Annotated in this window: 57 protein-coding genes and 9 pseudogenes (2 of these 66 only partly in view); 39 read left to right on the top strand and 27 right to left on the bottom strand. The window is 69.4% G+C overall.

What is annotated here, in order from left to right:
* Nucleotides 1-34 carry the start of an aldo/keto reductase gene (locus tag OG594_RS44805; protein ID WP_266608351.1) on the bottom strand. It extends 941 nt beyond the left edge of the window, so 34 of the gene's 975 nt are visible here — the first part of the coding sequence; its start codon is at nucleotides 32-34; the stop codon falls past the left edge of the window.
* Nucleotides 35-177: 143 nt separating this feature from the next.
* Here OG594_RS44805 and OG594_RS44800 point away from each other — a divergent pair, with 143 nt between their 5' ends.
* Entirely contained in the window at nucleotides 178-1,056 is an 879-nt protein-coding gene (locus tag OG594_RS44800; RefSeq protein ID WP_266608349.1) for a TauD/TfdA family dioxygenase, read from the top strand.
* A gap of 63 nt (nucleotides 1,057-1,119) precedes the next feature.
* Here the strand turns inward: OG594_RS44800 and OG594_RS44795 are convergent, their stop codons facing one another.
* The 3 genes from OG594_RS44795 to OG594_RS44785 form a co-directional block, all read right to left on the bottom strand.
* A complete protein-coding gene (locus OG594_RS44795; RefSeq protein ID WP_266608347.1) occupies nucleotides 1,120-1,611 on the bottom strand; it encodes an SRPBCC family protein in 492 nt (163 codons plus the stop codon).
* A gap of 390 nt (nucleotides 1,612-2,001) precedes the next feature.
* Nucleotides 2,002-2,559 carry an XRE family transcriptional regulator gene (locus OG594_RS44790; protein ID WP_266608345.1) on the bottom strand — a complete coding sequence of 186 codons (558 nt, stop codon included), beginning with the start codon at nucleotides 2,557-2,559 and terminating at the stop codon, nucleotides 2,002-2,004.
* 330 nt (nucleotides 2,560-2,889) lie between these two features.
* Entirely contained in the window at nucleotides 2,890-3,771 is an 882-nt protein-coding gene (locus tag OG594_RS44785) for a LysR family transcriptional regulator (protein WP_266608343.1), read from the bottom strand.
* A 60-nt stretch (nucleotides 3,772-3,831) separates the two neighbouring features.
* Here OG594_RS44785 and OG594_RS44780 point away from each other — a divergent pair, with 60 nt between their 5' ends.
* The 3 genes from OG594_RS44780 to OG594_RS44770 all read left to right on the top strand — a co-directional run bounded on the left by OG594_RS44780 (nucleotide 3,832) and on the right by OG594_RS44770 (nucleotide 5,405).
* On the top strand, nucleotides 3,832-4,197 hold the full coding sequence (locus OG594_RS44780) for a DoxX family protein (protein WP_266608341.1): 366 nt from the start codon (nucleotides 3,832-3,834) through the stop codon (nucleotides 4,195-4,197).
* 483 nt (nucleotides 4,198-4,680) lie between these two features.
* Nucleotides 4,681-4,929 (top strand): hypothetical protein, encoded by a 249-nt coding sequence (locus OG594_RS44775; RefSeq protein WP_266608339.1) that lies wholly within the window; start codon nucleotides 4,681-4,683, stop codon nucleotides 4,927-4,929.
* Nucleotides 4,926-5,405: a hypothetical protein gene (locus OG594_RS44770; protein ID WP_266608337.1), complete on the top strand. Its 480-nt coding sequence runs from the start codon at nucleotides 4,926-4,928 to the stop codon at nucleotides 5,403-5,405. Before OG594_RS44775 ends, OG594_RS44770 begins: the two co-directional genes overlap by 4 nt.
* A 23-nt stretch (nucleotides 5,406-5,428) precedes the next feature.
* Here OG594_RS44770 and OG594_RS44765 read toward each other — a convergent pair whose 3' ends face one another.
* Nucleotides 5,429-5,953 carry an NUDIX hydrolase gene (locus OG594_RS44765; protein ID WP_266608335.1) on the bottom strand — a complete coding sequence of 175 codons (525 nt, stop codon included), beginning with the start codon at nucleotides 5,951-5,953 and terminating at the stop codon, nucleotides 5,429-5,431.
* A 197-nt stretch (nucleotides 5,954-6,150) separates the two neighbouring features.
* On the opposite strand from OG594_RS44765, the pseudogene OG594_RS44760 reads away from it, so the two are divergent.
* Together OG594_RS44760 and OG594_RS44755 are read left to right on the top strand one after the other, a co-directional pair.
* Nucleotides 6,151-6,291, top strand: a pseudogene (locus tag OG594_RS44760) (integrase); the annotation flags it as partial.
* Between the two features lie 43 nt (nucleotides 6,292-6,334).
* A pseudogene (locus OG594_RS44755) lies at nucleotides 6,335-6,472 on the top strand (XRE family transcriptional regulator); the annotation flags it as partial.
* Between the two features lie 11 nt (nucleotides 6,473-6,483).
* On the opposite strand, the gene OG594_RS44750 reads toward OG594_RS44755, so the two are convergent.
* Complete coding sequence (locus tag OG594_RS44750; RefSeq protein WP_266608333.1) at nucleotides 6,484-7,677, bottom strand: barstar family protein; 1,194 nt, start codon at nucleotides 7,675-7,677, stop codon at nucleotides 6,484-6,486.
* 227 nt (nucleotides 7,678-7,904) lie between these two features.
* On the opposite strand from OG594_RS44750, the gene OG594_RS44745 reads away from it, so the two are divergent.
* From OG594_RS44745 to OG594_RS44730, 3 genes are all read left to right on the top strand, one after another.
* Nucleotides 7,905-8,060, top strand: a complete 156-nt coding sequence (locus tag OG594_RS44745; RefSeq protein WP_266608331.1) for a hypothetical protein — start codon at nucleotides 7,905-7,907, stop codon at nucleotides 8,058-8,060.
* Nucleotides 8,061-8,505: 445 nt separating this feature from the next.
* The gene (locus OG594_RS44735; RefSeq protein WP_266601835.1) at nucleotides 8,506-9,771 is read left to right on the top strand and encodes an IS701 family transposase; all 1,266 of its coding nucleotides are present in this window, start codon (nucleotides 8,506-8,508) and stop codon (nucleotides 9,769-9,771) included.
* A 159-nt stretch (nucleotides 9,772-9,930) separates the two neighbouring features.
* On the top strand, nucleotides 9,931-11,649 hold the full coding sequence (locus OG594_RS44730; protein ID WP_266608330.1) for an amidohydrolase: 1,719 nt from the start codon (nucleotides 9,931-9,933) through the stop codon (nucleotides 11,647-11,649).
* Between the two features lie 124 nt (nucleotides 11,650-11,773).
* Here the strand turns inward: OG594_RS44730 and OG594_RS44725 are convergent, their stop codons facing one another.
* Together OG594_RS44725 and OG594_RS44720 are read right to left on the bottom strand one after the other, a co-directional pair.
* Nucleotides 11,774-12,124, bottom strand: coding sequence for a site-specific integrase (locus OG594_RS44725; RefSeq protein ID WP_266608328.1), 351 nt, complete (start codon nucleotides 12,122-12,124; stop codon nucleotides 11,774-11,776).
* A gap of 158 nt (nucleotides 12,125-12,282) precedes the next feature.
* Nucleotides 12,283-12,717: a hypothetical protein gene (locus tag OG594_RS44720; protein WP_266608327.1), complete on the bottom strand. Its 435-nt coding sequence runs from the start codon at nucleotides 12,715-12,717 to the stop codon at nucleotides 12,283-12,285.
* Between the two features lie 172 nt (nucleotides 12,718-12,889).
* Between OG594_RS44720 and OG594_RS44715 the strand changes: the two genes are divergently transcribed.
* The 4 genes from OG594_RS44715 (at nucleotide 12,890) to OG594_RS44700 (ending at nucleotide 15,846) form a co-directional block, all read left to right on the top strand.
* Entirely contained in the window at nucleotides 12,890-13,636 is a 747-nt protein-coding gene (locus tag OG594_RS44715; protein ID WP_266608325.1) for a hypothetical protein, read from the top strand.
* 479 nt (nucleotides 13,637-14,115) lie between these two features.
* Nucleotides 14,116-14,952 carry a transposase gene (locus tag OG594_RS44710; protein ID WP_266608323.1) on the top strand — a complete coding sequence of 279 codons (837 nt, stop codon included), beginning with the start codon at nucleotides 14,116-14,118 and terminating at the stop codon, nucleotides 14,950-14,952.
* A gap of 173 nt (nucleotides 14,953-15,125) precedes the next feature.
* Nucleotides 15,126-15,521 (top strand): hypothetical protein, encoded by a 396-nt coding sequence (locus OG594_RS44705; protein ID WP_266608322.1) that lies wholly within the window; start codon nucleotides 15,126-15,128, stop codon nucleotides 15,519-15,521.
* 181 nt (nucleotides 15,522-15,702) lie between these two features.
* Nucleotides 15,703-15,846, top strand: a complete 144-nt coding sequence (locus OG594_RS44700) for a hypothetical protein (RefSeq protein WP_266608321.1) — start codon at nucleotides 15,703-15,705, stop codon at nucleotides 15,844-15,846.
* A gap of 460 nt (nucleotides 15,847-16,306) precedes the next feature.
* Here OG594_RS44700 and OG594_RS44695 read toward each other — a convergent pair whose 3' ends face one another.
* On the bottom strand, nucleotides 16,307-16,840 hold the full coding sequence (locus OG594_RS44695; RefSeq protein ID WP_266608319.1) for a hypothetical protein: 534 nt from the start codon (nucleotides 16,838-16,840) through the stop codon (nucleotides 16,307-16,309).
* A gap of 442 nt (nucleotides 16,841-17,282) precedes the next feature.
* On the opposite strand from OG594_RS44695, the pseudogene OG594_RS44690 reads away from it, so the two are divergent.
* Both OG594_RS44690 and OG594_RS44685 read left to right on the top strand, forming a co-directional pair.
* A pseudogene (locus OG594_RS44690) lies at nucleotides 17,283-17,631 on the top strand (ISAzo13 family transposase); the annotation flags it as partial.
* Between the two features lie 5 nt (nucleotides 17,632-17,636).
* A pseudogene (locus tag OG594_RS44685) lies at nucleotides 17,637-18,430 on the top strand (transposase); the annotation flags it as partial.
* A 367-nt stretch (nucleotides 18,431-18,797) separates the two neighbouring features.
* On the opposite strand, the pseudogene OG594_RS44680 reads toward OG594_RS44685, so the two are convergent.
* Nucleotides 18,798-18,902 (bottom strand): annotated as a pseudogene (locus OG594_RS44680) (IS5/IS1182 family transposase); the annotation flags it as partial.
* Nucleotides 18,903-19,273: 371 nt separating this feature from the next.
* Between OG594_RS44680 and OG594_RS44675 the strand changes: the two are divergent.
* Nucleotides 19,274-19,621 carry a hypothetical protein gene (locus OG594_RS44675; protein WP_266608318.1) on the top strand — a complete coding sequence of 116 codons (348 nt, stop codon included), beginning with the start codon at nucleotides 19,274-19,276 and terminating at the stop codon, nucleotides 19,619-19,621.
* 559 nt (nucleotides 19,622-20,180) lie between these two features.
* Here OG594_RS44675 and OG594_RS44670 read toward each other — a convergent pair.
* The 3 genes from OG594_RS44670 to OG594_RS44660 all read right to left on the bottom strand — a co-directional run bounded on the left by OG594_RS44670 (nucleotide 20,181) and on the right by OG594_RS44660 (nucleotide 23,775).
* Complete coding sequence (locus OG594_RS44670; RefSeq protein WP_266608317.1) at nucleotides 20,181-21,143, bottom strand: hypothetical protein; 963 nt, start codon at nucleotides 21,141-21,143, stop codon at nucleotides 20,181-20,183.
* A gap of 1,317 nt (nucleotides 21,144-22,460) precedes the next feature.
* Nucleotides 22,461-23,033, bottom strand: a complete 573-nt coding sequence (locus OG594_RS44665; RefSeq protein ID WP_266608316.1) for a snapalysin family zinc-dependent metalloprotease — start codon at nucleotides 23,031-23,033, stop codon at nucleotides 22,461-22,463.
* Between the two features lie 322 nt (nucleotides 23,034-23,355).
* Nucleotides 23,356-23,775, bottom strand: a complete 420-nt coding sequence (locus OG594_RS44660) for a hypothetical protein (protein ID WP_266608315.1) — start codon at nucleotides 23,773-23,775, stop codon at nucleotides 23,356-23,358.
* 151 nt (nucleotides 23,776-23,926) lie between these two features.
* Here OG594_RS44660 and OG594_RS44655 point away from each other — a divergent pair, with 151 nt between their 5' ends.
* The 4 genes from OG594_RS44655 (at nucleotide 23,927) to OG594_RS44640 (ending at nucleotide 26,060) form a co-directional block, all read left to right on the top strand.
* The gene (locus OG594_RS44655) at nucleotides 23,927-24,061 is read left to right on the top strand and encodes a hypothetical protein (protein ID WP_266608313.1); all 135 of its coding nucleotides are present in this window, start codon (nucleotides 23,927-23,929) and stop codon (nucleotides 24,059-24,061) included.
* A 345-nt stretch (nucleotides 24,062-24,406) separates the two neighbouring features.
* Nucleotides 24,407-24,577, top strand: coding sequence for a hypothetical protein (locus tag OG594_RS44650; protein WP_266608312.1), 171 nt, complete (start codon nucleotides 24,407-24,409; stop codon nucleotides 24,575-24,577).
* Between the two features lie 443 nt (nucleotides 24,578-25,020).
* Nucleotides 25,021-25,479 (top strand): transposase, encoded by a 459-nt coding sequence (locus tag OG594_RS44645; RefSeq protein WP_266608311.1) that lies wholly within the window; start codon nucleotides 25,021-25,023, stop codon nucleotides 25,477-25,479.
* Between the two features lie 371 nt (nucleotides 25,480-25,850).
* Entirely contained in the window at nucleotides 25,851-26,060 is a 210-nt protein-coding gene (locus OG594_RS44640) for a transposase (RefSeq protein ID WP_266608883.1), read from the top strand.
* A gap of 89 nt (nucleotides 26,061-26,149) precedes the next feature.
* On the opposite strand, the gene OG594_RS44635 is transcribed toward OG594_RS44640, so the two are convergent.
* The 3 genes from OG594_RS44635 to OG594_RS44625 form a co-directional block, all read right to left on the bottom strand.
* Complete coding sequence (locus OG594_RS44635; protein ID WP_266608309.1) at nucleotides 26,150-27,037, bottom strand: SDR family oxidoreductase; 888 nt, start codon at nucleotides 27,035-27,037, stop codon at nucleotides 26,150-26,152.
* Nucleotides 27,038-27,064: 27 nt separating this feature from the next.
* Nucleotides 27,065-27,229: a hypothetical protein gene (locus OG594_RS44630; RefSeq protein ID WP_266608307.1), complete on the bottom strand. Its 165-nt coding sequence runs from the start codon at nucleotides 27,227-27,229 to the stop codon at nucleotides 27,065-27,067.
* Between the two features lie 410 nt (nucleotides 27,230-27,639).
* On the bottom strand, nucleotides 27,640-28,824 hold the full coding sequence (locus OG594_RS44625; protein WP_266608306.1) for an IS701 family transposase: 1,185 nt from the start codon (nucleotides 28,822-28,824) through the stop codon (nucleotides 27,640-27,642).
* Between the two features lie 112 nt (nucleotides 28,825-28,936).
* Between OG594_RS44625 and OG594_RS44620 the strand changes: the two genes are divergently transcribed.
* A protein-coding gene (locus OG594_RS44620) for an IS5 family transposase (protein WP_266608881.1) occupies nucleotides 28,937-29,826 on the top strand; the annotation gives its coding sequence in 2 pieces (ribosomal slippage) (nucleotides 28,937-29,464 and nucleotides 29,467-29,826; 888 coding nt in all).
* A gap of 15 nt (nucleotides 29,827-29,841) precedes the next feature.
* On the opposite strand, the gene OG594_RS44615 is transcribed toward OG594_RS44620, so the two are convergent.
* The 5 genes and pseudogenes from OG594_RS44615 to OG594_RS44595 form a co-directional block, all read right to left on the bottom strand.
* Nucleotides 29,842-30,141, bottom strand: coding sequence for a DUF6506 family protein (locus tag OG594_RS44615; protein WP_266608305.1), 300 nt, complete (start codon nucleotides 30,139-30,141; stop codon nucleotides 29,842-29,844).
* 286 nt (nucleotides 30,142-30,427) lie between these two features.
* A complete protein-coding gene (locus tag OG594_RS44610) occupies nucleotides 30,428-31,636 on the bottom strand; it encodes an IS701 family transposase (protein ID WP_266608304.1) in 1,209 nt (402 codons plus the stop codon).
* A 56-nt stretch (nucleotides 31,637-31,692) separates the two neighbouring features.
* Entirely contained in the window at nucleotides 31,693-31,839 is a 147-nt protein-coding gene (locus tag OG594_RS44605) for a hypothetical protein (RefSeq protein ID WP_266608303.1), read from the bottom strand.
* Nucleotides 31,836-32,102: a hypothetical protein gene (locus OG594_RS44600; protein WP_266608302.1), complete on the bottom strand. Its 267-nt coding sequence runs from the start codon at nucleotides 32,100-32,102 to the stop codon at nucleotides 31,836-31,838. The genes OG594_RS44605 and OG594_RS44600 overlap by 4 nt, the downstream gene beginning before the upstream one ends.
* Nucleotides 32,103-32,253: 151 nt before the next feature.
* Nucleotides 32,254-32,631, bottom strand: a pseudogene (locus OG594_RS44595) (Ku protein); the annotation flags it as partial.
* 526 nt (nucleotides 32,632-33,157) lie between these two features.
* On the opposite strand from OG594_RS44595, the gene OG594_RS44590 reads away from it, so the two are divergent.
* Complete coding sequence (locus OG594_RS44590; RefSeq protein ID WP_266608300.1) at nucleotides 33,158-33,457, top strand: hypothetical protein; 300 nt, start codon at nucleotides 33,158-33,160, stop codon at nucleotides 33,455-33,457.
* A gap of 70 nt (nucleotides 33,458-33,527) precedes the next feature.
* Here OG594_RS44590 and OG594_RS44585 read toward each other — a convergent pair whose 3' ends face one another.
* Entirely contained in the window at nucleotides 33,528-33,701 is a 174-nt protein-coding gene (locus OG594_RS44585) for a hypothetical protein (RefSeq protein WP_266608298.1), read from the bottom strand.
* 707 nt (nucleotides 33,702-34,408) lie between these two features.
* On the opposite strand from OG594_RS44585, the gene OG594_RS44580 reads away from it, so the two are divergent.
* The 4 genes from OG594_RS44580 to OG594_RS44565 all read left to right on the top strand — a co-directional run bounded on the left by OG594_RS44580 (nucleotide 34,409) and on the right by OG594_RS44565 (nucleotide 37,328).
* Complete coding sequence (locus tag OG594_RS44580; protein ID WP_266608296.1) at nucleotides 34,409-34,687, top strand: hypothetical protein; 279 nt, start codon at nucleotides 34,409-34,411, stop codon at nucleotides 34,685-34,687.
* 422 nt (nucleotides 34,688-35,109) lie between these two features.
* Nucleotides 35,110-35,388, top strand: a complete 279-nt coding sequence (locus OG594_RS44575) for a hypothetical protein (protein ID WP_266608295.1) — start codon at nucleotides 35,110-35,112, stop codon at nucleotides 35,386-35,388.
* Between the two features lie 49 nt (nucleotides 35,389-35,437).
* Entirely contained in the window at nucleotides 35,438-36,670 is a 1,233-nt protein-coding gene (locus tag OG594_RS44570) for a hypothetical protein (protein WP_266608293.1), read from the top strand.
* A 364-nt stretch (nucleotides 36,671-37,034) separates the two neighbouring features.
* Nucleotides 37,035-37,328, top strand: a complete 294-nt coding sequence (locus tag OG594_RS44565; RefSeq protein ID WP_266608291.1) for a hypothetical protein — start codon at nucleotides 37,035-37,037, stop codon at nucleotides 37,326-37,328.
* A 334-nt stretch (nucleotides 37,329-37,662) separates the two neighbouring features.
* On the opposite strand, the gene OG594_RS44560 is transcribed toward OG594_RS44565, so the two are convergent.
* A complete protein-coding gene (locus OG594_RS44560; protein WP_266608289.1) occupies nucleotides 37,663-38,520 on the bottom strand; it encodes a trans-aconitate 2-methyltransferase in 858 nt (285 codons plus the stop codon).
* A gap of 84 nt (nucleotides 38,521-38,604) precedes the next feature.
* Between OG594_RS44560 and OG594_RS44555 the strand changes: the two are divergent.
* Nucleotides 38,605-39,146, top strand: a pseudogene (locus OG594_RS44555) (helix-turn-helix domain-containing protein).
* 464 nt (nucleotides 39,147-39,610) lie between these two features.
* Here OG594_RS44555 and OG594_RS44550 read toward each other — a convergent pair.
* Nucleotides 39,611-39,829 (bottom strand): helix-turn-helix domain-containing protein, encoded by a 219-nt coding sequence (locus OG594_RS44550; RefSeq protein WP_266608880.1) that lies wholly within the window; start codon nucleotides 39,827-39,829, stop codon nucleotides 39,611-39,613.
* 843 nt (nucleotides 39,830-40,672) lie between these two features.
* On the opposite strand from OG594_RS44550, the gene OG594_RS44545 reads away from it, so the two are divergent.
* Nucleotides 40,673-40,942 carry a hypothetical protein gene (locus OG594_RS44545; RefSeq protein ID WP_266608288.1) on the top strand — a complete coding sequence of 90 codons (270 nt, stop codon included), beginning with the start codon at nucleotides 40,673-40,675 and terminating at the stop codon, nucleotides 40,940-40,942.
* A gap of 52 nt (nucleotides 40,943-40,994) precedes the next feature.
* Here the strand turns inward: OG594_RS44545 and OG594_RS44540 are convergent, their stop codons facing one another.
* The gene (locus OG594_RS44540; protein ID WP_266608286.1) at nucleotides 40,995-41,507 is read right to left on the bottom strand and encodes a helix-turn-helix domain-containing protein; all 513 of its coding nucleotides are present in this window, start codon (nucleotides 41,505-41,507) and stop codon (nucleotides 40,995-40,997) included.
* Nucleotides 41,508-41,543: 36 nt separating this feature from the next.
* A pseudogene (locus OG594_RS44535) lies at nucleotides 41,544-42,338 on the bottom strand (SDR family NAD(P)-dependent oxidoreductase).
* 951 nt (nucleotides 42,339-43,289) lie between these two features.
* Between OG594_RS44535 and OG594_RS44530 the strand changes: the two are divergent.
* The 9 genes from OG594_RS44530 to OG594_RS44490 all read left to right on the top strand — a co-directional run bounded on the left by OG594_RS44530 (nucleotide 43,290) and on the right by OG594_RS44490 (nucleotide 51,068).
* Nucleotides 43,290-44,240 (top strand): SagB/ThcOx family dehydrogenase, encoded by a 951-nt coding sequence (locus tag OG594_RS44530; RefSeq protein WP_266608284.1) that lies wholly within the window; start codon nucleotides 43,290-43,292, stop codon nucleotides 44,238-44,240.
* Between the two features lie 3 nt (nucleotides 44,241-44,243).
* Nucleotides 44,244-45,332: a hypothetical protein gene (locus OG594_RS44525; protein WP_266608282.1), complete on the top strand. Its 1,089-nt coding sequence runs from the start codon at nucleotides 44,244-44,246 to the stop codon at nucleotides 45,330-45,332.
* The gene (locus OG594_RS44520) at nucleotides 45,329-46,693 is read left to right on the top strand and encodes a YcaO-like family protein (RefSeq protein WP_266608281.1); all 1,365 of its coding nucleotides are present in this window, start codon (nucleotides 45,329-45,331) and stop codon (nucleotides 46,691-46,693) included. Before OG594_RS44525 ends, OG594_RS44520 begins: the two co-directional genes overlap by 4 nt.
* Nucleotides 46,668-47,441 carry a CPBP family intramembrane glutamic endopeptidase gene (locus OG594_RS44515; protein ID WP_266608280.1) on the top strand — a complete coding sequence of 258 codons (774 nt, stop codon included), beginning with the start codon at nucleotides 46,668-46,670 and terminating at the stop codon, nucleotides 47,439-47,441. The genes OG594_RS44520 and OG594_RS44515 overlap by 26 nt, the downstream gene beginning before the upstream one ends.
* Complete coding sequence (locus OG594_RS44510; RefSeq protein WP_266608279.1) at nucleotides 47,438-48,199, top strand: CPBP family glutamic-type intramembrane protease; 762 nt, start codon at nucleotides 47,438-47,440, stop codon at nucleotides 48,197-48,199. Before OG594_RS44515 ends, OG594_RS44510 begins: the two co-directional genes overlap by 4 nt.
* Nucleotides 48,196-49,212 (top strand): ABC transporter ATP-binding protein, encoded by a 1,017-nt coding sequence (locus OG594_RS44505; protein WP_266608278.1) that lies wholly within the window; start codon nucleotides 48,196-48,198, stop codon nucleotides 49,210-49,212. Before OG594_RS44510 ends, OG594_RS44505 begins: the two co-directional genes overlap by 4 nt.
* A gap of 1 nt (nucleotide 49,213) precedes the next feature.
* A complete protein-coding gene (locus tag OG594_RS44500; RefSeq protein ID WP_266608277.1) occupies nucleotides 49,214-49,963 on the top strand; it encodes an ABC transporter permease in 750 nt (249 codons plus the stop codon).
* 2 nt (nucleotides 49,964-49,965) lie between these two features.
* Nucleotides 49,966-50,805 carry an SAM-dependent methyltransferase gene (locus tag OG594_RS44495; RefSeq protein WP_266608276.1) on the top strand — a complete coding sequence of 280 codons (840 nt, stop codon included), beginning with the start codon at nucleotides 49,966-49,968 and terminating at the stop codon, nucleotides 50,803-50,805.
* A gap of 134 nt (nucleotides 50,806-50,939) precedes the next feature.
* Nucleotides 50,940-51,068 carry a hypothetical protein gene (locus OG594_RS44490; RefSeq protein WP_266608274.1) on the top strand — a complete coding sequence of 43 codons (129 nt, stop codon included), beginning with the start codon at nucleotides 50,940-50,942 and terminating at the stop codon, nucleotides 51,066-51,068.
* A gap of 585 nt (nucleotides 51,069-51,653) precedes the next feature.
* Here the strand turns inward: OG594_RS44490 and OG594_RS44485 are convergent.
* Nucleotides 51,654-52,361 (bottom strand): TetR/AcrR family transcriptional regulator, encoded by a 708-nt coding sequence (locus tag OG594_RS44485; protein WP_266608272.1) that lies wholly within the window; start codon nucleotides 52,359-52,361, stop codon nucleotides 51,654-51,656.
* A gap of 171 nt (nucleotides 52,362-52,532) precedes the next feature.
* Between OG594_RS44485 and OG594_RS44480 the strand changes: the two genes are divergently transcribed.
* Both OG594_RS44480 and OG594_RS44465 read left to right on the top strand, forming a co-directional pair.
* A complete protein-coding gene (locus OG594_RS44480; protein WP_266608270.1) occupies nucleotides 52,533-53,372 on the top strand; it encodes an MBL fold metallo-hydrolase in 840 nt (279 codons plus the stop codon).
* Nucleotides 53,373-53,721: 349 nt separating this feature from the next.
* A pseudogene (locus OG594_RS44465) lies at nucleotides 53,722-54,382 on the top strand (NPP1 family protein); it runs 509 nt beyond the window's last position.

The raw sequence follows: 54,382 nt of genomic DNA, 5'->3' as shown, positions 1-54,382 counted from the left end.
ACGGACCATGAGTGCCCAGTCTCCTGTGCTCCATCGGTCCGGCGCCCCTCCCCTGTCCTGAAAGCGGTGCTCCCGGCGTGCGCGGGCCCGCGCGGCCTTACACCCAGGGTGGCGGACTCCTATCCTGCGCGGGTGAGTCGGGGTGGCTTTCGGCGTGAAGGGACTCTGATGCGGCCGATGGACGACACTGCCACCGCGGGCTGGACCCGGGAATCCTTGCGCGACCGCCGGACGTTCCGGATCCCGTACACGCACGACCACGCCGCGCTCGCCGTACGGCTGCGCCGCGCGCTCGAACACGGCCCCGGCTTCGCGGTGGTGACGGGCACACCCGTCGCCGCACTGGCCGTCCGGGATGCGCAGGCCTTCGCCGTGGCGATGCTCGGCCCCCTCGGTACCGCGCTCGTGCAGGGCCGCGGTGGCGACCGCGAGCGGGCGTGGCTCGTCCGCGACGAGGGCGTCAGCGCCCACACCGGGGAGGGCCGCTTCCACGAGAACGCGTACACCTCGAAGTCGCGCGGCTACCTCCACCTCCACAACGACCGGGCCGTACAACCGTTCGGGCAGGATCCCGACCTGCTGGCCCTGTTCACCCACCGCCGGGCCCTCCGGGGCGGGGCCTCCCTCCTCCTCGACGGACGCACTCTGCACCAGCTCCTGGCAGCGGAGCACCCGCGGGCACTGTCCGAGCTCAGTACGCCCTACCCGGTCGACCGCCGCCACGTCACACCCCTGGGCGAACCCGAAGTGATACAGGTCCCCGTGTTCGACACGGTCGGCGGGCGCATGGTCGTGCGGTGCAACACCAAACGCATCGAGACTGCCGCCGCACTGACCGGACAGCCCCTGCCGGAGGGCAAGCAAGCCGCACTGGACACCCTGAAGCGCGTGCTGGCGCGCCCCTCCTTGAGGATCCGCATCCTGCTGGACGACGGCGACTGCCTCCTGACCGACGACCGCCGCATCCTCCACGGCCGCACCGCCTACGAAGACGACCCCGCCCCCGACCGGCGCCGCTGCCTGATCCGCCTGATGCTCCACCGACACCCCAACTGACCACGACCCGCAACACCTCCGGCCCACGCCGCCCGAGCCCGTCGTTGGTGTTCCGCAAGCAGATCAGCCCTTCGCTTCGCGGACGTCCTTTCCCTGCTCGGCGAACGCCTTGAAGTCCTGCATGTGCTGCTGCGACTGCTTGCGGAAGGCGCCGGGCATCAGGAGCCCCACCAACCGCATCAGCAAGCCACTGAACCGGTACTCGTTCTCACTCACCCAGAGCGTCGTCCCCGGACCGGCCTCGGTCAGCCGGTCGCGCACCGCGCTCCACATGCCCTCGCCGACGATCTCGCGGTCGAAGCGAACGACACTCCCTTTCGAGATCCCATGCAGGTCAGCCGGTTCCCGGCAGGTGATCGTCTCAGTGCACTCGAACGTGCGCTGCCCCATCTGCATCACCACCCGCGACGTGGTACCGACCTGCCCGTGCACCCCACTCAGCGGCTCGTGCAGCACCAGGCCCCGCAGCCACATCGGCAGGTAGGCCGGGTCGGCGAGCAGCTGGGCCACCCTCTCCGGCGGCAGGGCGATCTCGATCGAGACGGTGTACTTCATGGCAGAGCCCTCCAGGTCATCGCCGGACCAGATCCCTGAGCGTTCTCACCGATCACTGCTGTACCGATGTCCCGGAGGTCGCACAGACCTCGTGGGCTTGGATCAGCCGCAGGGGGCTCCGACAGCCTGCCGGCTGTCGTGCCGGGTTCACCCGACAGCGGGCTGAATGCTGCCGACCGGGGGCGGTGACCGGCGACGTGTGACGGCAGCCGGGATCCAGCCCGCGGTCGGCAGCGTCACGGGGCTGAGAGCAGCCCGTCCGAAGGCCGCTCCCCGCAATGGCCATTGCACCCCTGTTCCAGGTGGTGCCTGGCATTGACGCGCTCGAACGCGGCGGCGCCCCACCCGGACAGCCCGCGTCCGGGTGAGGCATCCCGCCGGCGGTGGGGTTCAGAGGGAGACGTCGAAGTAGTCGATGTCGCTGAACTCGACCCGGAGCTGGCCGGCTCGGGTTCCGCCGTCCTTGAAGTAGATCTCCTGGAGTCCCTCGGCGACGATCGCGCGCAGTTCGCGGTCGTCGGCTCCCTGGGCGCGGGCGTCGAAGAGGGGTTGGGCGTAGGTGGCGGGGAGGTGGACGGTGAGGCGGCGGACGCGGCCGTCGTCGGTGGTGCCGGCGGGGGCGGTGTAGCCGAAGCGGGCCCGGGTCTCGACGGTGATCCCGGTGCTGGTGGCGGCCTCCTTGCGGCGGCGGCCACGCACCACCGGCTGCCAGCGGGCCCGTACGGCCGCGTCGATGCGGTCCGCGACATGCTGGGGCGGGGTCTTGCGGTCGCCCTTGCGGTAGTAGCGCTCGACCGACCGCTGGCTGACCCCGAGCTCCGCGGCGACCGCGCGGGTGGTCTTGAGCTGCTTCAGCAGGAAGTTGATCCGGCCCTTCAGGGTCTTGGGCGGGTCCTTGGTGAAGGCCTCCTGGTCGGCGCGGACGATGGCGTCCTCGATCTCTCCCACAGCGGTTCAGTCCGCCTCTCCCCCAGCGGTTCAACTCCTCAACACAGAAGTCCGTACGTGGCCTGTCCTGTCGGTCGTGGCCTGCGGCTGGGGGCGCCGCTGGCCACGGTCCGGTTCTATTCGCCGTCGTCGAGGACGGCGTCGCCGCCCTTGATGTGGCGGGCGGAGTTGAGGCGGGTCAGTTCGGTCAGAGGTCACGGCCCATGCGCACCCGGCCGAGGCGGTCGCCGCGTGTGTATCCCCATGGTGGGCGAGCCGTTCAACGCAGCCGCCGCCGGAAGTAGTTCCGATTTGGCCGCGCAGCGCGCCGGCAGTCTGTCGGCCCCGTCGTCAACTCCGGCTCAACCGCCGCGCGATGGCCGCCAGCAGCTCATCCAGTGGCGCCTCGCCCGTCTGCCCCCGAGGCCGGGCCAACCCCACCCGGCTGGGCGAGACCCCGGAGACTGGACGGAACACCACGCCCGGGTGGGAGTAGAAACGGGGCACCGACGCAGGGGCCAGGGCCACGCAGCCGCCAGCCACCGCCCCGAGCCACTCGTCGGGACGGCTGGTGACCACGCCGACCCGGACGGGGTGCCCGTCCCGCTCCTCAATGGCCAGCCAGTACTCCCTCCATGCTCCGGTCTCGGCTCCGGCCGCGACGAACGGCTCGTCCAACAGCTCCCGGAACTCCACCTTCTCGCTGTTCGCCAGCGGATGCCGAGCTGGTAGCAACACCCCACGCTCCTCAACGAACAACTCCCGCACCGCCAAACTCTCCTGTCCCGGAAACGGCAAACGCACCACTGCCGCATCTACCTCCCCCCGAGCCAAGCCGGCACTCGGGTCCGACCAGTCGAACTGCCGCAGTTCTACCCGCCACTCCGGCTGCGCCCGGCGGAACTCGGCAATGACCTCAGGGACGGCACCCACTGCGCCCGCGTCCAGGAAGCCCAGGCGCAGCACCCGCGCTGCCCGGCCGGTTGCCTGCACCGCCTCGTCCCAGCCGTCCAGCAGTGCGGGCACCCGCGAGGCGAGCTCACGACCAGCTCTGGTCAGCGCCATCCCCGACCGTGAACGCGCGAAGAGCCGTACCCCGAGACCGTCCTCCAGGCGCCGGATCTGCTTGGTCAACGCAGGCTGCGAGACGAACAGCCTCTGCGCTGCCCCGGTCAGGCTGCCCTCCTCCGCCACTGCGGCGAAGTACCGAAGCAGGCGCGTGTCGATATCCATGCCACCAGGTTATAGAAGCAGGTATTGGACGATGCCGAAGTGCCCGCGGACCCTGAAGACATGAACGGTACCCAGCTCGCGCTCCTCGTCGTCACCCTGCTCACCGCAGCCGTCAACGTCGGTATCGCCGCCGCCGACCTCGCCGGGGCGCGCTTCGTGCTGACCAACTCAGCGGAGGTGGGTGTTCCCCGATCCTGGCTGCCCTGGCTGGCCGCCCTCAAGCTGGCTGGTGCGGCGGGCCTCCTCCTCAGCCTCTTCGACGCCGCACCGCGCCTCCTCGGCGCCGCCGCGGCCTGCGGCCTCGTCCTGCTCTACTTGGGCGCGCTCGCCTTCCATCTGCGCGCCCGCGTGCTCTACAACCTCGCGTTTCCCGGCTTCTACTTCGCCACCGCCGTCGCCTCGCTGGCATTGACCGTGTCCTCCTGATGGCGACACCACTCAATGTTCGATGAGACCACTCAGCCTTCGCTGCGACGTCACTGAAGCACTCGATGGGATGCACCCCTGGCGCACGAGCGAAACCGCGTCCCGGGCAGGCCGGTTGCCGAGGGCATGAACGACGAGAACGTGATCACGATCGATCCGGGGCCACGAGCCGGCCGCCGTCGCGGCGGCGCAGCGGATCTCCGAGCTGTTCCTCTCCAGCGGCCCGGGCGAGGCCGAGGTGCAGGTGCTGGTGTACGCCGACATCAGCCGGAACGCGGATGAGGGCGGCTACCTCGACCCCGAGGAGCAGGCGGAGGACGCAGGCGCGTTTCTTCGGTGAACCCGCTCCCCCAGCGGAGTGAGCCACCCCCAACCCGGCGCGTTCGGGCGGCCGGTGACCCGGTATCACCAGGCTCATGATCACTGGAGTCCCGGCCCCCTTGCAATCACCCCAGACATCGCTGCACGTTCCCGGCCGAGCTGATGGAACTGAGGGTCGGCTGCCGCCGCCCGCCCGAGGAGCCCGTCCCCGGTCTGCCCCGCTACCGCGTCGCCAGCAAGGTCGTCAAGGCCAGCCGTTGGGCGGCACCGACGATGAGTACGTTCATCGGCCAGCTCGGCAGCACGCGCAAGACCGAACGCGCCCGACTCCAGGCCGACCACGACCGAGCTGTCCGCGTCGTCGCCGAGATCGACGCCGCCCGCACCACCATGAACGAGGACTCGGCATGAGAATCTCCACAGCCCAGCGAGCCGAGAACGAGAACCGCATCAGGGCCACCATGGACCGGCTCCTTCGAGGTGAGATCCCGCCCGGCAGAAAGTGCGACATCAAGCCCCTCGCCGGCGAGGCCGCGGTCGACCGCACCGCGTTCTACGGCAGCCGCCCCTACTCTCACCTCCGCGTCGAGTTCGAGCGGCGCCTCCAGGCCCTGCACCAGGCCGGAGAGATCCCCGACCCCCGCGAAGCCCAAATCATGCGACTCAAGGCGGAGATCACCAAGCTCAAAGACCGGCTGACCCAGTCGGAACAGACGATCGACGAACTCACCGACTTCCGTACTCAGGCCCTGGCCCGGCTCGCCGCACAACACGAAGAGATCGTCCGGCTCCGCGAACCCTCCGCCGAAACCACCCAGGTCAGGCGCTCGCCTTCCAGTACCACGAACCACAGTGATCGGGTCATGCAGCTGAAATGCCCGCCCTGAACCGAGGCAACCTGCATCGCCGATCACCCGGCTGCCACTTCGCCCGCACCGCTGTCGGACCCGGAATCCAGATATCGGCGCAGAGCTTCCCGCCCTCCCGGAACGAAGCACCATTGATCAACGACTTCGCGCAGTTCGGCAACCGGCAGCCAGTCCAGCCAGTCGATCTCACCCGGGTCCGGGACCAGGGACTCCGACGACAAGAGGGCCTCATGCACCCCGAACCATATGGGGCTAATCCCTTCCCTGCAGAAGAATTTGAACAGGAAGCGCACCGGCACGCGAACGCCGAGCTCTTCAGCCAGCTCGCGGACCGCCGCCTCCTCATACGACTCACCCACGTCCACGGCGCCGCCGGTCATCACGTCGTAGTGGCCCGGGAACCGGGACATCGTCTCTGCCCGGCGCACAACCAAGATCCGCCCTTCGCGGTCTCGGCAGATCGTTGTTGCAATGCGATGCGGCCAGTTCTCGCGCACCGCCTCGTCTCGCTCGGCTATCCCCAACACGCGGTCATGCTCATCGACATGCTCAACCAGTTCGCTCACGGAGGCACGATCTCAGCACCCACTGACAACCCGGCCCCACGAGCACCAGCAGCGAGTCATCCGCATCACAGGAAACCCCGTGGAAAGCAACACGGCCGACGATCTGCGTCGCGAATGCGCCCGCTACACCTGGCCTGCTCAATCGCGACACGAGGTCATCCGCACACGGCCTCTGCGGACACAAGGCACACGTACATCACATCACGCACCTGATCGAGTTCGGATACCCGGAGCGGTTCGTCCAGAACCAGGTCGGTCACGCCTACGCGTCGACGACGGCGCTGTACACCTGGGCGTCGGACGAGTACCGCAACCGGTTGCAGGAGGCGTCGCTGCGCCGCGCCGCACGGAGCGCGCGGGTAGGAAGGGGATGGGGCCGCGGTGATGAAGAGGATGGGGTTCGAGTGGAACCTGCGCCGGCTCATGGCGGAGCGGGAGATGCACCAGACGACGGACCTGGTGCCGCTGCTCGCCAAGTACGGGGTGCACCTGTCGCGTGAGCAGGTGTTCCGGCTGGTCCGTCGCCTCCCTCACTGGAGCACGACGGTGACGCCGCGCTTGCGCAGGAGGTCCACGGTCACCTCGAAGTAGGACCGGCCGCCGAGGTGGTGCATGACGTGTCCGGCGAGGGCCTGGCGGGCGATGTCGGCGTGGTGCCAGACGAGGGTGAACGGGGGGACGACGGAGGGCCCGCCGCCCAGGTAGTCCTGCACCGAGTCCAGACATCTGCCGTAGTTGGCGCCAGGGCCGAGCAGGGCTTCGCCGAGCGCCAGGAGCATGCTGGTCCTGTCGGTGACGTGCTGTCCGTCCAGGTGGTACGTCCCGCCGGAAAGGCCCTCCGGCTCGTACGGGTCGACGCGGGTGAGGTCCAGCCACTCGGACTGGCCTTTGGCGTCGAACTGTGCCCATTGGTTGGGCAGGGTCGGAACGCCGTCGGACCAGATCTCCCAGACTTGGCGGGCGGCCAGAGTGGGGCGGTCGTCGCCGGGGTCGGTGATGGTGACGTCGATCAGGGCTCCGCCGAGGACGGACGGGCGTGCCTCGACGGTGTCTAGGTCGAGGCGGTACCTGGTCATCGTTCGGCCGTGGCGGTCGAGGGGCCTGAGCGTGATCGGGGCGCCCTTCTGTGGAAGGGAACGACACAGCAGGGCCAGAAGCGGTGCGGCGGGTTCGCAGCCGATCAGGTGCACGGGCTGGGTGGGGCGCTGCGGGCGCGGGGTGAACAGGCCGTCAATGGAACGGCAACTGCCCGATGGGCTGTCCCCCCGGATCGAGGGGAACCACAGGTCGAACCGCGGACTCGAAGGCAGCCGCTTGCTGCCCCAGTAGTCTTCTTCCCTGACGCCGGTGCCCACGACGACGTCCACGCGCCCGGGATCGCCCGGCGTGGGCCACTGAGCCAGGACAGCCGTGTCCTCCAGGTCCCAGAAGAGGGCCGGCCCGTCGTTCGAGGGATCCACAGGCTCGATCGAGAGCATTCCGTCCCCCAGCAGCTGCACCGGTTGGGCGCTGTCCGCCACGGCCTGTACCAGCAGGCTCTCACGCGGGCAGCCGCGTAGCGTCAGGACCTCTCGCGGCAACGGAGGCGCGTCCATGAACAGGCCCTCGACCTCCGCGCACCGCCCCCACAGCACCCCCTCCTCCTCACCGCTGATGTCGTCCCGCACCAGGAGATACCGGACCGGGAAGTCCCGCTCCCACCCCACATGTTCCTCGGACTGCACGCTTCTCCCCTGCTACCAGACTGTCTTGGCGCGCTCACCCTACGGTTCGCTGACGCCGATGCCCTCCTCATATCGCGTGCTCGGAATGACGCTCCCCGCCAGTCGGCGGCTACGGCTGGACCACCGAACGCCGCCGCTACGCCAACGACCTCGGCTCCGACGTCACCCTCGGCGGCGTCACCGCCCGCTCCAACCGCCAGAAGTCCGACCAGGACCCGGCCACCTGGATGCCGATGCCCGTGTTCCACTGCCGCTACCTCGGCGAATGGGTCGCCACCAAGCACCGCTGGGGCCTCGCCATCGACCCGGCCGAGCACGAGGCACTCCTGCGGTACGCGGCCGACTGCCCCAACGCCCGCATCACCTACGACCCTGCCACCTGACCGACTGGCGGTCGCCGGGGCGGTCTGGGTCGCAGACGGGTGCACGCCACACACCCCGGCGAATGCGACCGCGAGCCAGGTTCAGTGTGGCGCGCCCGGAGCTCATTGCCACTGTGCGAGGGCCGGGTCGACCTGGAGATCGGGACCATCGACCACGTCGCCCCGGAGACCAGGGTCGCGGAGCTGGTCACGCTGAGGTTGTCGGCTGGCCTCAGGGCCGGGCTGGTCCGGGGCCTGCCGGGGCCTGATGTGCTACCGCCACACCGGTGACCTCGGAGACGGCTTCCTTGCCCCCTCCGCGGGCCCGGTTCCCCGACCGCGCTGCCCCGTTCCAGTGAAGTCCGGCCGTCCTCGGCGAAGTTTGCCCACGTCGCTTCTAGTAGGGCTTGGTCAGGTTGGGGCTGGCGTTGCGTGTCCTAAGGGCTCGGTGTGTCGTTCTAGACGTGTGACGCCGGAGGAAATTGCATCTGTACGTGGCGAGTTGGAGGACTTTGCGGCGGAGGTTTTCGAGCCGTTCGCGCGGAAGGATCAGCGTCGGTGGGGGCGGGTTTACCTGCGGGGCCTGCTCACGGACGGGCAGCGCAAGTCGGTCGAGCCGATGGCCGCCAGGCTGGGCGAGGACGGGAACCGTCAGGCCCTGGCCCACTTCATCACCACCAGCCCGTGGGATCCGGCGCATGTGCGGGCCCGGCTGGCCTGGAAGATGGAAAAGGCGATCCGGCCCACCGTGCTGGTCTTCGATGACACCGGCTTCCTCAAAGACGGCAATGCCTCGGCGTGTGTGTCGCGGCAGTACACCGGCACCGCGGGCAAGGTCACCAACTGCCAGGTGGGAGTCTCGCTGCACCTGGCCTCGGATCACGCCTCGGCGGCGGTCGACTGGCGGCTGTTCCAGCCCGAGACCTGGGACCCCGCCTCGCCGAAGGCAGACCCCGACAAGGTCGCCCGACGCACCGCCTGCCAGATCCCCGACGACATCGGGCACGTGGAGAAATGGCAGCTCGCACTCGACATGCTCGACGAGACCCGTTCCTGGGGCATCGAGGTGCCGGTGGCCATTGCGGACGCCGGTTACGGAGACGCGGCCGCCTTCCGGCACGGCCTGCAGGCCCGGAGCCTGAACTACGTCGTGGGAATCTCCACCACCCTCTCGGCCCAGCCCGGCCACGCGGTGCCCGTGGCTGACCCGTACTCCGGGATCGGGCGCCGGCCGGTGGCGAAGTACCCGGACAAGTCGCAGTCGGTGAAACAGCTGGTCATCGCGGCCGGCCGGAAAACAGCGAAGCCGGTGCAATGGCGTGAGGGCTCCCGGCCCGGCACCGGCCGCAGCGGCTTCAAGCGGATCTACTCGCGGTTCGTGACCCTGCGGATCCGGCCCGCCGGCCGCGAGGTCCGCCAGGCGGCCGACGGCCCGGAGCTGCCCGAGTGCTGGCTCCTGGCCGAATGGCCCGCCGACCAGGCCGAACCCGTCCAGTTCTGGCTGTCCGACCTGCCCGCCGACACCCCGCTGACCACCCTGGTCCGCCTGGCCAAGCTCCGCTGGCGCATCGAGCACGACTACCGCGAGATGAAACAGGCCCTGGGCCTGGCCCACTTCGAGGGCCGCACCTTCAACGGCTGGCACCACCACGTCACCCTCGTCTCCGTCGCGCACGCCTTCTGCACCTTGCAACGACTGGCCAGAGCCCCAAAAGACACGGCGCCGGCCTGAGCCTCTACCGCATCGTTCGCGAGCTACAGACCCTCCTCGCGACATGGACCGGCGTCTGCCCCACCTGCCACCGCGGCATACCCACACCAACACCAACCTGACCAAGCACTACTAGGCTCGGGCCGCCTTCACCATCCTCCTACCGAACGGGATATCAGCATGGCCGAGCAGGCCGACCTCATCCTCCACGGCGGCGACATCGTCACGCTCGCGGAGCACGGCGACGAACGGGGCGAAGCGGTGGCCATCAAGGACGGCACCATCGTCCTCGTCGGCCCCGCGCAGGACGTGCTGGAACGCTGGCGCGGCCCGCATACCGTCGTGCGGGACCTCGGGGGCCTCGCCCTGCTGCCGGGGTTCATCGACGCGCACGGGCACCTCGGCGGCATCGGCCTGCAGGCCGTCATCGCCAACCTGCTCGCCGACCCGGACGGCGACGTCACCGACCTCGCCGCTCTGAAGGACAAGCTGCGCTCCTGGGCTGCGGGACCGGTGGGTGCGGACTCCGATTGGATCATCGGCTTCGGGTACGACGACGCGATGCTCGCCGAGCGCCGGCACCCCACCCGCGACGACCTCGACGAGGTGTCCACGGACCGCCCGGTGCTCGCCATCCACCAGTCCTTCCACCTCGGCGCGGTGAACAGCCTCGGCCTGAAGCGGCTTCGCTACTCGGCCGCCACCCCCGACCCCGAGGGTGGGGTGATCCGGCGGCGCGAACTCGCCGTCCCGCCCTCGTACGGCGAGCCCGACGGCGTGCTGGAGGAGAAGGCGTTCACCCCGGCCTCGGACCTGGCGCTCGTGGGGCTCCCGGAACGGGAGCTGCTGATGCTGTTCGCGACGGGCGCGGCCACGGCGGCGAGCTTCGGCTTCACCACCGTGCAGGAGGGCGGCACCACCCTCGCCAACCTCAAGGCGCTGCGGGACACGGCCGCCGCCGTGCCGCTCCCGGTCGACGTGGTCGCGTACGTGAAGGCCGATGAGGCAACCTCGTCCACGCTCGACGACCCCATCGGGGTGAGTGACGAGTACGTGGACGGCGTCCGCGCGGCCGGCGTGAAGCTGGTCCTGGACGGCTCGCCACAGGGGCGCACCGCGTGGCTCACCACGCCGTACCTGACGCCGCCGCCCGGACAGCCCGAGGGCTACTGCGGGTACCCGGCGGTGCCGGACGACGCCGTGGTGGCCAAGCAGATCGGTACGGCGGTCGAGCGGGGCTGGCAGGTCCTGGCGCACGTCAACGGCGACGCGGCGATCGACCAGTTCCTCAAGGCAGTCGCGGCCGCCGGGCCGGGCCGGCGGCCGACCGTGGCGATCCACGCGCAGACCGCCCGCGAGGACCAGGTCGACGCATTCGCTTCGCTGGGAATCCTGCCGTCCTTCTTCTCGATGCACACCTACTACTGGGGCGACTGGTACCGCGAGACCGTCCTCGGCACGAAGCGGGCGGAGAGCATCTCCCCCGCCCGCTGGGCGCTCAACAAGGGCCTGCGCTACACCTCGCACCACGATGCCCCGGTGGCGCTGCCGAACTCGATCGCCGTGCTGTCCAGCCAGGTGACCCGCCGCACCCGCACCGGCCACGTCCTCGGCCCCGACCAGCAGGTCTCCGCCCTGGACGCGGTTCGCGCGATCACCATCAACGCCGCCCGCCAGTACGGCGAGCAGGACCGCAAGGGCAGTATCGAGGTCGGCAAGCTCGCGGACCTGGTCATCCTCAGCGCGAACCCGCTGACGGTCGACCCCGAGCAGATCCGCGACATCAAGGTGATCGAGACCATCAAGGACGGCACCACTGTCCACCCACCCGCACCCACCGACCGGGCTTCCGGAACCCCCTCGACCGCACCCACCCCGCAGTGGGGCTGCTCCTGCTGAACCGGCGCGCCCCTGCCCCACCGCGCCCGGCGGCTGCGGCCGCCAGGCGTGCAGACGTCGCTGCGGCCTGCCGCTGCCAGTCACACCCCCTGACGCTCGTCAGCCTGCGCCTCATCGGGGGGTATCACCGAGGTGAGCCCAGAAGCCGCCAATAGTTGATCTCGGAGGTGTCAGCCCTTCCGCCGGGCGGCGGGGTCGCGTTCGGCGACGTGCCGGGCGACCGCTCCCCGGGGCGGGCGTACCGCTCCGGGGAGCGGACGGAGACGTACCGGGAGCGGGCCAGCAGCATCGGGGGGATGTGCCCCTCGGCGTCGTGCGTCAGGGCGCTGTGGCGAAGCCGGTGGAGTGTCCAGCCGTCCGGATCCTCGATGTCCTCGGGGGAGGCGACGGGGTTGGCCAACAGCCGGGTGTTCTCCTCGAAGACCTCCTCAGCCCGGCGCCAGGAGAGCCGGGCCCTGCTGGTCTCGTGGCACACGTCGAGCGTGGGCGTTCCGCCCGGGGCCTTGCGGTCGGTGAGGATCAGCGGGCCGCCGGTGCGGCGGGCGATGAGCCGGGGCAGCAGCTGGGCGGTGCCCGACTGGACGAGGTCCTTGCCTTCCCGGCTTCGCCCGACCAGGTGGGCGCTGCGGCCGCCTAACCAGAGACCGCCCGCTGGTCCGGGGACCGGACCCAGGGAGCGAAGCGCTGACCGGGTACTGCATCCTCACGCCAGTAGCGCAGGACGGTTTCCTGGACGATGTCGAGTCGCTCTGCGGCGATCAGGCACGAGACCGGCTCTTGCCCTCCCGCATCGGCCTCGAAGGCGACCACGACGGGCGGTTTCTCGCCGAGCTGACGAGTGACTTTGAGGAGCTCGTCGGGCGACGGTGCGCGGAAGGTCGGATCGTAAAACACCGACGGGCAGTTGACGAATAGCGGATCACCGAAGACCAGCTCCAGGCTGTGGTAATACGACAGGTCGTAGTTGGCAGCGAGCCTGAGCTGCCCGCCGTCCCAGGCAACAACGTCCCAGTCCCACCAGGACCCCTTAGGGAGCTGGATCCCAACATGCGCTCCTTCGACGTCCACCCGCGCCCTCCTGCCGTTCGAACAGATCGACAGGCTACACAGCGGTTATGGACGTGCGACTTGACCAGTTAGGACCCTGAGGTGTCTTCACTGGGCCGACGAGCTCCGCGATCCGCACGCCGAGGTGCCCGGCCTGCCGGGGAAGGTCGAGGCCACGGCGGCGGAGGTGAAGATGGCCATGCAGCTGATCGACGCCCTGGCCGTGGAGTGGGAGCCGGAGTCCTTCCACGACTCCTTCCGCGAGAAGGTCGAGGCCCTGGTGAAGGCGAAGGCCGCCGGGGAGACGACGGTGGAGAAGGCCGAACCGGCGGCGGAGCCGACCGGTGCCGTCGACCTCATGGAGGCCCTGCGCGCCAGCGTCGAGCGGGCCAGGAGTCCCAAGGACACCGGCGACAAGGCCGCCTCCCCCGGCACCCGGGCGGCGCGCGGGCAGAAGGCGCCGGCCGCAAAGAAGCGGGCGCGCTCCGGGCCCGCGGCCAACGGCCAGGAGCTGATGGCACTGACGAAGTCCGCGCTGTACGAGAAGGCGGCCGCGGCCGGCGTAGGGCCTGACCGCCCCGTGGTGGGAGGTCCTGCACTGGCACGGTCGCGGTCAGGCCATCGTGACGCGCAGGACGTACGGCTCACCCGTACTGATCGCCTGCGCCTGTTCCCTGAGGTCCGCGTCCGTGAAACCGAGCAGCGCCTCATCCGCGGCCCTGCGAAGCAGCGGGAGGATCTCGGCGACGGGCCGGCCGCGACGCGCTTCGGCGAGCTCGGCGAAGGCCCGCTGGTAGGGAGCTCCGTACGTGCTCGCGCTGTCGGCCAGCAGCCGGTCAAGGTGCTGCCGCTCGATGCTGATCTCGCCCATGGCCCGCTCCTTCGGTCCTCCGGGGCCCCGGTCCGGACCCACGTCTTCGACGCTACGAGGCGGGTCTGACATTGATACTCGTAGCGGGTTCCGGTGGTCGTGGCTCAGGGTCTGACTGACGCCCTGCTGGGCTGTCCTGCTGCTGTTCTGTCCGACCACCGGGACCCGTTCTTCATGGCTCCGGCCAGGTGGAACATGACCTGATAGGAGCTTGGCCACAGGCCCCCTCAATGTCCTGTCTGACCCACCCGGCCGGAGTCACCGCCCGCCAGGAAGGCAGCAAACAGGATGACAGTGAAGACCACACCCGCCACCCAACTGGAAGCGGTGTTCGGCGGAGTGGACTCCCACGCGGACACGATCCACGTCGCTGTCATCACCGACCAGGGCGGCCACGTCGCCGACGCCGAGTTCCCCACGACGGCCGCCGGATACGCCGCAGCGATCGCGTTCCTGAACGCCCACGGCACGGTGACCGCCGTCGGCGTCGAGGGCACTCCTCCTACGGCCTCGGGATCACCCGCGCTGCCCGCCGCGCGCGCCTCACCGTGGTCGAGGTCAACCGGCCCGACAAGGCCGAGCGGCGCCGGATCGGCAAGTCGGATCCCATCGGCTCCTATGCGGCTGCCCGCGCCGCTCTGTCCGGCCGCGCATCGGTGATCCCCAAGGACGACACCGTCAGCGGCATACGCGCGTTACACAACGCGGCCCGGTCCGCCGCCAAAGCCCGCACCGCCACCCTGAACCAGATCACGCACATCCTCATCACCGCCCCGGACGACATCCGCGTCAAGTACACCGCCCTGCGCGGCAAGACACAGGTCGACGCCCTTTCCCGACTCCGCCCCACCGGCGACGGACCGCGCGTCGCCCTCCTGACCGCCCTGAAGACCCTCGCCCGCCGGGTCCAGGCCCTCACCGCAGAACACGACACCCTCACCGCCGCCCTGGATGCCGCCGCCACCAAGCACAACCCCGGCCTCCGCGCCGCGTTCGGTGTCGGCCCCGACACCGCGGCCCAGCTGCTGGTGACCGCCGGCGGCAACCCTGACCGCCTGCGCCCGGAGGCATCCTTCGCGGCCCTCTGCGGCGCCGCACCCGTCCCCGCCTCCAGCGGCAGGACCAACCGCCACCGCCTCTCCCGGGGCGGCGACCGCGGAGCCAACGCTGCCCTCTACCGCATCGCTCTCGTCCGCATGTCCAGCGACGCCCGCACCCGTGAATACGTCGCCCGGCAGACCGCCGCCGGACGCACGAAGAAGGAGATCATCCGCCTCCTCAAGCGCGCGATCGCCCGGGAGATCTTCCGCTACCTCACCACACCGGTCAGCTCCCGGACATCTCCGACCTTCGGCCAGCACGCCAGGCCAAGAACATCACCCTGACCACCGTCGCCGAGCACTTCAGCGTCTGGCCTGCCGTGATCTCCTGCATCGAACGCGGCACACGCCGCGACGACGACCTCGCAGGCGCCTACCGGGACTGGCTCACCGCCGCTTGACCTCGGCCACCCAACAACTCCTCGTCCCTGAGACGCCACGTCATGGATGATGAGGCGATGTTCGTCCGCACTCAGAGCCTGCCGCAGACCCCGCAGCGGCCCATGACAGTTCGGGTTCATACGCCCATCGGGTCCGCCGTGGTGCTCTGGCACGGTGACCCGCAAGAGGCAGACGGCCAGCACCTTGTCGAATGGACCGTCGACGAGGACATCCACTGGGGCCAGAACACCCAGCCGGCCTCCTCCGCCGAGGCGGAACTCCGACAGGAAGACGACTGGGTGATCATGCGCGGCCGCCTTCACCTGACCGACGACGGAGCCGCCTACCTCCAGATGGGCCACTGGTCCGTGCTGTTCGACCTGGCATCACCCATCCCCAGCAGCATGGACGAGTCCTGGGTGGAGATCAGCGTCGGAACGGAGAGTGTCGCTCTTTACCCCTACCGAACCTGACCACCATCAGGTTCTCGGCTCCCTTGACTGCCAATAGGAGCTTCATCAGCCTCTCGGTGCCGAGGAGGTGCCACTGACAGCCGGGAACGAGGTCATCGAGCTTGCTGGAACTCCCCGAGCTGGTTGCAGCAGCAGCGCGTCGAGGGCGCGCTGTGCGGGTGGCCAGTCGCGTTGCTTCAGCGTGCCGAGCAGGCCAGTCGTCGTCTCCGAGGCGCACCTGATGCGGAACGAGTACGCCTCCGTGCCGTGGCTGGCACCGATCGCCGATCTGATGCCGAAGGTGCTGGCCGCGGACTTCACCGGCACGGTGATTGGCAGGGACTAGATGATCCGGTCCTTCCTGCCCGGTGCCCCGCGCCCCAGAAGCCGGGCTCGTTCCCGAAGGATACGCACGGTCTCTTCTTCCGGCAGCTGGGCGAGATTACCGCTGCTGTGCACGCCGTGGTGGGCGCGTACTTCGGGGCCGGTGGCCGGGCCCGGCCACGCCTGCTGGAGCCGTGCCATCGTCGCGTCGCTGCGACAGATTCGCCGACGACGTGGAGGAATGCGGACTGGACGCAGCCGACCTGCGCAGGACCGCCGACATCGCACAGGCTGGCGCGCACCGGCTCGACGAGGTCGGCGAGCCCCGGCTGCTGACCGGGGACCTGTGGACGGTGAACACCATGCTCGCGCCGGCGCCGGTCCCAGTCATCTGCGGTGTCCTGGACCCGGACCGTACCCGGTGGGTTTCCCTGTCAAGTCAGCCTGTCGAGACCTGGCTGGCCCCTGTGGCGGGACGGTTGTTACGTCTGGACGCGCCGGCGGCGGTAGTAGGAGACTGCGACCGCTGCCACCAACGGGCCCCAGGCCAACAGCGGTGCGTAGCAGACAGCCAACAACCAGTCCTTAGCTGGCGAACCCATGGAGGGGTTGGAGCCGAAGATGGCAACGAGTCCGCCGTAGACCGTGATTGCGACCAAGGCTGCCGCACCGAGCAGCGCCGGTATGACGGCTGCCAATGGGGCGACCCGCCGTCCGCCCAGCAGCGGGATCCAGCGGGGCACGGTCTCGCCCCACGGCTGGATGAGACCGAGCGTCAGCAGCGCGATGCCTTCAGAGACGAGGGTCAGCGAGGTGATGTACACCGGTTCCCACCAGAGAAGGGGGCCGTTGCTGTCCACCGGGAGCCCCGCGACCAGAGCGATCCGCCACAGCCCGGAAGGCAATGTGATGACGGGCACAAGATGGGCCGAAATTCGCGCCCACCGCGGCACATTTGGCAACGTTCTGGTGAGTAATCGGCTCCGCTCCCGGATTTCGGGGCCCTGCTTCGACATGCGACGTCCTTCGCCTTCCCGGGAATTGCGCTGTCATGCAGGGACAACGACTCCCAACGAGCCTGCACTGCCACCGATGGTCGGAGAAGTCCTGTACGGGGACACAAGTTCATATTGTCTGAAGCCTCGTGACGCAGAATCATCAATGAGAACTATGGGGGTCCACCTCAGGGGTGACGTTCTGTGGTCCAAGTCGTCCCAGCTTCAGGCAGTCGGCGGCATCGCCGGGGATGGCAGTTTGCTGCGTCGGCAGGCACGGTCTTCCACTCGGATCACGGGGCGTCGAGAACTCCACGATCTTGGAAGCCGTGCCTGTACGTTCCGGGAGCACGGCCGATCTGGCAGATCACCACGAACCGGGCGTCACGCGACTACGCCGAAGCCCTAAGGGATTGCAGGGAATCAAGGTGTTGCTTCCCGTTCCGTGGCTCGTTGCCGTGGCATGCGCATCCCGGTCGAGACTCGTCACCGACTCTCTGTGAAGTTCGCCGTGTTGTTTCCGCATCTGGACGAGCGGCAGCCTCGACTGCTGACGGCCGCCGAGGCCCGTGTCCTGGGGCACGGCGGCATTCGGGCCGTCGCTCTGGCGGCCTCGGTGAGCGAGACGAAGGTCCGCAAGGGCGTGTTCGAGCTGGAGGCCGGCGCGAAGCCCATGGGCCGGGTGCCGGGTGCGGCCCCGGGCGGGGGCCGCAAGCGAGTCGCGGGAACTCGATCCGGGGCTGCGGCCGGCTCTGCTGGCGCTGGTCGAGCCAGATGTGCGGGGTGATCCGATGTCGCCGCTGCGGTGGACGGCGAGTTCCGGTCTGAGTTGTACGCGTGCCTGACGTCGCGGGCGGATGCCCTGTTCGACGTGTGTGACGCGCTGCTGTGCACTGACGGGCCGGTCCGAACCCTGGTGGACCTGGCGCTCGCGCCGGAACACCGACGCGGGCACGGGGCCTTGTACTCCGGGATCAACCGGGACCGGCTGCACCCCCGACTGACACGTCGGGCGGCATGGGGTGACCACGAGGCCCCTTGCCGATCATCGAGGGCACAGTGATCCGGTTGACGGTGGCAAAACTGCCCAGCGGCGGGGTGAACAAGCCCGTCTGGCTCTGGTGGTCGCACCGGCGCCCGCCCCGAGGACGTCGACCGATGCTGGCAGGCCTTCCTGCGACGGGTTCGACGTGGAGCACACCTTCCGGCTGCTCAAGCAGACGCTCGGCTGGACCCGCCCCACGCTCCGGAACTCCGAAGCGGCCGACCGCTGGACCTGGATCGTCCCTGCCGCACACACCCAGCTCCGGCTCGCCCGCCCGCTCGCACGGGATCTCCGCCGGCCCCGGGAGCGGGCGGCGGAACCGAACGGACTCACACCTGCCCGCTTCCGACGGGGGTTCAGGAACCTGCACGTGAAGACGGGCACGCCAGCCCGTGCACCGAAACCCACCCGGCCCGGCCCCGGCCCCGGCCCCGGCCGACCACTCGGATCGAAGAACACGCGGCCCGACCACCCGCTACAACGTCGGACGAGTCCTCGCCACCGGTGAATCCCACACCCGACCCGCACACCACAACGTCGGCACCGAACCCCGCAGGACAGGCTGACAAGCGACATTGAGCATCAGCACACTGAGCACATGCGATACGAGGAGAAAGCGAAGCTGACCGCCGCGAGAGCCCTGGTCCCGGCAGCCGTCCTTGTCGCCTCACCAGTGCTGCTGATAGCCGGAGCCCCGGTCCGTCGCCGATACCTCCGCTACGTCTACCGGGATGGGGCCCCAACAATCCTGGACAAGCAGCAGGGCCGAATCAGTGTCCACTGGTTCGTGGTCACCAGCCCTCTCCTCGCATGGCTCTGCTGGCCCACAGAGTTGCTCGCCCGACTCATCTCGCGCCGAGGTTAAACGGCAAATCAAAGGGTGTCGCAGAAGGTCCTTCTCGGGTAGGCCTGAGTGGTGCTTGACCTTCTGTTTCACCCGACGAGGGCGAGGTTGTGCAAGGGGGCGACGGCCTGGACGACGCGGCCGTCGCCCCTCTGGGGGCAGTCGCGGAGGATCTTCCAGTTCTTCATGCGGGCGGGGTGGAGCGTCCTGCGGAGCGCTGTCGAGTGCCACGTACCTGCCAGCCCCACGGCCCCGGCCAGCAGACTCAGAGACAGACCCGCGCTCGCGTGCCCGGACCTGGCGGCCCACCAGCCGCACACGGGCGCGGGGTCGACGGCCCGATCGGACCATCCCTGCGGGGGCTGGGTCGATGCGCTGGCGGCCACGACCGGCTGCAGGATGTCGGCGCCGGATTGGTGGAACCGTAGCCGCGGCCGGGGCGTCACCTGATCTCGTGACAGGAACCGAACGCCACCCCCACAGGGTCAGAGTCGAACCCATGCCCACGGACCCTGCTGCTGCTCCTGCCCCTGGCAGGTCCCCCACGTGGCCTGGCGTCCTCTCGATGATCGCTTCCGGGCTGCTGGGCGCCGCGGCCGGATGCCTGGCGATCACCCTCTCTTCCCGCGCACGCGCCTACTGCGACGCAGGCTGGGAAGCGGGTGGTGTGGCCGAGCTGACCTTCCTGCTCCCGGTCCTGGTGGTGGGCTTTGCGGTGTGCGCCGTGGTGGTCGCGATGCTCACGCCGCGCCGGCACCCGCTGCTGCGGCTGGTGCCGGTGGTGCTCGTGCTGGGGGTACTGGTCATCTGGTTCTTCGCCGTCAAGGGCACCCTGGACGGATATCCGGGGGATTCGGGGCTGTGTGGGCCGGACAACGTGCCGCCGTGGTGGCCGGGGTGGCTGCCCGCGTGAAAAGCGGTGCGGGGGGCGGTCAGGTGACGCGTTCCCCCTGCGGCAATCGGGCTCGGCCATCTCGACCGAGAACGCAGCCAGCGGCTCGGGCAGCGGTACGGTCGCCTCGCGGACGACGGTCAGGTGCGCGGTCCAGTCCGCGACGGCGGGCTCCCTGGTCGCTCAGGGGAACGCGACGATGTTGCGGGTCGCCCACACGGTGAAGGGGCCCCGCGAGGTCGACGTCCGCCTCGTACAGGGGCCGGTCGCCGATCACGTCCCAGTCCAGGCCGGGCCATCCGCTCGCACACACGGCCCGGAGGGCCTCCGCGTGCGGGCGGCGGGCCCGGCCGTCGTAGGCCGACCAGTGTGTGGTCGACGGCGCCGGATCCGGCTGGCGCGTGCGCGCCCGTCTTCCGAAGCCGCCGGCGGCTGCTCGCGGTCCTCGCCTTCCTGCGGGCATGACCTGACCGCCGCCATCCCGCGGCGTCCGTGGGCGGTCAACGTCCCGCCCGACGCCGATCAAGGTTCCGGGCGGGGCCCTTCGGTCCCCATGGGCGGACCCGTGGTTCGTATGTCTTCAGCTGGTCCTCAGGCGTGTCAGGGAGTCGCGGGCCGTCGCCGCGACGAAGGCCGAGCACAGGGCGGTGTGGAGGGGCGGGGCCCAGGGCTCGGGCCACGTCTCGTAGGCCGCCCTGCCGCGGGCGCTCGCCAGATGCATGCCCACCCACAGGGCCTGGGTGGTGTCGCTCGGGAGGTCGGGGTGCGTGGCATGGGGGCAGGCGTCGTCGTGGAGGAGGCCGATCGCGCGCTCGAAGGCGGCCGCCAGCTCGTCGACGAGTTCCCGCGCGTCGGAGTCGTCCCCCTCGGATTCGACGTACCACGCGACGGCGGCGGCCACGAAGACCCGGCCGGCCAGCTCGTCGTCGGCCGCCGACTGGAGCGCGGAGGCCGCGAAGGAGAGGTCCCAGGCCACGTCGTAGGTCCTGGAGAGCGGATAGCCCTCCATGATCGCGGTGAGTGTCTCCAGGTCGTACCGGTCCCGGAACGGCAGGAACGGCGGTACGTCGCTGGCCGAGCCGGGCCGCAGCGACTCCATCACCACGCGCGCGTACCCGGCCACGTTGCGCGGACACAACCATGCGTCACGCGGCCGGGAATTCGTCCAGCACCGCCCGTCGTCGGCGAGGTCCCGCATTACGTCCGCCATGTTCCCGAGCTCCCCTTCAAAGTTATCCTGGAAGGGGTGGCCCTGGTGCGTGCAGGGCGCGTCCCGCTGGGCCCGGTCGGCGGCCCGCGCCGCGTCGAACGCCGCTTCGAAGTCATCGTCCCGCGGGTTCCTCGTCGACAGGTACGGCAGCGCGAGGACCAGACCCAGTGTCCAGCGGCAGGCGAGCGGCCCGCGCCGATCCGCGGCCAGTTCATGTGCGCACTCGATGACGAGCCGCTCGTACGTCTGCGGGTCGTCGTCGACGTGCTCGCTCATCTCTTCCCAGGCGTCGATCAGTTCGTCTGCCCGAGCAGCGAGAAATCGTTCCGTCATCGGCATCCTCCTCGTCCGTCTCCCCGACGATATGAACAGCGCGCCCGCCGTTGTGCACCGGTCCTCCCCCACGGCGGCCGCGGGCCACTCCGGACGGTGGCCGCCCGTGAGCCAGCAGCCCGGGCCCACTGCACCGGCCTGCCGCAGCCGGCTCCAGAATTCGACGACCAGGCTTCTATGCCACCCGGGACGCCCGCACCGGCAGCACCCGCCTTGACCTCGAACAGGCGCCACGGTCAAGGAGCTCGACCGGCATCGAAGCCTTGCGGCGGTGGTGTGGGAGCTGATCCCGCCTGGGCCAGGCCCACACTCTCGTACCCGGACCGGTCGGCCCACCAGCCGCACGCGGCCAGCACCACCCCCGCCGGCACGGCACCGCTGGTACGGCGCTGCCTGCCGGTCATCACCACCGCGATCCCCCCGTCCAGTTGATACGGCCACCCCCGGCCAGAGCCGGGGCGGGTCAGTCCCGGGGCCCCTGGGCCTCGGAAATCCTCGCGGCATACGAGCGGACCTCGCCCGGCTCAGGCACCCGCGGCCCGGCAAACGCACCCGGAGTGCGGGAGAGCCGGCCAGGGCCGAGGCCATGCGGACGCACGTGACCGCGAGAACCACCACGGCGGCGAGGAGCAGCGTCCAGGCGGCCGGGCCGCGCAGCCCGGCCCCCTGGCCGGTCCCCGGGCCGGCGTAGCGGGCGCCATAGTGGTGGACGGTCCAGCCGGCGGCGCTCAGCGCAAGGCCGAGCGCGGTGCCGCCGCAGAACTGCCGCGGGTTTCACCGCTGCTTCTCCCATCCGCCAGGGGGGCGCGCTCCAACGGGCGGCGGCCGGAGCGGGCGGCGGCCGGAGCGGGCGGCGGCCGGAGCGGGCGGCGGCCGGAGCGGGCGGCGGCCGGAGCGGGCGGCGGCCGGAGCGGGCGGCGGCCGGAGCGGGCGGCGGCCGGAGCGGGGCCGGGGACCGGGGAGACCCGCCGGGCAAGCGCGGCCCACGAGTTGCCGGCCAATACCCGAGCGCCGGCCACGGGCGCGGGGGCGGCAACGGTGGCCGTGGCCGCCGAGGCAGTCACCACTCAGGCAGGCGCGGGGCAGGGGCGAGGGTGTTGGCGGCAGCCGCAGTCACGGCGGCGACGGCCCGCGTCGCTCTCGCCGACCTGCTGCATGCGCACGGCCAGCAGCAGCCACCGGTGCGAGGCGACCAGAAAACCCGCCTCCCGATGAAGGCGCGGCAGTGGACCGGCACGGCCGCCCTCCGGGAGTCCCGTCCCAGCCGGGGCCCCGCACCGGCCCACCCGCCGACCCGTCGACCGGTCGACCCGCCGGTCAGGGGGCGTCGATGAGTACCCGGCCGTCGGTCGGCACGGTTGCCGCGAGCCCGTTCGCGTACGCGTTCTGCACACGGGACCGCTCCGTCGCGTTGGGCATGACGTTGGTACAGGCCGTCCCGGCGCTGGACCCAGACATCAGCTGGGAGCACGGCCCCGGCTTGGTGTCCGGGAGGCCCAGACTGTGGCCCAGCTCGTGCGCAGCGATGCGCGTCTTGTCGTACCCCTGGCTCACGGCCTGCGCGCCGAGTTCGACTCGGACCTGTCGCCCCGGACGGACCGGGCCGAGGGTGGCCTGCGGCCAGCCGTTGGTGGCCACGATGACGATCTCGGCCCGGGCCCCGGGCGCTGCCTCCACCAGCCGTACGTTACTGACGTTCGCGTTCCAGGAAGCGACCCCGGCCGCGATGGCCGCTTCCCAGCCGCCGGCCCGGCTGTCATCGTAACGGAGTGTCACTACCGCTGCGGTGGCGCCCGGTACGGGCGCGGGTGCCGCGGTCGCGGCGGTTGCCGCCGCGAGGACCAGCGCGGCGGCGGAGGTGCCGACTTTCAGCCAGGTGCCCAGAGACATGGTTGTCATCCTTCATGCGTGGGGGGCCGGCCCCTCGGCGGAGCCGGGGCACTGGAGACGCCGCCACCGCCCACCTGTGCGCGAGTTCGGACAGCCGCCCCCTCCGGAGCCCTAAGAAAGTAGCCCCGCACCCCACCAACCGGTCATGCACCTGCCAGCCAATTCCCGCAGGCACTCCAGCCGATGCCCGGTCAGCGGGCAACACGGACGACATCCGGATCCTGTACGTGCCGACGGCCCTCGGCGCGCTCGTTCTGGTCGCCTACGTCGAGACGGACTGACTCTCACCCACTTCGGCACCGTTCGCCGAAGTGGGTGGTGCTCAGCAATACGGCTGGTGGTCTTCCCGGTGGGCGATGGAGCGGTCCTCGAACCGCCAGGAGCGGCTGTGTCCACTCAGGGCCCACCCTTCGGGCGCGGACCGGGCGGCGCGGGTCCAGGCCGCGAGTTCGGGAAGCGCGTGCCGGAGCAGGGCCAGGCGGGCGATGCCCCGTCGGGTGTCCGCGATCGGCGCTATGCGGATCCGTACGCTGTTCCACACGCCGGGGTCGGTGCCCGTGCCGTAGTTGGATGAGAGCGGCGGTATCCACTCCACGTGCAGCAACGTGCCGTCACTCCAGGGGCGGTCGTCGAACCGCAGGTCGACGGCGATGGTGTCTCCCGTACCAAGGGCAGTGCGGATATCTGTTGGCGAGAGCGGCCACGACAGGTCCCGGGGCAGGCGGCGGTTACGTGCTGACACGGGACCCGAGGATGGCATGTGCCCTGGTGAGGCCGCATGTGCTTTTCGGAGTTGGTGCTGGCGGCCGTGCGGAGGCACGGCACGGGGGCAACGGTCCCTCAGCATCTGGTCCACCACGTCCCGGCCGCCCGGGTGCTACCTGCTGCACGCCGTGTTCGACGGCAGCACGTGGACCGCCCTCCGCGCCCCCGACGCGAGCGGGAACGGCGCCGGTCTGCTGGCAGCGTCCCGCAAGAGCGCGGCGCTGGCCTCCTACGACGGGCCCGGGCGGACGAGGAGCTCTTGACCGTCCTGCTGCAAGAGGTAGGAGGCGACGAACTGACCGGCGTTGCCCCAGGGCGTCTCCTATCGATCGGGCACGGCCGGCGCGGTGCGGGCCCGGAGGGGCTGGGCCAGGTGGAGCAGTTGACTCGCGGAGCCGGGCGCGCGTTCGAAAACTGAGCCCATGAAGAGACAACGATCCCTCGGTCGGCACGCCCGTGCGCTGGCCGCCCCTCGTCGCGGGGCTGCTCCTCCTTGCCGCGCCGAGCGCGTTCCCGCTCTCCCGCGACGGCGCGAGCGACCCGCGGCGCCGTGCGTCTCCACACCGGCCGAGTACCGGGCTGCGTGGGAGGCGTGCGAGGTCCGGTGCGTGGCACCCTCTCTCTTCGGGACCACGCACGCCCGGGGCGAGGCGTCCCTGTACCCGAGTGGCTTCCGCTACGCCTGGGCCGGTTCCAGCACCAACCTCGAGCAGTATCTGAAACTGCGCGCGCGGTACGGCGGCCAGCCGGCCAAGGTCGGGATCGGGGTCCTGTCCTAGAGGCGGTTATGGCCGCGTTCGGCACGGTCGAGGTGGTGGCGAAAGGCCGGGCCGCCGGCGGTCTATGGCCGGACTGCGGCCGCTTCTCGGGGACCGAGTCCACGATCGATACCAGCGCAGGCTGAAGGACCTTCCGCTCGCCGAACAGGGCTTTGTGATCCGGCTGACGGTCCGGCGCTTCATCTCTGGAGCGGCAGACTGCCAGCGCCGGACGTTCGCCGAGCCGTTCTCCCGGCTGGCCGCCCCGCATGCACGGTTCACCACTCGGCTGGCTGCCCAGCTGGGCTTCGGCGCGGGACGGATGACCTTGTTACGCAGGGTCATGGCACTGCCCGATCCACGGTTCAGCACGCCGCGGGTGCTGGGCGTGGAGGACTTCGCGATCTGTCGCGGCCAGACCTACTCCACCGTCTTGACCAGCGTCGAAGACCATCGCGTGGTCGATGTGCTCCCGCCGCGTGAAGCCGGGCCCGCTGGCCGCCTGGCTGATCCGTCACCCGGGCGTGGAGATCATCTGCCGGGACCGGGCCGGCACATACGCCGAGGGCGCACGGCGCGGTGCCCCCGACGCTCTGCAAATCGCCGACCGGTTCCATCTGTGGCAGGGCCTCGGCCAAGCCGTGGAGACCTGTGTCGCTACCCATCGCGACTGCCTGCGCGACCCGTCGCCCAGCGGCATGTTGCCGAAGGCCACCCGGCTCACTTCCGGCCGACCGCAGGACGACCAGGCGCCCGTCGGCCGGCGGCCGGCGGGCCGAGCGCAGGAAGGCAGCACACGCCCTCGTCCACGAGCTCCTTGCCCGAGGTCATTCACGCCGGGCAATCGCACGGCACCTGGGCTGAGGTCTCAACACCGTGCTCCGGTACGCGAACGCCGCACGCTGGCAGGACACCATTCGTGAGAACCGGGCCCGGCCCAGCAGACTGGACCCCTACAAGCCCTACCTGGAGCGGCGATTCGCCGAGGGATGCACCAGCGTCACGCGACTGCACGGAGGGCTGGTTGCCGAGCAAGCTCCCGTCACCTACGGGATGGTCCGCGCGCACATCGCCACCTTGCGCGGGGCTCCGTCCGCCGCACCGCCGCGGCCGCCGACGGTGCGACAGGTGACCGGCTGGCTCACCCGGCACCCCACGACCCTGACCGACGAAGACCGGGCCGGCCTGAAGGAGGTCCTGGCCCGCTGCCCAGAACTGGACAAGGCCGCCGGGCACATCCGCGAACTTCGGCGAGTTACTCACCGATCGCCTCGGCTCCACCCTCCCCACCTGGATCGACGCAGTCGACGCCAGCCAACTACCCGGCCTCGGCGGCTTCCCGCGCCACCTGCTCCGAGACCTCGACGCCGTGACAGCAGGCCTCACCCTCAACTGGAGCTCCGGCAGCATCGAGGGCGCCGTCAACCGCATCAAGAAGATCAGGCGGCAGCTCTACGGGCGAGCCAGATTCGAACTACTCCGCAAAACGATCCTGCTCCAGTGACACCCCGCAACGACTCCCTAAGATCTGTGCCAGAACCAAGAACTGGCAACGGTCCCGGGGCGCTGACCGCTCCTGAACCCGCACATCGCTCAAATGAAGTCGGAGGCGTGACCGTGCGCCCAGTGGCGGAAGGTGCGAGCTGGAGTTCCCGTTATCTGGTCGAGTGTGAGGTAGGCATCGTCCTCCGGGGCCCTCCTGTCATGGGGTTCATCTGCGATGCCTTCGATGCCGTCGTAGCTTTCGAACCCGAACAGGAAGTCTGCGTTCGCGGCCGCGAAACCCCCTTGGGCTCGGTAGAAGTCGCGGGCTTGTTCGGCGGAGACCTCATCGAGCGTGATCTGTTCTCCGATCGCTTCTGCGATCACTGAAACCTGTTCGCGTTTGGTGAGACTTTCCGGTCCGATGATCGTGTCGATCCGTCCGAGGCGGTGTGGGTCGAGCAGGTTGGCCAGGACGACGTCGGCAACGTCGGCCTCATGGATGGGATGCCCGATCTGATCAGGAAAGGGCTCCACAACTCGGCGTCTTGCCTTGATCGATGGTCCCCATATGAGGAGTGAGTTTGTCGCGAACTCACCGGGACGCACGATGCTCCAATCCAGTCCTGAGTCCATGACGGCCTGCTCGACGACGGCGTTGTACGTCGTGTCGTAGCCGGCCGTTACGGCGGCGGAGGAGACCACAACCACGTGCTCGACGCCCGCCTGTTTTGCGTGAGAGACGACCGCCTCCACGTTCTCAGGGACCGCGATCAGGACGAGTTGCGCGGCACCGTCGAATGCGTGCCTCAGCGTGGACGGGTCGTCCAGGTCGCCGAAGACCACGTCCGCACCATCCGGGAGTGAGGCACGTTGCGGGTGTCGTGAGATTCCGCGCACCGTGTGACCGGCATCAAGCAGCCCTGCGACGACCGGGTGGCCGATCGTCCCAGTGGCCCCGGTGACAACGATGGGAGGGAGCTTCTTTAAGTGAGACATAATTTCTCACTATAAGACGTCGACGTATCATGATGCATCCGAGAAACGGCCGCAGTCCGGACCTGCAGAGCCGGTCGCGCGGCCTCTCGCCGCCACCTCGACCGTCCCGAACGCGGCCGTAGCCGCTTCGACATCCACCTCGTCGATACCGGCGAATACCAGTGAGTCCCAGAACGATGCATCGGTCTGCATGACCAGCACCATCACCGTCCACAACGACCGCAGCAGCGGCCGAAGAACACCTGAGGGAGCGTCAATTCTGATCGTCGGAGGACAAGGCGTACGCGGTCGCACGCGAACCCGTCTCCTCGCACTCGAACATCGGGGTGTTGCTCCGCGACGACTCCCCAAGATCTGTGCCAGAACCCACGTCTCACCTACGCAGCCATACCTCTCTTGTCCTGCGCAGTGCCCCTCCCCGAAGAGCTGACCGCACTAGTACTGCAACGGTGTTTGCTGTGATGGTTTGTTGGCTTCTGGTGGTGTGTGGCCGCGTCGTTTGTAGTGGCTGACGCGGGCTTGGTGTTGTCGTCGGCGGCGCCAGTAGGACCAGTGCATGACGTGCTGGACGGTTGCTGGTCGGCGGTGGGTGAGGCGGGTGATCAGGCGTCGGAGTTCGGGGAGGGTGAGGGGTATGAGCTGGGAGGATCCGTTTCTGCTTTCCCCGTGTCGGCCTCGCGGGCCTTCAGGACGGTGAGGCAGGCGTGGGCGGCCATGGCGAGGGTGATGTGGCGGTGCCAGCCGGGGTAGCGGCGGACTTGGTAGTCGTCCAGGCCGCATTCCTGCTTGGCGGTCTGGAAGCATTCCTCGACCGCCCACCGGCTGCCCGCGACGTGGATGAGTTCGTCGAGGGTGGTCTCGGCCGGGCAGTAGGCGATGTAGTAGGAGATCTGGTCCGGCCGGCCGACGCTTCGGCGGGCGATCACCCAGTGCCGGCGGTCCTCGCGGTGCCAGGGCCTCACCTCCACTCTCGCCCAGTCGTAGACCCGCAGGCCATGAGCGCCGTTCCCGCAGGAACGGCGCTTCCATTTCTGCCTCGCAAGGCCGTTGAACAGGTCGTGAACGGGGTGGTCCATCGCCCAGCGGGAGACCACGGTGTCGTGCCGGGTGGTGGCCATGACATGGAAGACATCCGCCCGCTCGAGCTCGGTCCGCCAGCCCTTGGAGAAGCCGTAGGCGGCGTCCGCGGTCACCCACCGGAACGGAATCTTCTCGGCGATCGCCCGGCGGACCATGGCCTTGGCGATGACCACTTTCGTCTCGAACGCGATGGTGTCCTCGATGCCGGCGGCCCGGCATCGTTCTCGGTCATCGGTCCATGACGTGGGCAGATACAGCCTGCGGTCGATCAATGTGCGGCCATGAGCACCGGCATAGGCGAGGAAGACACCGACCTGGCAGTTCTCGGTCCGGCCCGCCGTTCCCGAGTACTGGCGCTGGACCCCGGCCGAGCGGACGCCCTTCTTCAGGAACCCGGTGTCGTCCACGATCAGGACCGCCTCAGGGTCGCCGAGATGCTCGACCGCATAGCCGCGAACGTCGTCGAGTACCTCGTCCGCGTTCCAGTCGCACCGGTTCAACAGCCGGTGCATCCGGTCGGGAGCCGCGTGACCAGCCTCCTCGGCAAGCGTCCAACCGTTCTTGCGCTCCAGCGGAGCTATCAGCCCCCGCATATAGGCAAGAGCCGACTCCCGCGGCTCCGACCTGGCAAACCGATGCACGAAACGCTCATGCAACTCGACCAGACCCGCCGCCCACGACCCGACATCGCCACGATCTCCACCCATAACCAGGCCAACGAGCAACCTGGCCACCAGTCACGGCAAGCACCGTTGCAGTACTAGGGGCCTGTCCGACGGATCAAGTGACCTGTCCCGGGCTCAAGTCGTTGGCATGTTCATGGGGCGGGGAGATCTTACGAATGAGGAATGGTTGCGGCTGAAGCAGCATCTGCCGAAGTGCGGGCAGCGGGGCGGGCGTTGGGAGAGTCATCGCAGGGTGATCAACGGGATTCTCTTCCGACAGCGCACCGGGGTGCCGTGGCGGGATCTGCCTGCGCGTTTCGGCAAGTGGAAGACTGTGTACGAGCGGCACAGGCGCTGGTCTGCGGACGGCATGTGCGAGAGAATCTTCAAGGCCGTCCTGGCCGACTCGGACGCGACGGGCTGCATCGACTGGTCGATGGTGAGCGTGGATCCAACGTCCTGCCGCGCTCACCAGAACGCCGCCGGAGCACGCAAGAAGCCACCCCGGGTTCCAGAAAGACGGACGCCCCGGCAGCACCGCCCCGATGAGGGGCTCGGACGCTCCCGGGGCGGGCTGACCTGCAAGATTCATCTGCTTGGTGAGGGGGGTTGCCGGCCTCTCGCCTTCCTCATCACGCCGGGTCAGTGGGGCGACGCACCGCAGCTCGTTCCCGTGATGGAGCGCGTGTCCGTGTCGCCCGCCCGGACGGTGGACGCCCCCGGACCCGGCCCGATCAACTCGGCGGTGACAAGGCGCATCCATCCCGGCGGAACCGCCGCTACCTGCGCCGACGCCAGATCAAGCACACCATCCCCGAACCGAAGAACCAGCGCGCCAACCGCCAGCACCGCGGCAGCAGGGGCGGCCGGCCCACCGGCTTCGACACGACGATCTACAAGCGCAGGAACGAAGTGGAACGCACCATCAACGCGCTCAAGAACTCCCGGGCGGTCGCGACGAGATACGACAAGAGGGCCTACATCTTTCACGGCACCGTCACCGTCGCAGCCATTCGGCTCTGGCTCCGGTCCCTATCGGAGTGAAAGAGCTGGCACCCGTCACGAGAAAATCGCATGCACCTGATCGACCGCTTCGGGTCCGTAGCCAACCGCGCCCACGGGGACGGCGCCGTTGATCGCCTCGATCACACGCCCGGCCCATACCGGCCCGAATCCCCCGCACAGTTCAATCAGCTGCACTCCCTCGCCCACCAGGCGGCGCGCGGCCTCGATGCACTCCTCGGGCTTCTCCACCCCGACGAACACACTGCGGCACGTACCCGTGTCCACGACGCTGACATCGCCACCTGCCGCGCTGCCGTCCGCCGTGTAGATGAACCCCCAGTGTGTAAGCGCCATACGTATCAACCTCCTGTGATCGTCAGAGCCACCAGCCAAGCAGAGCCAGGGCGGGAATGGCCTGGAACGGAGACAAGCCGTGAGTGATCTACGCCGCACTCCGGATGCCCGCACCGTCCGAGTACAGCAACACGGCCCGCTAGCGCATAATCCGCCGGACAGCTTCTAGTAGTGCTTTGTTAGGTGGTGTCGTAGGGCTGCCATGGGATGGTCTGCCGGCAGGTGGGGCAGGTGCCGGTCCAGGTGGCGATGAGGTGTTGGAGGAGGTCCAGGGCCTGGTAGAGGGTCAGGCCCTGGCAGGGGCTTTTGGGCAGGTCCGCTGTTCGGTGAGGAACAGGTGGGCGGCGGTGACGAGGGTGACGTGGCGGTGCCAGCCGGTGAACGAGCGGCCCTCGAAGTGGTCCAGGCCCAGACAGGTTTTCAGTTCGCGGTAGTCGTGCTCGATCCGCCAGCGTGACTTCGCCAGGCGGACAAGGTCCTTGGCCGGGATGTCCGCGGGCAGGTTCGAGATCCAGTACTTCACCGGCTCCGCTTCGCCGTCGGGCCACTGGACGATCAACCAGGCGAGGGGGATCGTTCCGTCGGCGGCGGGTTTGGGCCGACGGCCCGCGAGGCGGACTCGCAGGAGCACGAAGTGCGAGCTCATTGCCGCTTTCGATCCCTTGCGCCAGGTCAGCGTGCGTCCCGCCCGTCGGCCGGCGGCCAGCACGTGGTCGCGTAAGGAGAGGGGCCGGGTGCGGTAGCGGGGCAGCGGCCTGGGCCCCAGCCCGCCGTATGCGGGCTGGTGTGGTTCGGCCTCCTCGCCGTGGGCGGTCATCTCCGCTTTCGCCTGCAGGACGTAGGCCAGTCCCCGGTCTTCGAGGCCGTGGCGGAAGTCCGCGTTCGCGCCGTAGCCGGAGTCCGCAACCAGTGCGGCGGGCCGCAGACCGATGCCGTCTAGTTCATCGAGCATGTCCAGCGCGAGCTGCCACTTGGGGCGGTGGTGCTCGGTATCGGGAATCTTGCAGGCTCGCCTGCGGGCCTCGGCTTCCGGGCTGTCCCAGCTCGCAGGTAGGAACAGGCGCCAGGACAGCGGGCAGGAGGCCGTGTCCGTGGCGGCGTGGACACTGACGCCGATCTGACAGTTGCCGACCTTGCCCAGGGTGCCCGAGTACTGGCGGGCCACCCCGGGCGAGGCGGTACCGTCCTTGGGGAAACCGGTATCGTCCACGACCCAGACCTCGGGCCGCACCGCGGCCACGGCCCGCCATGCGAGCCGGGCTCTCACGTCCTCGACCGGCCAGCTCGAGGACGTCATGAACTGCTGCAACCGCTGGTGATCGATACCGAGGCGTTCGGCCATCGGCTGCATCGACTTCCGCCGGCCGTCCAGCAACAGCCCCCGCACATACAGCAAGCCCTTCTCACGCTGGTCCCGCCGCACCAGCGGCGTGAACACCTCGGAGACGAACTCCTCCAACCGGACCCGAACCGCAGCAAGCTCCCCAGCCCTCACACCAACCAGCGAACTACCAGACACCCAACGTGACAAGACCAGCTAACAAAGCACTACTAGGAGGCGCCTCTCAGTGCGTCGACGAGACCTTCGCGGGTCATGTGGGAGCGGCCGGGGATGTCGGCGGCTGCGGCCTTCTTGGAGAGGTCGGCTTTGGTCAGTTGGTCCAGATCGGGCTTCGGCGCGGAGCTGATCCGCTTCATGCCCGCCGGCTTCTTCGCGCTGCCCGCCCCGGAGCCGCCACGGGCTCGTGTGGACGTGGAGACTTCTCCGTCTTGGTGTCCTTGGGGCTGCGTACCCGGTCGACACTGGCGCGCAGGGCTTCCATGAGGTCGACGGCGCCGGTGGGCTTGGGGGCGGGCTCGGCGTTCTCGACCGTCTCGCCTGCTTGCTTGGCCTGGATCAAGCTGGCGACCTTCTCCCGGAAGGTGTCGTGGAACTGGTCGGGGCCCCGCTTCATCGACATGGCCTCGATGAGCTACTCGGCCATCTGTGTACTTCTTTGGCGGTGCCCTGGTGCCCTTGGCCTTGCCGGGCAGGCCGGCTAACTCGTCCTTGGGGGTTCGGATCTCGTCGGCCCAGTGGAGGGTGTGCAGGGTCAGGAGGCCGTCCTCGGCCTTCACCGCGACCAGGTACTCGTACTGTCGCATCACGAACGTCGCGATCCCTGCTCGGCCGGTCTTGGCGAGGGCCTGTTCGAGGAGGCTGTAGACCTTCTCGTACTCCTTGCCGCGCGGGCCGAGGTGGTAGGTCTTGTCGAAGAAGATCGGCTCGACCTCTTCCAGGTCGACGACGCCGATGATCTCCAGGGCCTGGGAGCGGCCCGGGGCGATCTCGTCGAGTTCCCTCGGCTCGACGAGGACGTATTCCGCGCCGGTGTCGTAGACCGTGACGATGTCGCCGAGGTCGACCTCTTTGCCGGTCCGTTCGTTGTCGTTGACCCGTCGGTTGCGGATCCGGTCGGAGGTGCCGCGCTGGAGCTGGTGGAAGTGGATCGTGACGCTGTCGGTGGCCGTGGATAAGGCCCACGGGCAGACTGACCAGCCCGAATGATAGGTTTCCGGCCCCTGCCGGTCGCGCCATGGCCCTCACCGCCTTCCGCTCACGTCCTGGACTTCCAGCTCACCGCCTGCGGGTGGTTGTGACTGAGTGAGATAGCTGGCCCTTGAGCGCGCTAGTTGGCTCCTGAGCGTGATAGTTGACCCGCAGGGTAGCGGGTAGATCATCCCGATCGGGCTGCCTTCTACGCTGTGCGCGGCCAGGGCGGCGGCGGTCGCGAAGCCGGCCGCGGCGGTCAGACGGTGCGGCACGCGATGCACCCGTCGCACGGGTGACACGTGGAACCAGGGGTTTCCGGCCCCGCAGCCACAGCTGTACTGGCCAGCGTAACGATTCGACCCTGGCCGAAACGGCTGGAGGGGCGAGCAGGGCAGCCCGCAGCATCGGTGAGGAAGACAGCGGCGGCAAGGCAGCCCATGGCTCCACCGCCGCCCCGCACACCCACCACCTACAGGAGAAGCCATGCGTACACGTACCCGGCTCATCGGCACGTTACTGGGTGCCGCCCTGCTCGCAGGCGGCACCGTCACCACCGCCGCGGTTGCCGCGCCGCAGCCTGCGGCTCCCTCGGCCACCGAATCCGTCTCCGACGTCACGTCCACGCTCCCCGGCTGGCGCAACACCCAGCGGCGGTATCCCAGCGAGTCTTCCTGTGCCTGGGCGGGCCAGGCTGCCTGGGAGAACGACCCCCGGGTCACCGAGTGGGACTGCCGCGAGGTCGAGCGGCCGAAGCGCTACGAACTCTGGCTCAACGTGGTCTGACGGGACGGCGGCCGGCCCAGGACGTCCTGCGCGCACCCGTCCACGGGGGGTGGGTGCGCACAGCCCGGTCTTAGTGCAGCTTCCAGGTGAACTTCCCGCCGCCCACCCAGCGGACCGCGTCCGGGTCGTCCAGGTCGTGGATCGTGATGCCGGCGGCCGCGGCGAGCAGGATCACGTCCGTCATGGACTTCGCCGTGCCGAACAACTCGCCGTCGATCTCCACGAGGCGGAACGGCGTTGACACGCCTGGTGGTTCGGGGTGCGTGTGGTCTTGACTCCGCGGAGTCGCACTCGGGGTCGATGCCGCGAAGGCGGCCCGCGAGTACGTCTTCAGCGATGAGGGGCAGCGCGACCTTGGCGACGGATTCGCCCGACCGATCCGCGACGCACACGTTGAGCTCGATGAGGACAAGTTTCTGCCGATTGAGCACTATGCGGCCGTACAGCGGATCAAGAATGCCGGGGCGTGGGTGGCCACGGTCAAGAAGCTTCCTCAGATGTGGCAGGAGCAAGTCGTCGGCGCGATGAAGCAGGCCATCGCCGCACAGGGTCGCCGTTCCGGGCAGTTCATGCCTTTTCGAAGGCGTCCCCGGGGCGAGTCGCATCACGCGCTCGGTGCCCTATGCCCTGGCTGTCGACCCCTGCCGGCGGCTGCTGGCTCTCCTTCGCAGCGCGTACGAGAGGGCCGGCGGCATACCCACGGGGTCGGCAGCAGCCTCACGGCCGCCCGGTGAGTTTGGCTGGGGGCGCGCCCCCAGCCAAACTCCATGCCGATCCGTTCCAGACAGATCTTCCACATCAACGAATCCGCACGGCTGAGTCTGGCGCCGAACGGCGAGCCGGATGGTCTGAGCGTGAAGTTGACCAGAGGGACCCATTCATGAGGTTCCGACCGCTCTTCCGTGATGGCTACACCTGGAGAAGGGGGCGGGGCTGAGGTTGGGTGATCGGATGGAACGTATCGAGGTTGAGTTGTTGACGGATCCGGGGAACGACGCGGTAGTCCGCCTGCCCCAGCGAAACTTTCCGGGTGTGCTGATCCAGGGAGACTCCCTGTCGATCATCCGCACGGACGTCGCCGAAATCGTAGAGCTCTGCGGCCAGGGCGATGTAGTTGAAGCCCGCGAGGCGGCGGCCCTCCTCCTCTCCAACCTCGACGAGCTGCTGGCCCGCTACACGGAAGCTCTGAAGGCGCATGACATACCCATCCCCTTCTACCAGGGCCCTTGACCGCCCGGTTGCAGCCTGCCGCACCTGCAGCACGTGCTGAGGAGCGGAGATTGCGGAATCGTTCCGCCAGGGGATCACGTCGCCATGAAGGCGGAGAGGCTCAAAGACGTCCTCTTCCCCGGCTTGGACGTCGTCGCCCCGCCCCATGCCGCTGGAGGGCCCAGGGCCGCGCACCCGCCCGTCCGGCCCCGACGATGCGGTGAGCGGATGGCGTATGTAGTCGCTGGCCGATCGGGGTCTGGGGGCTTGCAGGTGTCTGGAACCCCTAGCAGGGAGCCGCCGCTCCTCTGCCAATGCAACTCGACTGTTCCGTAACAGTTGTAATGGGGCACCGGACCTTCTGTGTTCCTTGATCATCCCCCGTACTCCAATGTGCGGGCGGGCCAGCGGACCGCGGGGAAATGAGGGGGAGGCGGGGGACTATGGAGAAAGCGGGACAGGTCGCGGCCTGGCTGGCGATCGCGCTCGTAGGGCTGTTCGCGGGGGTGATGTCGGCCATGGAGGTGAGCGGGGCGCTGGAGCGGGAGCGGGAGTACCGGGCTTCCCCGGTCTGCGCCTCCGTGCCGGTGACGGCGTCGGCATGTGTGTGGGAGCAGGCGTTCACGGTGCGAGAGCGCCGCCAACGAGGGCGACGATGGGAAGGAGCCGGCGGCGACGTTGCTGCTCCCGAGCGGCAAGCCTTGGAGTGTGGCGTTCCGTAGCACCGGTCCGGTGTTGTCGCGGATGCGGCCGAGTGACCCGGTTGTCGGCGTGGTCTGGCACGGGGGCATCGTCGAGGTGCGGGATGCCGGCGGGCTGCGGCAGCAGACGACGTTCGGCCCGGTGGGGTGGCCGGCGGACCGGCTGGGTGGCGCTCTCGCTTTCATCTCGTTCGGTCTGACCGCCCTCGTCGGCTCGCTGTGGGCCATCGTCAAGCGCCACGACCGGCGGCACCAGCGCGCAGCAGCCATGGTGCGCTGGCACGGCGTCGCCCTGGGAGTGACCGCCATTCTGTCGGTGTGGGCGCAGTTGAACAACAACTGGCCCATGTGGGCGATCTGGGCGATCTGGGCGATCTGGGGGCCGCTCGCACTGGTCCTCCTCGCCACGATGGTGGCTTCCGCCATCGCGGCGCTCCGCAGCAACGGGGAGGGCTACGGCCTGTTCACCGAGCCGCCGGTCCTTCCGAGCCCGCCTGCCCGACCGGCGGCCCGGGAGAGCTCGGTGGCCCCGGGCAGCGGAGGCCTGCCGCGTGAATACCGGATGAGCAGGGGCAGAAGGAACGGGCTCCTGGCCGTCCTGGTCGCCAAGGCGGCCCTGCTGCTGTTCATGGTGTGGAGCGAGGACATCCCGCCTTTCTGGCTTCAGCTCGGCACGAGCGTGCTCGTGGTGCCGACCGTGATCGTCTGCTTCGTCCGCGTCCCGCGTACCGCCACCCTGATCGACAGCGCCGGCATACGTGTCCGAGGAATCACCCACACACGGCGGGTGGCCTGGGAAGACGTCCAGGACATCAGGGCCGAACCGGTGCGGGGGTCCGACGGCAGCTTCGTACCCCGGGTGGTCGTATACGCCTACCTGACAGTCGGCGGGCGCAAGCTGCTCAAGCATGTGGACGACCAGGAATACGACGTCGACCGCGAGATCGCCGTCCTGCGTGCCGCCTGGGCCGGGCTCCACCGCAGGACACCGCGCCGGACGTACCGGCCGCCTAACCGTCCGGCGGCCCTACCCGGCGATGCGATCAGACGGGGGCAGGACTGCTCGACCAGGTCCGGCACAGGTGTGGGCTTCTATGTGAGGGGTCAACCGATGCCGAACCGCTCGTACGCCTCGCGGCTGCCCTACGGGCCGCGGCCCTGGCCACCAGTCGGATCCGTGACCGCCGGACGCCGGCCCCGCGACGCACCGAGGGGACTGGGTGACGGAAGAACCCGGCGACGGCCGCGAGGGGGTTCTCCGATGAGGAGTTGGAGGCTCTGCAGTCGTTCCATCGGTCGGTAAGGATGAGCTGATCCGCTGCTTCGTCCTTGCCCCGGCCGGTAGAAGGTGATCTCGCCCAGGTCGCGGATGCAGGATGCGAGCTGTTTGGCGACCACGATCAGGGCGAAGTTGACCAGGGTGGCGCCGTGCAGATCCGTTCGGGCTGTCCCAACTATCGATCGCCTTGCGGCAAGCCCCTTGCGCCTGTGACGATGGCGCCCTTCATCTTCGGGGCCGCAGTCGAGGAAGCGCTGAAGGCAGCGGACCGGCCGGAGCGTGGTTCCGTCAGTCGGCACCTCCGTCAGGCGATAGATCTTGCCTACGCGCTTCACCCAGATCCGGTGAAGGCGTACAGAGAGGCGCGAGGCGATCAAGGCCGTGGAATGTGCCCAGCACGACACCCCTCCAGCCGAACAACCGCAGGGCGACCCTGGGCACGATGGAGGGCGAGCTCCCGCAGCTCCAGAACGAGCTCCGCAGCGCGATCACCGGCCCGAACGGTGGCGAAGGCTTTGAAACGGCCCTGAAGATGACGACGTTGCTGTGGGAGGGGCAGACCAGCCGGCACGGGGCCCGCGACCGGACGCGCGACGAGACGCCCGAAGCCGCCAGGATGACCGTGCACCTCGCTGCGACCCTCGTCCAATGGTTCGCGTCGGGAGCCACCAGCAAGGCCTGACGGCCGTTCGCCCGCCAGATCGGTGGGCGAGACGGTTCGCCATGTGCCGCGGACATCACCCACACGGACTCCTGCGCCACAGGCGAGCGGGTCTCGCTGGGAGCGGTCAGCGGGAGGCGTAGCGGACCCAGGCGTCCGTGAGGTCCTGCAGTGCCGCCGGTGTGGCGTGGCCGCGCTCCAGGTGTGCGGTGAACGTCTCCAGCCGGTCAGGGACCGCCAGACCAGCCGGAGGCGGCCGTGCAGGACGGCCGTCGCGCGGCCATCCGCCCGAGGGGCGCGCGGGCTTGTCAGAGGCGCCCTGCGGGGCTTGGTCGGCACGGTGGCGGCATTGGGTTCAGGGACGGCGGGCGATCCACGTAGTGCGGGTGGTGCGCACGCTCAGGTCGTCACGCCGCGCGACGCTGTGCGGCTGCTCTTCGTCCAGCAGGACGTCCATGGCGGCCAGGTCATCCGCGTCGAGGACTTCCGTGGCGTGGAAGCACAGCTTGGCCAGAGAGCCCTGGGCGTAGGCGTTCAGGGACGGACCTGCCTGCGTGGCGTCGAGGCGGATGTCGAAGGGGCGCCGCTCCTCGAGGGTGAACCCGGCGTCCCGGAGGTGGCCGGTCCATTCGTGGGGCGGCTCGGTGTTCGTGGCGGCGTGCAGGCGGGCCTCCAGACCGGGTCGGCCGACGCCGGTGTCCTCGGGTAGGTACAGGGGGAAGAAGTCCATCTCGGTCACGGCGATGAGCCCGCCCGGGTGCAGCTGTTCGAAAGCCTGGGCGAAGGTGCGGGCGGGGTCGGCCACGTGGTGCATGAAGGCGGCGGCCCAGATCAGGTCGTACGGCCCGCCCTCACCGATATCGGCCCAGGACTCGTCGACGTTCGCCTCGACCGTGCTGATCCGGTCGGCGACCCCGTGCGCAAAAGCCTGCTTGCTCAGGCGGTGCAGCATCTGCGCAGAGATGTCCACGGCCGTCACGTGCGCCGTGGGGAACCGGCGGGCCAGTGCGAAGCTGCCGGTGCCGGGACCGCTGCCCAGGTCCAGGATCCGGGCCGGAGAGGGGTCGGCGAGTTCGGCGAGCCGGCCGGTCAGTTCCGAGAAGTAGGAAGCCAGGACTTCGCCGTCCAGCTCCAGCAGCTTCGCCAACGCGACAGCGGAACCCGCCGCCGGCTCGTGCCCGATATGACCGCCAGTGTCGTGGTGTGTGTTCATGCTCCGACGGTAGAACGGCCCTTGCTGCCGTGGCATATGGTCTTGCCGGTGGAGCAAGAATCGACGTTGGACGCCACCGTCAGGATGCGGATCAGGTCCCTGCGCAAGGCGCGGGGCTGGTCACTGGACAACCTTGCGGAGCGGGCGGGCATCAGCCCCTCCCAGCTCAGCCGCATCGAGACCGGTCACCGGCGCCTCAGTCTCGATCAGCTCACCGCCATCGCCGAAGCGCTGGGCAAGTCCCTCGACGAGCTCGTCGAATCCCCGACGACTCCGATGTCGTCATCCGGCCCGAGCGCGACGAGCGCCGCGGCCTGACGACCTGGCTGCTCAGCAAGGACGACGGACCCCACGGCCCGACCGTGGGCAAGATGCGCATCACCGACCAGGCCGGCGACATCAGCCCCGACGACCTGGGCGTCCACCCCGGTCGCGACTGGTTCACCGTGCTATCCGGCACGGTGGTCCTCTACCTCGGCGAACGCGTCATACGCGTCGAGGCCGGACAAGCCGCGTCCTTCTCCACCATGACCCCCCACGCCCTGCGCAGTGACCGCGGCCCCGCCGAGATCCTGATCATCCTCGACCACAACGGAGACCGCCGGGGCGGCATCCACGGAGGGTGAGAATCTCCCGTGGCGGCGGTGCGGGGTCGACGAACAACCCTTCAACACCCGGGCACCTCCCCCAGAGCTATTCCACGCCATCTTCGTCCTCTGAACCAGGAGGTACTTCGCAGGAAAGCCCCGGCCCCACGTGGCGTGATCTGCGACGCGCACCCAGCCCCCGAACATGCGAGCAACCTTCGCGCCTACGATACGGACCCGCCTGGCCCGGGGAGGGCTGAGGACAGCTACTCGCCCTCAATCACCTCTCGTCGACGGCGCTCAGATCGCGCAGGGGCCGCAGGCCACCGGGCAGCTCCGGTAGTTGGAAGGAGTACCGGCCGAGCATGTTGACGTGGTGCCGCACGAATGGGAAGAGGCCAAGTTCCTCGGTGACTCGTGTCTGGTTCTCAGCGGGTTCGTCCGGTCGACACTTCGACCACACCCGTGGCTGCGGTGCAGCAATCATGATCTATCACTGTGGATCACGGCTTTCTCGGAACGCCGGGACGGGGTTCGTCGCTCATGCCTTCCAGGCCGCGCTCGAGGAACCTCCGACGCCCGGTGCGGACTGTCTCGGAAGCGATCCCGAGACGGCGCGACACCTCCGCGATCGAGTGACCGCGAGCGCACTCCAGAACGATCCGTGACCGCAGGGCCAGGACCTGAGCGGTCGTGCGACGCCGGACCCAACCCTCCAGCACGGCCCGCTGGGCATCGGTCACCAACAACGGCGGAATCTTCGGTCCAGGACGACTCGCACTGAACCAACAACGAATCTCTGACTCAGGTCACGAGACGCGGCCTCTCATGGCAGTCGACGCCGTGGTGCATTAGAACGTGCGCCACTCCGCCCTGACGGCCACCGGCGCGTACAGCGGACCGCCGCACGCCCCCGGAGTGAGCTCACGCGCCGTCCACGGCATGGAGAATGCCCAAATCCCGACGTCCCCCGAATGGCCACAACGCAACACGTTTCCCATCCGAACCACCCATCACGCACATGGCGTTTCCATCGGATGAAATTCGCCATGACCGTTTGGAGTGGGAGCACCCCGCCAGGCGGCCTCTTTCATGCGATTCCCTCGGTCAGATCAAGCACAAGAGGGCACTGACCTGCACACCTTATTGTTGATCATGAAAAAATGTCAGGGGTCCCTTGGGAATGTATCAGCACCTCTGTGACGCCCAGCATCCCCATCCAATAGCCGTCGAACTGACGATGTTCGCCGTCGCGCACCCACCTTTCCCAACCGTTCAAGGCTCCGTTAACTAGGAAAGGCGAGAGGGAGTCCCGGCGGACTGGCCCTGAGAAAGCAGGCCCGCCAGGACTCCCTCATCCGGACTGCAGCACGGCGCACGTGAGCAGCCCCTGTCGGCATGGTAGTGAAGTGGCGGCGAGCCTGCACCTATGGGCTCACCGCCGCAGGAAGCCGGGCAGACAGAGACTTCTGTGAGCAGTGCAGCAGAGAGTGCCAGGAGTGAAACGCAAGCCTCCTGACGACACAAGTGAATCGCGCACTGCCAAGAGAACACAGGAGCCGAGAGTGTCCGACGCCATGTCTGCACGGTGGAGCAAGGCAGAAGAAATCACCTTCATCAGCAGCCTGCTGTGCCTTATCAGCAGCATCGTGCTGGCAATCGCCGGGGCGATCACCCACAACATCTACTACGGCAGCGTGGGCGCCGTGCTGATGGTCGCCGCCGGCATCTGCGTGAACGTCTGGATCCGCTTCCGCGACGAACGCCGTGCCCTGGAACAGAGCCGTCGCGCCGCCGAGGACCAGGCGGGGGGCAACGGGCCGGTGCAGGAGTGAACGCCTCCGCGGTGTCGTGGCGCGCGGAGCGGCGGCTGCCGCCAAGAGAAGATCAACGACGCACAGAAACAAGGTCGAGGGTGATCCGGGCGATGTTGCGCTCCGCCCGGTCCAGGGCCGCGTAGTCGCCGAAGAGGGCGACCGCTGCCGTATTCCAGGCCAGTACGTCCATGCGCCGGCCCATCACCATCGCCGGCATGTCCACCAGATCGTCCAGCAGCCTCTGAAGCATGGGGCGCACGCGTTGCGGCTGGGCTTGGCGCCGGGGCACGTTCCGGGCGGAGGACTGCGATCGGGCGAGGCGGTGCAGGTGCCGTGTGGCATCCCCGTCCAGCCGAAGTGCGCGGGCGAGGGCGTCGAGTACCGCGCCCGAGGGGTTGGGCACGCGGCCCTGTTCCATCCGTGTGTAGTAGTCGACGCTCACTCCGGCGAGCTGTGCGATCTCCTCGCGGCGCAGGCCTGCGACCCGGCGCCGGCCTCCGAAGTCCGGCAGGGCGACGTCTTCAGGGTGCAGGAGGGCGCGGCGGGTACGGAGGAATTCGCCCATGTTGATCGCTGTGCTCATACGACGATTGTGGCCGGTCGTGACGGGTGGCTGCCGTCAGGAGGCGGGGATCGCATTCACCAGGCCCCCGTCGACGGCGATGTCCTGGCCGGTGATGTACGAGGACCGCGGGGAGAGGAGGAAGGCGACGGTCTCGGCGATGTCCCGGGCCTGGCCGAGCCGCCGCAGCGGCACCTAGGAGCGGATGGCATCGTGCGAGGCAAGGTCCGGGTTGGCGGCATCGAACATCTCGGTGACGATGTAGCCCGGGCTGATCGAGTTGACCCGGATACCCCGCCCGACAAGATCGCTGCCCAGCGTGCGGGCCAGATTGTGGACTGCGGCCTTGGTGGCCGCGTACACCGGTGCGACGGCCAGGCCCCGGTGCAGTGTCCACGAGGCGTTGATCACGATGGAACCGCCGCCCGCCGCGTCGAGCAGCGGCAGAACCTTCTGGACCGTGAAGAACACCCCCTTGAAGTTGACGTCGACGCTGAGATCGAAGTCCTGCTCGGTGACCTCGCCACTGCGCTGGAACACTCCGACCCCGGCATTGGCGAACACCCCGTCCAGACGTCCGTGGCGTTCACGGATCAGGGCAGCCAAGCGGTCGAGATCGGCAAGGCTGGCGGAGTCGGCCCGGACCGTGAACAGCCGGGCACCCTGGTCGGAGACCTTGGCCAGTTGTTCGGCCGCGCGGTCGAGGCGGGCATCGTCGCGGCCGGTGATGACGATATCGGCGCCGGCTTCAAGGAGCAGACGCGCGGTGACCAGGCCCATCCCGCTGGTTCCGCCGGTGATCAGGACGACACGGTTGCGGAAGCCGGTCACATCGCTGTTCTTGTCGGTCATGACCACAGCCTCGCCACCAGCCTCCGGGCCAACCAGGCCCAGATCAGCCTGGGTCTCCCAGAGCCCCCTCCCGCAGGGAGCCTCCACCACGCCGCCTTGGCCGTCCAACGACGTGGCATACACCGCCCGGCCCCGAAATCGACCCCCGGCCGAGGCAGCGCTCGCCCCACTCCTACCAACGAGGCGGACGGGCCCTGTGGGGCGTGCCGTCATCCGTCCTGCGCGGTCAGGAGCAGGACCGCGGTCTTCGAGCGGGTGGTACCGAGGGCCGTGGCCACCCCGGATCACCGCTCTCGCGGCTCGGGCCCGGGGCGGGGGGGGCGTTGCGTGCCCGCCGTAGTCGGCTGCTTCGGCCGTCAACGCGTCAGTGTCCTGTTCGCCGTGCTCCGTGAGGGCTGCTCCAGCCCGGCCTCACGTCGTTGAGGTAGGACGCAGAGACGCAGGAACGTTCCGGCGCCGGGTCCGGGTGCTCGGTCTCTCGCGTCGTTCTCGCAGCGCTTCCCCTCTTGTTTCAAAGGGCGTTGAGCGTAAGCCGTCACCAGTACATGGTGTGGGTCAACTCCATTTTGAATTAGGTTAGTTGAGGCATGACCAGGTCTCTTCTCGCGATCCGTGGAGGCTGCTACGCTCCAGGCGGCCAGCGGTCCGGGCCTTGTCCTTCGCACCCTCGATTGGAGGTGAGGGAAACAATGTTGAGCTTCTCCGGCCAGGTCGGCAGCACCGCTACCGGCGGTGCGTTCGTCCAGGTGGCTCCAGGAGCCAGCACCACCTGTGGTGGCGGGAACTGCTGCTGCAGCTCGTGCTGCAGCTGGTAGCTGCTGGTGTCGAGCGGGGTCACCGGCTCCGCTCGACGTCCACTCTTCCTCCACGCGGACCGTCCTCCGACACGCCGTCGGTCCACGGGCCGCATCGCGCAGAGCCGTCGCACGCCCCGTCGAGGGAAAGGCCGAGATGTCACTGAAGGACTCGCAGGAAGCCGTCTCCGACCACCTGGACCACAACAGTCATATGGCGACGGTGGCGGCCTTCGGTCAGCAACACACCTCCGTGTCGATGTACAGCGCGACGACAGTGGTGCGGGCGCCGGAGTCGGTGGTACGCGGCCGATGGAGTCCGGCCGTACACGGCTTCCTGGGTGAGGAGTTGTTGCTCAACCACCGCCGCAGCGGTCGGGATCTCGGGATGCAGTTGGGGGTGTCGAGGTTCTACGGCCACGACGCCGTCCTCTCCACCGCGCACAGCGACCTCGCGGAGCGGGTGGACGGGGCGATCGACCTGCCTCCGCGCCGACGGCTGCGCAGCGGCTTGACGGACACGGTCGGCACCCGGCGTAGCGGTCGGGGTTTCTCGGGGAAGCCGGTGTCGCTGGAGGAGTTGGCCACGGTGTTGTGGCATGCGCAGGGGGTGTCGGGGAGTCTGCCGGTGCCGACGGCGCAGGACGGCGATGCTGCTGTGGCGTTGCGCAACGCACCCTCGGGCGGCGGATTATACCCGGTGCGGCTGGCGGTGCTCGCCCAGCACGTGAAGGGCTTGGCTGCGGGCGCGTACGCGTACCAGCCGCACGGCCACACCCTCTTCCCGTACCCGCCGACGTCGCGGCCGGCCGAGTGGAGTCGGCAGCTGGGGACGGCGGACGTGGAGGTCGACAAGGCGGCCCTGGCTCTGGTGTACGTCTACGACTTGTACGGGAACTCGCAGAAGTACGGGGACAGCGGGTTGGTGTTCGCGCTGATCGAAGTCGGTGGCATCTCGCAGAACGTGCACCTGGCCAGGACCTCGCTGGGCTTGATCGGCTGCGACCAGGGCGGGTACGACAAGCAGGCACTGGAACGGACACTCGATTGCGACGGCACGTCGCGCCACGTGGTGCACCTGACGCTCCTCGGACACGGAGAGGCCTGAACCATGACCCTTTCGCCCTCCGATTCGAGAGTCGTCCTGGCGACCTCGGTCCGGCTCCTCGCGGTGGAGCCGGGCGTCATCCGGCTTCGCTGGGGAATCTGGAACTTCTCCGAAGTCAACGTCGACCTGCGGGCGGAATCGCCGGCGGTCCTGTCGGCCATGACCGGAATGTTCGAGACGCTGGCTGCGGGAAAGGCGGCCGATGGGACGTTCGCGGACGCCGTGGGTCTGACGCCGGTCGAGCGGGCCAACCTGCAGCTGGCGGTCACCGAGCTGCGGCAGGCTGGGTTCCTCGTGTACGACCGCGCGTCCGAGCGTGGCGGGGACATGGCCCGGGCGCTGCTCGGCAATCTGGACCTGTACGGTGCCGGCGAATCGGCCGAGGCGACGGTCGCGTTCGCGGCGGACTCGCCGAGCGCCGCCGCGTACGTGGCCGGCCAGGCCGAGGCCCTGGGCCTGCCGCTGGAGCTGCTGCCGGCGGAATTCCTGGACGGGCTGCGCGGCGCCGACCTGACCTCCGGGATGGGGGGACTGGCCGCGGCGGACGCGCTGAAGCGGCTGAAGGCCGGTGTGGAGCACTGCGACTCGCTGGTGGTCCACCTCGGGCAGGCGTCGATCCTGGCGCTGCGCGGTCTCAACCGCCTCGCCTGTCACCTGGAGATGCCGGTGGTGGTCGGACTGGTCGACGGCCCGTTCGCGACCGTCGTGGGTGCGGACAGTCCGCGCACCGGCTGTCTGGAGTGTTTCGAGCAGCGCTCGCTGGCCCGGTTGGAGGACCACATCGGCTACCACAGCATGGTCGGGGCCACGGCATCCGGCGGCACAGGGCGGGCGAGCGGTGTGGAGTCGCTGATCTGCGCCCATCTGGTGAACGAGGCGGTGCTGCTGCGTTCGCTCGGCACGTCACGCTTCCTGGGCCGGGCGCTGAGCATCTACCTGCCGACGTACGAGATCCAGGCGCAGGACGTGCTGCGGATCGGGACCTGTCCGGCTTGCGGGCACGTCGCCCGGGACGTCGTACGGGAGATCAACTTCAGCAGCCGGGTGATCGTCGACCGACATGTGCGCGAGGCGCTCGGAGGGGGCCGATGAGCAGCATCCCGATCCTGGGCCACCCCGGGATGGGCGAGGCGCTCGCCCGGTACGGACGGATCGGCGGCAATCAGGGCGGGATCCTGCCCGGCATGCTGGTCTCGGTCGCCGCGGTGGAGGGCGAGCCGTACCTGCGCTCGGCCACGGCGGCGATGCCGCAGTACCACCGGCTGGCGCTGGACGACCCGCACATGCAGATGCAGTACCACCTGGCCGGCTACGGCTCGACCCACGAGGAGGCGGTGACCCGGCTCACCGGCGAGGCGGTGGAGCGCTACGCGGCGATCATGGCGATGCCGTTGTTCGCGGACCGGATCGAGTACGCCTCCTACCGTTCGCTGTCCTCCCGGCACCGGTGCCTGCCGCCGCAGCTGCTGGGCGTCTTCGACGCCGAGCAGCAGCGGCAGGTCGCCCGGATGATGCACCGGTACGCGCCGGAGCTGCCGACCGAGGACGACGTGATCGCGTGGATCGCCTGCCCGTCGCTCACCCGGCCCGGCGAGGAGGTGTACCTGCCGGCGCAGCTGGTCTTTCTCGGCTTCCGGAGCGACCCGGGCGCGGCCGACAAGCTGTTCACCCCTTCGTTCTCGACCGGGACCGCGGCCCATGTGTCGCTCGACAAGGCGCTGCTCGGCGCCCTCGTCGAGGCCGTGCAAATCGACGCCTTCATCCTCAACTGGTACACCGGGGCCAAGGCGCCGCTGATCGACCTGGACGGGGACGGCCGCGAATTGCTCGCGGCGGCCGGGCTGGTCCCGGACGGACCGTACGAGGTTCGGGCGAGCCTGCTGACCCGGCCGGAGCTGCCGTTGCCGAACATCGGGGTGACTTTGGTGCGCCGGGACGGGAAGCTGCCCTACATCGCGTTCGGGCTGCAGGCCGATGCGGACCCGCGGCGGGCGCTGCTGCGCGGCGCGGCGGAGGCGACCGCGATCCTCGGGATCGGCATGTTCAGTACGGTCTTCGACCTGCCCAATGTGCACTTCGCGCAGACGAGTTCGGCGTACACCGACCTGGACACGAACGTGCTGTGGTTCGCCGCTCCCGGGGATGCGGAACGCAAGCTCACCGCGGTGGAGAGCCGCGTGGACGGGCGGATCGGCTTCGGTGCGCTGCCGTGCTACGCCGACGGCGACACGGCGGCGATCCGTCGGTTGCTGGCGGACCTCGCGGGCGTCAGCGAGTTCGCGGGCTATCTGGACTTCACTCCGCCGGAACTGGCCGACACCCCGTGGCGCGTCGTCCGGGCCGTCGTGCCGGAGCTGCTGAGCATGTGTCTGCCCGGGTTCCCGCCGAAGGGCCATCCCCGGATGCGAGAGCACGGGGGTGTGACCCATGTGGTCCCACACCCGCTCCCTTGAGCTCCTGGTACTGGTGGCCACCGTCGCGCCCGCCGAACTGATCCGCGTAGCAACCGCGTTCGGGCCCGCGGCGAAGGCGGGTGCGGACCGGAGCCGGGTCGCCCGCCGCGGGCTGCTGGGCGCCCCGGCCGCCTACCTGCTGGTGACCGCGGTGGCCCTCGCCGTCGCGGCCGACGGCGGTTTCGTCCCGGACGCACTGACCAGCTGGCGGACCGGCGCGCTGTGGCTGTCGGCCGCTTTGGTGGTCGGTGCTGCGCTGGTCGGCGCGGAGTTCGCGCTCGGCGCGCTGCCCCGGCTGCTGGACGGGACGGGCCGGCCACGGCTCGCGGTGCACCGGGACGGCGGTACGGTGGGCGGCGGGTACGCGGGGGCCATTGTGGCCACCGCGGTCGCCGAGGAGTTGCTCTACCGGGGCCTGTGGATCGGTGTCCTGAACGAACACCTCCACCTGCCGGTCGGTGTCGCGGTCGCGGTGGCCGCCGTGGCGTACGCGGTCGGACACCTGTTCTTCGGCGGGCTCGCGGTGGCGCAGAAGGCACTGTCCGGGGCGGTCTTCGGGCTGCTCATGGTGGCGTCGGGCAGCCTGGCGGTGCCACTGGTGGCGCACCTCGCCCAGAACGCAGTGGTCTTCGTGCTGGCCGTTCGACAGGAGAAAGCCGCCCGACCGGAGCACGCCACCCGACCGGAGCAAGCCGCCCGACCGGAGCGAGCCGTCCGGCCGGCCGGTGGACGGGAGGTGGCCGAATGAGCGTGCCCGCCTTCACCGTGCTCACCACCGCCGTGGTCTTTGTCTGGCTGGCCCTGTACCGGCTGCCGTTCAACGATCCGGCACGCCGGCGGCGGACGGCGCTGTGGCTCGCCGGCCGGACGGGGCTGCACCCAGACGCGGCCTTCGCGGTGTTCGGCACCGTCGTGTACCTGGTGCTGGGCGCGCTGGCTCTCGCGGTGCTGCTCGCGCCCACGCCGCTCGCGTTCCACCAGGTGTTCGGCCTTCCCGAGCCCGGGACGGCGCTCGCCCTGCTCCTGGCGGTCCTCGGCACGTCCAGCGCCACCGTCTTTTGCGTGTCGCTGCTCTACCGGGTCGACCCTCGGGCGGACGTCCCCGGCGAGATCGCCCGCATCCAGTGGATCGCCTCGATCCTCACACTGCCCCGGCCCTACCGGTGGATCGTCCCGGCGGCCGCGGCCCTGTTCGAAGAAGTCCTCTTCCGCGGGGTGATCCTGCTAGGCCTCGGGGCATTGGGCAGCGGCCCCGCCTTCGCCCTGGCCTTCAGCACCTGCCTGTTCGCAGCCGGTCAGATCGCCTTGGTCTCCACCCGCACCCAGGCGTACGTGCTGGGCGCCTCCAGCCTCATCCTCGGCGCGGTCGGCGGCTTACTGACCGCCGCCACGGGCGGGGTGCTGCCGGCCCTCGTACTGCACATGTCGTTCGCCGGCTTCTACACCAACCTCGGCGCCTCCCCGATCCCAGGAGCGCGCACGGCCCCCGGGAGGCTCAGCCTGTGACCACCGACCAGCCATCTGCCGAACCGGCGACGGCCGCGTCACGGCCGACGCCCGGGCCGGGGCACGGCGCTGTCGTCCACGCGGACCGTCTGACCGTCGCCTACGGCACGTTCGTCGCCGTCCGCGACGTGTCGTTCCGGATCCTCCCCGGGGAAGTGTTCGGGCTCATCGGGCCGAACGGGGCGGGCAAGACCTCGATCGTCGAGGCGGTCGGCGGCTTGCGGCCCGTCCGCGGCGGCACGGTCACGGTCTGTGGCCACGACCCCCGCCGCGACCGCAACGCGGTCACCCGGCTGCTCGGTATGCAGCTCCAGGAATCCCAGTTCCCCAGCCGGGCCCGGGTCGGTGAGCTGTGCGACCTCTACGAGGCGATCTACCGGGCGCCCGGCTCCGCAGCGGCGCTGCTGGAAACGTTCGGCCTCGCCGAGCGCCGCCGCAGCCTGATCGCCGACCTCTCCGGCGGCATGCGCCAGCGGCTGGCCCTGGCCCTCGCCCAGATCGGCGACGTCCGTTTGGTCATCCTCGACGAACTCACCACCGGCCTCGACCCGCACCAGCGCCGGGAGACGTGGCGCTCGGTCCTCGACCTCGCCGCCCGCGGCGTCGCGGTGCTGCTCACCTCACACGCGATGGACGAGGTCGAGGCACTCTGCGGCCGGGTGGGCGTGCTGCGCTCCGGGGAACTGGTCGCGCTCGACGCGCCAGCGCGGTTGACCGAGGCGCACGCGGGCCCCTCCACCTTCGTGGTCGACCTCGGGAACCCGGGCACGGACACCAGCCGGCCCGCCGGAATCGAGGAGCGGCTCAGCAACCTCGGGCTGACCCGGCTCTCCGACACGCCGGACCAGTGGGAGTTCACCGGCAGCTACCCCGCCGACTACGACCGCATCGTCGGTCTCCTCGCGCGATCCGGACTCCCGCCGTCGGCCGTGAGCCGTCGTACCCCGACGTTCGAGGACGCGTATCTGCGACTGGTCGGCGCCGGCGCCGGCGCCGCGAAGGAAAGGGCCTGAGATGATGACGCTGTGGCCGATCGTGCGGTTCGAGTGGCGTCGGACGAGGCGGAACTTCGCCCCGGTCTTCTTCGCCCTCGCCTTCCCCGTGTTGATGCTCTGCATGTTCGGCGGGATCTACGGCAACGAACCGTCCGAACAGTTCGACGGCCGCGGAACGGTCGACATGTCGGTCCCCGCCTACCTGGTCCTGGTGGTAGCCGTCACCGGACTGATGAGCTTCCCCCTCGGCCTCGCCGAGTACCGGGACCGCAAGGTCCTCAAGCGCTTCCGCGCAACGCCGGTCGACGCGTCCGCCTTTCTGATCGCCCAGGGGCTGGTCAACCTCGCACTGAGTCTGCTCGGCGCCCTGCTCCTGGTCGCCGCCGGGTACCTGTTCTTCGACCTCCACCTACCGGCTTCCCCCACGGCGGCCGCCGCAACGGCCGGAGCTCTGATCCTCTCCGCCCTCGCCATGTACGCACTCGGGGGTGTAGTGGCCGCGGTCGCACGGTCCGAGCGGGCAGCAGTGGCCATCGCCAACCTGGTCTACTTCCCCATGATCTTCCTATCGGGGGCGACCATCCCCCTGCAAATCTTCCCCGACGCCATGAAGACCATCGCAGCCGCGCTACCCGCTACCTACGCAGTCGAGCTGCTCCAGCACGCCTGGCTGAACGGCGCCGCCGACGTCGCCCTCGACCTGGGCGTCCTCACCGGCGTGGTCGTCCTGGCCACGGCGACGGCCTCACGTCTGTTCCGGTGGGAATAGCAGTGCCGGCCACCCGCCCTCCGCTCGCCGAAGCCGAACAGGTCCCCGCCACCGCGTACCTCACCGCCCTCGTCCGCGCCCGCGCGACGGCCGACCCGGACGGCGAACTGCGCGACCCCTACGCCGAGCGCTTCGCCCACCGCTGCCCGGACTCCATCGCCCGCATCACCCGGCACACCGCGGGAACGTCCGTCGTCATCGCCCGCACCCTCACGGTCGACCACCTGCTGTCCGAGGTACTGTCGGCCGAGCCCTGGGACGTCTGCGTCAACCTCGGCGCCGGCTTCGACGCCCGCACCCACCGCCTGGACTGGCCCGACTCCTGTCGGGTGGTCGAGATCGACTGTGCCCCCGTCCTCGACCTCAAGGACCGCCTGCTGCCCGTCGCGACGGCGCGCGTCCCGGTGGAACGAGTCCGCTGCGACCTACGCGAACCCGCCGCCCTCACCAGGCTCCTGCAGCCCCACACCTCCGGTCGCAAAACCCTCTTCGTGGCCGAGGGGCTGCTCGCCTACCTCTCCTCGGGCCAAGTCCGCGCCCTGGCCGGAGCGGCAGGCGAAGTGGCGGCCGGCGCTGGCAGCGCATGGATCTGCGACGTCCTCTCCCCCGCTTCCGCACGTACCCTCACCGTCGCCGCCCGCGCCGCCGGAACGACCCTGACCATGCACGGCCTCACCGACCTCACCACCTTCGAGACGGCCGGCTGGCACTGCGAGCACCTCGAACTCCTACCGACCGCACGACCACCCACCCGGCCCACCAGCACGGGCAGACAACTACCCGACAGCGTCCTGCGACTGAGGAAGGTCACTCCCCAAAGGCTGCTCGTTCCCCAAGGCTGACTGGCCCTGCGTCAGGCCCACTGCATGCCGGTCCGATCCCAGCACCCGATCGCCTCCTGCAACACCACCACCAGCGCTATCGAGCGCGCCATTGACCAAACCGAGCAGGCACACCAAGAAGCCCACTACGAACCGTGACACAAAACCAGGCCACCAACGACGCGCCACCTGCACTGGCCGGCAGCAAGGCCGTCGACCCGAAGGGAGGGGCTGGCGGCCTCATCGTCTTCGAGCGCGACGACGGCTCAGCCGGCCCCATCTGACCTTCTGTTGAGGGCAGACCTGCGGGCCGGTCAGTTGTTGGTGGCCGTGTGGTCCGGCTGCGGGTGGGTCATGTCACGCAGGTTCCGCGGCATGATGCGCGGCCTGTGCGTGGTGGTGGCTACTGACCTTGAAGTCGTCTTGTCGTAGGGGCTGACGGTTCGTGGTCGTCGCAGTATGCCGGTTGTATGAGGTGGCCGCAGGGTGGGGGTCTGGCCGCGGAGAGGCAAGCGTTCCGTGAGCAGGTCCGGATGGAAGCGGGTTCGCCGATGGGCGGGGCAGTACGGAGATCGCCAGGGAGTTACGAGGCAGCGTCCGGTCGGTCCAGCGGTGGCGACGGGCCAGGCGGGAAGCCGGGCCGGACGCGGTTCGTTCCGGTGGTCCGGCGTCCCGTCCGAAGCTGAGCGATGTGCTGTTCGCCGTACTGGAGGAGGTGTTACATCCTCACCTACGGCCGCCTGCTCTGGTGGCGCGGCCCAAGACGCGCCCGTTCCCGATCAGCCCCGAGGAGGAAGGCGGCATCGCCACCATCCCACCCGCGTGAGCCCCCGGATCCGCCGGACCAACAGAGCCCTCCCGCGGGTCCTTCAGGACGAGGACGAGGACGAGGGTGAGGACGTGTGCGGTGCGGGGCTGAGGGCCGGGCTCTGGGTGAGGCGTCGCGTGTGCGTGGTGGTGGCCGTGGGCCGGTGGGGCTCAGGGGCTGTTTCCCGCACCAGGCCGTTGAAGGTGGCGAAGACCAGACGTTCGGTCTGACGTTCGACGCCTTCCCGGTCATCGATGTGTACGAGGCCGTCGATGAGCAGGACGGCCAGGCCGTGGATGGCGGCCCAGACCACGAATTCGGCGCCCGGGCGGGCTCCCGGGGGCAGGTGGCCCGTTTCGGTCAAGCGGTCGAGTTCGGTCGTGAGCACGTCGTGCGGGTGGGGTGAGATGGCGGACTGCGCCGTTGTGGCACCGCCGCGGAAGACGAGCCGGGCGACGGCCGGGTCTTCGACGGCCCAGGTGACATAGGCGCGCCCGCACGCGGCGAGGCGTTCGGGACCCTGCTCCAGGGTCGCGTCCATGGCGTCGCGCAGGCGGTTCCCCAGCCGGGCCAGCACGACCTCGGACAGGGCGGACACGAGTGCGTCACGCGAGCCGAAGTGGTGGTAGGCGGCGCTGGGGCTGACACCGACCCGCGCCGATGCCTCACGCAGCGACCAGCCGTCGGCCCCCCGCTCCCGTACGAGGGTCTCCGCCGCGTCGAGCAACGCGCCGTGCAGGTCACCGTGGTGGTATCGCTCCTTCGCCATGGCTCCATCTTAGCTCTGTTCAGATTGGGTGTTACGCTCGGACCAAATCTCAACACTGTTCAGATTTGGAGTTGTGTCATGTGCGCCACCGACCCCGCGCCTCTCGCTTCCGACCGCGCGCCGGATCTCCTGCACAGCCCCCCGCCCGTCGTAGCGGGATCTCCCGTCGAAGTGTCCGAGGGCGTTTTCGTCATCCCGGACCACCGCGTCGAGTTGGTCCCCAACGTCGGCATCGTCCTCGGGAAGAAGGCCGCGCTGGTCATCGACACCGGCATCGGCGCCCGCAACGGTGCACTGGTGCTGGAGCAGGCCCGGCGCCTGGCCGGCGGCCGCCGCCTGTACCTGACCCTCACCCACTTCCATCCTGAGCACGGCTTCGGCGCGCAGGCGTTCAAGGGCGCCGCCACGATCCTCTACAACCGCGGTCAGCGCGCCGAACTGCGGCGCAAGGGAGCCGGCTACCTCGACATGTTCAAGGGCCTGAGCCCCGCAGTCGCTGCCGAACTCGAAGGGGTCGAACTGGTCGACCCCGATCTGGTCTACGAGGGCGAGGCCGAGATCGACCTCGGCGGCCGTACCGTGTTGCTGCGAGAGGTCGGTCCCGCGCACACCCGATCCGACCAGATCGTCCTCGTGGACGGCCGGGTGCTGTTCGCCGGCGATCTACTGGAGACCCGCATCTTCCCGATCGCCCCGTACTTCCCGCCCCACGACACCGATGTGGACGGCGAGGGCTGGATCGGCGTGCTCGACGAGCTTGCCGCACTCGCCCCGCAGACCGTCGTTCCGGGTCACGGCGAGGTGACCGACGCCTCGCTCATCCACGATGTCCGCGACTACCTCGTCTACGTCCGCAACGAGGCCCTGCGGCTGCGCGAGCGCGGCGCCACCGCCGACAAGACGGCCGCCACCATCGCCGAGAACGCCCGTACCCGCTGGCCTTCCTGGGAACGCCCCGAGTGGATCGGCCTCGCCGCCCGCGCCTTCTACGACGCCAGCGCACCGGCCTGAACCCCGCTCCCCGCGAACATCACCACTCGGGCCCTGAGCCCCAGCGCCGATGAACCCGGCGCCACCATCCCCGCCCCCGGACTCCGGAGCGGGCGCGCGGGAATCGCACGGAGGGATCCAGTGGCGACCGCACGCGTTCACCCCATTGGTCCCGCAACCCCGCCGATTCTGCACGGCGCGCTCGGCCGCGCCGCGCGGGCAGGAACCCGATCCACTTCCACGAGAGGACGTCACTCGATGTCCGGCCTTCCCCATGTTCTGAGAACCTCCTGGTTACGGCCCTTTCCCTTAGGCGGCAACCGTCGTCCCAGCGGTCTGATCGCCGCCCGGTCTCACGATCGTCCTGATCGTGTGCGGCCTGCTGGCCGTGCCCTCGGAGGCGAGCGCCGCCGAACCCGACCCGCCGCGGGCACTGCCGCAGAACGCCACCGACAACGATGCGAAATGGCAGCCCGCCCTGGATTACGACACGGACGGTTGCTACAACGTGCCGGCGATCGGGCTGAACGGGACCATCGCCCGGGCCTCGACCACAACGGCACGTCCGCTCCAGGGGATTGCCGTGACCAGTCCGACCTGGACAACAGCAACGCCTATGCGCGCCAGCGGTGCAATTCCGGCTGGTGCGTCTACCTCTACGACTACTACTTCGAGAAGGACGTCGCGGTCGAACACTGGCCAGATGCCGGCGGCCACGTCCACGACTGGGAGCACATTGCCGTCTGGGTCCAGAACGGCCAGGCGAAATGGGTCCGCGTCGCAGCACGGCGGCTACGAGATCAAAGCGGCCGACGACGTCCTCTGGGACGGTACCCACCCCAAGCTCGTCTATCACAAGGACGGCGCCTCCACGCACAACTTCCGCTTCGCGTCATCGGGGGACGAGCCACCCGAGAACCACTACCACCGATGGATACGCTCGCCCCTGGTGTCGTACAACGGTTTCCCGCGCGGGCTGCGCGACAAGCTTTTCGACCACGATTTCGACCACGCCTCGATCGCCATCAAGG

It is taken from the genome of Streptomyces sp. NBC_01214 (assembly GCF_026340975.1).
GTDB lineage: Bacteria > Actinomycetota > Actinomycetes > Streptomycetales > Streptomycetaceae > Streptomyces.
The sequence above is the reverse complement of the archived record's forward strand: the minus strand, read 5'-3'. Positions and strand labels throughout refer to the sequence as shown.

Bases quoted from the DNA above. Each gene is read 5' to 3' on its own strand.
- OG594_RS44800 (WP_266608349.1), top strand. From the start codon at position 178: ATGGACGACACTGCCACCGCGGGCTGGACCCGGGAATCCTTGCGCGAC.
- OG594_RS44795 (WP_266608347.1), bottom strand. From the start codon at position 1,611: ATGAAGTACACCGTCTCGATCGAGATCGCCCTGCCGCCGGAGAGGGTG.
- OG594_RS44785 (WP_266608343.1), bottom strand. From the start codon at position 3,771: ATGGATATCGACACGCGCCTGCTTCGGTACTTCGCCGCAGTGGCGGAG.
- OG594_RS44780 (WP_266608341.1), top strand. From the start codon at position 3,832: ATGAACGGTACCCAGCTCGCGCTCCTCGTCGTCACCCTGCTCACCGCA.
- OG594_RS44775 (WP_266608339.1), top strand. From the start codon at position 4,681: ATGGAACTGAGGGTCGGCTGCCGCCGCCCGCCCGAGGAGCCCGTCCCC.
- OG594_RS44770 (WP_266608337.1), top strand. From the start codon at position 4,926: ATGAGAATCTCCACAGCCCAGCGAGCCGAGAACGAGAACCGCATCAGG.
- OG594_RS44745 (WP_266608331.1), top strand. From the start codon at position 7,905: ATGCCGATGCCCGTGTTCCACTGCCGCTACCTCGGCGAATGGGTCGCC.
- OG594_RS44730 (WP_266608330.1), top strand. From the start codon at position 9,931: ATGGCCGAGCAGGCCGACCTCATCCTCCACGGCGGCGACATCGTCACG.
- OG594_RS44715 (WP_266608325.1), top strand. From the start codon at position 12,890: ATGGCCATGCAGCTGATCGACGCCCTGGCCGTGGAGTGGGAGCCGGAG.
- OG594_RS44705 (WP_266608322.1), top strand. From the start codon at position 15,126: ATGTTCGTCCGCACTCAGAGCCTGCCGCAGACCCCGCAGCGGCCCATG.
- OG594_RS44695 (WP_266608319.1), bottom strand. From the start codon at position 16,840: ATGTCGAAGCAGGGCCCCGAAATCCGGGAGCGGAGCCGATTACTCACC.
- OG594_RS44675 (WP_266608318.1), top strand. From the start codon at position 19,274: ATGATCGCTTCCGGGCTGCTGGGCGCCGCGGCCGGATGCCTGGCGATC.
- OG594_RS44670 (WP_266608317.1), bottom strand. From the start codon at position 21,143: ATGACGGAACGATTTCTCGCTGCTCGGGCAGACGAACTGATCGACGCC.
- OG594_RS44665 (WP_266608316.1), bottom strand. From the start codon at position 23,033: ATGTCTCTGGGCACCTGGCTGAAAGTCGGCACCTCCGCCGCCGCGCTG.
- OG594_RS44645 (WP_266608311.1), top strand. From the start codon at position 25,021: ATGTGCTCCCGCCGCGTGAAGCCGGGCCCGCTGGCCGCCTGGCTGATC.
- OG594_RS44635 (WP_266608309.1), bottom strand. From the start codon at position 27,037: ATGTCTCACTTAAAGAAGCTCCCTCCCATCGTTGTCACCGGGGCCACT.
- OG594_RS44630 (WP_266608307.1), bottom strand. From the start codon at position 27,229: ATGCAGACCGATGCATCGTTCTGGGACTCACTGGTATTCGCCGGTATC.
- OG594_RS44625 (WP_266608306.1), bottom strand. From the start codon at position 28,824: ATGGGTGGAGATCGTGGCGATGTCGGGTCGTGGGCGGCGGGTCTGGTC.
- OG594_RS44615 (WP_266608305.1), bottom strand. From the start codon at position 30,141: ATGGCGCTTACACACTGGGGGTTCATCTACACGGCGGACGGCAGCGCG.
- OG594_RS44605 (WP_266608303.1), bottom strand. From the start codon at position 31,839: ATGAAGCGGATCAGCTCCGCGCCGAAGCCCGATCTGGACCAACTGACC.
- OG594_RS44600 (WP_266608302.1), bottom strand. From the start codon at position 32,102: ATGTCGATGAAGCGGGGCCCCGACCAGTTCCACGACACCTTCCGGGAG.
- OG594_RS44590 (WP_266608300.1), top strand. From the start codon at position 33,158: ATGCGTACACGTACCCGGCTCATCGGCACGTTACTGGGTGCCGCCCTG.
- OG594_RS44580 (WP_266608296.1), top strand. From the start codon at position 34,409: ATGGAACGTATCGAGGTTGAGTTGTTGACGGATCCGGGGAACGACGCG.
- OG594_RS44575 (WP_266608295.1), top strand. From the start codon at position 35,110: ATGGAGAAAGCGGGACAGGTCGCGGCCTGGCTGGCGATCGCGCTCGTA.
- OG594_RS44560 (WP_266608289.1), bottom strand. From the start codon at position 38,520: ATGAACACACACCACGACACTGGCGGTCATATCGGGCACGAGCCGGCG.
- OG594_RS44540 (WP_266608286.1), bottom strand. From the start codon at position 41,507: ATGAGCACAGCGATCAACATGGGCGAATTCCTCCGTACCCGCCGCGCC.
- OG594_RS44530 (WP_266608284.1), top strand. From the start codon at position 43,290: ATGTCACTGAAGGACTCGCAGGAAGCCGTCTCCGACCACCTGGACCAC.
- OG594_RS44525 (WP_266608282.1), top strand. From the start codon at position 44,244: ATGACCCTTTCGCCCTCCGATTCGAGAGTCGTCCTGGCGACCTCGGTC.
- OG594_RS44520 (WP_266608281.1), top strand. From the start codon at position 45,329: ATGAGCAGCATCCCGATCCTGGGCCACCCCGGGATGGGCGAGGCGCTC.
- OG594_RS44515 (WP_266608280.1), top strand. From the start codon at position 46,668: ATGTGGTCCCACACCCGCTCCCTTGAGCTCCTGGTACTGGTGGCCACC.
- OG594_RS44510 (WP_266608279.1), top strand. From the start codon at position 47,438: ATGAGCGTGCCCGCCTTCACCGTGCTCACCACCGCCGTGGTCTTTGTC.
- OG594_RS44500 (WP_266608277.1), top strand. From the start codon at position 49,214: ATGATGACGCTGTGGCCGATCGTGCGGTTCGAGTGGCGTCGGACGAGG.
- OG594_RS44485 (WP_266608272.1), bottom strand. From the start codon at position 52,361: ATGGCGAAGGAGCGATACCACCACGGTGACCTGCACGGCGCGTTGCTC.